The organism is Nonomuraea sp. 3-1Str (genome assembly GCF_031570565.1).
In the GTDB taxonomy this organism is placed as follows: domain Bacteria; phylum Actinomycetota; class Actinomycetes; order Streptosporangiales; family Streptosporangiaceae; genus Nonomuraea.
The window spans coordinates 230,687-286,329 of record NZ_JALHBK010000006.1 but is presented as its reverse complement, the minus strand read 5'-3'; the positions used below and the strand labels follow the sequence as shown (position 1 = coordinate 286,329).

The 55,643-nt window shown below is 72.2% G+C and carries 54 protein-coding genes and 1 tRNA gene (2 of these 55 running past the window's edge); 24 read left to right on the top strand and 31 right to left on the bottom strand.

What is annotated here, in order from left to right; translation table 11 throughout:
• A protein-coding gene (locus MTP10_RS13435; protein WP_310709461.1) for an AAA family ATPase crosses the window boundary here: on the top strand, positions 1-116 show its final stretch. The gene continues 2,650 nt to the left of window position 1, outside the view; 116 of the gene's 2,766 nt are visible here — the last part of the coding sequence; the start codon falls outside the window, past its left edge; it ends in the stop codon at positions 114-116.
• Between the two features lie 31 nt (positions 117-147).
• Here MTP10_RS13435 and MTP10_RS13430 read toward each other — a convergent pair whose 3' ends face one another.
• Complete coding sequence (locus MTP10_RS13430; RefSeq protein ID WP_310709460.1) at positions 148-513, bottom strand: response regulator; 366 nt, start codon at positions 511-513, stop codon at positions 148-150.
• A gap of 137 nt (positions 514-650) precedes the next feature.
• On the opposite strand from MTP10_RS13430, the gene MTP10_RS13425 reads away from it, so the two are divergent.
• Together MTP10_RS13425 and MTP10_RS13420 are read left to right on the top strand one after the other, a co-directional pair.
• A tRNA-Arg gene (locus MTP10_RS13425) sits at positions 651-722 on the top strand.
• Between the two features lie 487 nt (positions 723-1,209).
• Entirely contained in the window at positions 1,210-2,136 is a 927-nt protein-coding gene (locus MTP10_RS13420) for a hypothetical protein (RefSeq protein WP_310709459.1), read from the top strand.
• Between the two features lie 119 nt (positions 2,137-2,255).
• Here the strand turns inward: MTP10_RS13420 and MTP10_RS13415 are convergent, their stop codons facing one another.
• Positions 2,256-3,455 (bottom strand): cytochrome P450, encoded by a 1,200-nt coding sequence (locus MTP10_RS13415; RefSeq protein WP_310709458.1) that lies wholly within the window; start codon positions 3,453-3,455, stop codon positions 2,256-2,258.
• Between the two features lie 231 nt (positions 3,456-3,686).
• Between MTP10_RS13415 and MTP10_RS13410 the strand changes: the two genes are divergently transcribed.
• Positions 3,687-4,631 (top strand): ATP-binding cassette domain-containing protein, encoded by a 945-nt coding sequence (locus tag MTP10_RS13410; RefSeq protein WP_310709457.1) that lies wholly within the window; start codon positions 3,687-3,689, stop codon positions 4,629-4,631.
• Here MTP10_RS13410 and MTP10_RS13405 read toward each other — a convergent pair.
• Positions 4,618-4,755, bottom strand: a complete 138-nt coding sequence (locus MTP10_RS13405) for a hypothetical protein (RefSeq protein WP_310709498.1) — start codon at positions 4,753-4,755, stop codon at positions 4,618-4,620. The two genes, MTP10_RS13410 and MTP10_RS13405, sit on opposite strands and share 14 nt — an antisense overlap.
• On the opposite strand from MTP10_RS13405, the gene MTP10_RS13400 reads away from it, so the two are divergent.
• Positions 4,694-5,389: an ABC transporter permease gene (locus MTP10_RS13400; RefSeq protein WP_310709497.1), complete on the top strand. Its 696-nt coding sequence runs from the start codon at positions 4,694-4,696 to the stop codon at positions 5,387-5,389. The two genes, MTP10_RS13405 and MTP10_RS13400, sit on opposite strands and share 62 nt — an antisense overlap.
• On the opposite strand, the gene MTP10_RS13395 is transcribed toward MTP10_RS13400, so the two are convergent.
• Positions 5,373-8,525 (bottom strand): BTAD domain-containing putative transcriptional regulator, encoded by a 3,153-nt coding sequence (locus MTP10_RS13395; protein ID WP_310709456.1) that lies wholly within the window; start codon positions 8,523-8,525, stop codon positions 5,373-5,375. The genes MTP10_RS13400 and MTP10_RS13395 overlap by 17 nt on opposite strands.
• A 255-nt stretch (positions 8,526-8,780) precedes the next feature.
• Entirely contained in the window at positions 8,781-10,028 is a 1,248-nt protein-coding gene (locus MTP10_RS13390) for a phosphotransferase (protein ID WP_310709455.1), read from the bottom strand.
• Between the two features lie 237 nt (positions 10,029-10,265).
• Between MTP10_RS13390 and MTP10_RS13385 the strand changes: the two genes are divergently transcribed.
• The 5 genes from MTP10_RS13385 to MTP10_RS13365 are packed head-to-tail and all read left to right on the top strand — an operon-like array spanning position 10,266 to position 14,108.
• A complete protein-coding gene (locus tag MTP10_RS13385; protein ID WP_310709454.1) occupies positions 10,266-10,844 on the top strand; it encodes a hypothetical protein in 579 nt (192 codons plus the stop codon).
• A gap of 57 nt (positions 10,845-10,901) precedes the next feature.
• Positions 10,902-11,777 (top strand): DUF4097 family beta strand repeat-containing protein, encoded by an 876-nt coding sequence (locus tag MTP10_RS13380; protein WP_310709453.1) that lies wholly within the window; start codon positions 10,902-10,904, stop codon positions 11,775-11,777.
• A 2-nt stretch (positions 11,778-11,779) separates the two neighbouring features.
• Positions 11,780-12,745, top strand: a complete 966-nt coding sequence (locus MTP10_RS13375) for an ATP-binding cassette domain-containing protein (RefSeq protein ID WP_310709452.1) — start codon at positions 11,780-11,782, stop codon at positions 12,743-12,745.
• Positions 12,742-13,545: an ABC transporter permease gene (locus MTP10_RS13370; RefSeq protein ID WP_310709451.1), complete on the top strand. Its 804-nt coding sequence runs from the start codon at positions 12,742-12,744 to the stop codon at positions 13,543-13,545. The genes MTP10_RS13375 and MTP10_RS13370 overlap by 4 nt, the downstream gene beginning before the upstream one ends.
• Positions 13,542-14,108: a DUF1707 domain-containing protein gene (locus MTP10_RS13365; protein WP_310709450.1), complete on the top strand. Its 567-nt coding sequence runs from the start codon at positions 13,542-13,544 to the stop codon at positions 14,106-14,108. The genes MTP10_RS13370 and MTP10_RS13365 overlap by 4 nt, the downstream gene beginning before the upstream one ends.
• 21 nt (positions 14,109-14,129) lie before the next feature.
• Here the strand turns inward: MTP10_RS13365 and MTP10_RS13360 are convergent, their stop codons facing one another.
• Positions 14,130-14,477, bottom strand: coding sequence for a DUF305 domain-containing protein (locus MTP10_RS13360; RefSeq protein WP_310709449.1), 348 nt, complete (start codon positions 14,475-14,477; stop codon positions 14,130-14,132).
• Positions 14,478-14,590: 113 nt separating this feature from the next.
• On the opposite strand from MTP10_RS13360, the gene MTP10_RS13355 reads away from it, so the two are divergent.
• Both MTP10_RS13355 and MTP10_RS13350 read left to right on the top strand, forming a co-directional pair.
• Entirely contained in the window at positions 14,591-15,229 is a 639-nt protein-coding gene (locus tag MTP10_RS13355; protein ID WP_310709448.1) for a TetR family transcriptional regulator, read from the top strand.
• Positions 15,226-16,044: an NAD(P)H-binding protein gene (locus MTP10_RS13350; protein WP_310709447.1), complete on the top strand. Its 819-nt coding sequence runs from the start codon at positions 15,226-15,228 to the stop codon at positions 16,042-16,044. Before MTP10_RS13355 ends, MTP10_RS13350 begins: the two co-directional genes overlap by 4 nt.
• Positions 16,045-16,118: 74 nt before the next feature.
• Here the strand turns inward: MTP10_RS13350 and MTP10_RS13345 are convergent, their stop codons facing one another.
• On the bottom strand, positions 16,119-16,220 hold the full coding sequence (locus MTP10_RS13345) for a transposase (RefSeq protein ID WP_397334456.1): 102 nt from the start codon (positions 16,218-16,220) through the stop codon (positions 16,119-16,121).
• 44 nt (positions 16,221-16,264) lie between these two features.
• Here MTP10_RS13345 and MTP10_RS13340 point away from each other — a divergent pair, with 44 nt between their 5' ends.
• From MTP10_RS13340 to MTP10_RS13330, 3 genes are all read left to right on the top strand, one after another.
• On the top strand, positions 16,265-16,765 hold the full coding sequence (locus tag MTP10_RS13340; RefSeq protein ID WP_310709446.1) for an MFS transporter: 501 nt from the start codon (positions 16,265-16,267) through the stop codon (positions 16,763-16,765).
• A 233-nt stretch (positions 16,766-16,998) separates the two neighbouring features.
• Positions 16,999-17,535: a phosphatase PAP2 family protein gene (locus MTP10_RS13335; RefSeq protein ID WP_310709445.1), complete on the top strand. Its 537-nt coding sequence runs from the start codon at positions 16,999-17,001 to the stop codon at positions 17,533-17,535.
• 65 nt (positions 17,536-17,600) lie between these two features.
• Positions 17,601-17,987 carry a VOC family protein gene (locus MTP10_RS13330; RefSeq protein WP_310709444.1) on the top strand — a complete coding sequence of 129 codons (387 nt, stop codon included), beginning with the start codon at positions 17,601-17,603 and terminating at the stop codon, positions 17,985-17,987.
• On the opposite strand, the gene MTP10_RS13325 is transcribed toward MTP10_RS13330, so the two are convergent.
• A complete protein-coding gene (locus MTP10_RS13325) occupies positions 17,963-18,922 on the bottom strand; it encodes an RNA polymerase subunit sigma-70 (RefSeq protein WP_310709443.1) in 960 nt (319 codons plus the stop codon). The genes MTP10_RS13330 and MTP10_RS13325 overlap by 25 nt on opposite strands.
• A gap of 58 nt (positions 18,923-18,980) precedes the next feature.
• Here MTP10_RS13325 and MTP10_RS13320 point away from each other — a divergent pair, with 58 nt between their 5' ends.
• On the top strand, positions 18,981-19,352 hold the full coding sequence (locus tag MTP10_RS13320) for a nuclear transport factor 2 family protein (RefSeq protein ID WP_310709442.1): 372 nt from the start codon (positions 18,981-18,983) through the stop codon (positions 19,350-19,352).
• A gap of 225 nt (positions 19,353-19,577) precedes the next feature.
• Here the strand turns inward: MTP10_RS13320 and MTP10_RS13315 are convergent, their stop codons facing one another.
• Positions 19,578-20,258: an SDR family oxidoreductase gene (locus MTP10_RS13315; protein WP_310709441.1), complete on the bottom strand. Its 681-nt coding sequence runs from the start codon at positions 20,256-20,258 to the stop codon at positions 19,578-19,580.
• Between the two features lie 281 nt (positions 20,259-20,539).
• On the opposite strand from MTP10_RS13315, the gene MTP10_RS13310 reads away from it, so the two are divergent.
• Both MTP10_RS13310 and mltG read left to right on the top strand, forming a co-directional pair.
• Positions 20,540-21,052: a SigE family RNA polymerase sigma factor gene (locus MTP10_RS13310; protein WP_310709440.1), complete on the top strand. Its 513-nt coding sequence runs from the start codon at positions 20,540-20,542 to the stop codon at positions 21,050-21,052.
• Positions 21,049-22,023 carry an endolytic transglycosylase MltG gene (gene mltG / locus MTP10_RS13305; RefSeq protein ID WP_310709439.1) on the top strand — a complete coding sequence of 325 codons (975 nt, stop codon included), beginning with the start codon at positions 21,049-21,051 and terminating at the stop codon, positions 22,021-22,023. The genes MTP10_RS13310 and mltG overlap by 4 nt, the downstream gene beginning before the upstream one ends.
• A 10-nt stretch (positions 22,024-22,033) precedes the next feature.
• Here mltG and MTP10_RS13300 read toward each other — a convergent pair whose 3' ends face one another.
• A complete protein-coding gene (locus tag MTP10_RS13300) occupies positions 22,034-22,834 on the bottom strand; it encodes an alpha/beta hydrolase (protein WP_310709438.1) in 801 nt (266 codons plus the stop codon).
• Positions 22,835-23,005: 171 nt separating this feature from the next.
• Here MTP10_RS13300 and MTP10_RS13295 point away from each other — a divergent pair, with 171 nt between their 5' ends.
• Positions 23,006-23,308: a 4a-hydroxytetrahydrobiopterin dehydratase gene (locus tag MTP10_RS13295; protein ID WP_310709437.1), complete on the top strand. Its 303-nt coding sequence runs from the start codon at positions 23,006-23,008 to the stop codon at positions 23,306-23,308.
• A 33-nt stretch (positions 23,309-23,341) separates the two neighbouring features.
• Here the strand turns inward: MTP10_RS13295 and MTP10_RS13290 are convergent, their stop codons facing one another.
• From MTP10_RS13290 to MTP10_RS13275, 4 genes are all read right to left on the bottom strand, one after another.
• A complete protein-coding gene (locus MTP10_RS13290) occupies positions 23,342-23,665 on the bottom strand; it encodes a putative quinol monooxygenase (protein WP_310709436.1) in 324 nt (107 codons plus the stop codon).
• Between the two features lie 38 nt (positions 23,666-23,703).
• Positions 23,704-24,489, bottom strand: a complete 786-nt coding sequence (locus MTP10_RS13285) for a hypothetical protein (RefSeq protein WP_310709435.1) — start codon at positions 24,487-24,489, stop codon at positions 23,704-23,706.
• 211 nt (positions 24,490-24,700) lie between these two features.
• Complete coding sequence (locus tag MTP10_RS13280; protein WP_310709434.1) at positions 24,701-26,008, bottom strand: hypothetical protein; 1,308 nt, start codon at positions 26,006-26,008, stop codon at positions 24,701-24,703.
• 100 nt (positions 26,009-26,108) lie between these two features.
• On the bottom strand, positions 26,109-27,026 hold the full coding sequence (locus tag MTP10_RS13275; RefSeq protein ID WP_310709433.1) for a hypothetical protein: 918 nt from the start codon (positions 27,024-27,026) through the stop codon (positions 26,109-26,111).
• Between the two features lie 119 nt (positions 27,027-27,145).
• Between MTP10_RS13275 and MTP10_RS13270 the strand changes: the two genes are divergently transcribed.
• Positions 27,146-28,060, top strand: coding sequence for an SDR family oxidoreductase (locus MTP10_RS13270; RefSeq protein WP_310709432.1), 915 nt, complete (start codon positions 27,146-27,148; stop codon positions 28,058-28,060).
• On the opposite strand, the gene MTP10_RS13265 is transcribed toward MTP10_RS13270, so the two are convergent.
• The 13 genes from MTP10_RS13265 to MTP10_RS13205 form a co-directional block, all read right to left on the bottom strand.
• Entirely contained in the window at positions 28,051-29,031 is a 981-nt protein-coding gene (locus tag MTP10_RS13265; protein WP_310709431.1) for a cation diffusion facilitator family transporter, read from the bottom strand. The genes MTP10_RS13270 and MTP10_RS13265 overlap by 10 nt on opposite strands.
• A gap of 84 nt (positions 29,032-29,115) precedes the next feature.
• The gene (locus tag MTP10_RS13260; RefSeq protein WP_310709430.1) at positions 29,116-29,526 is read right to left on the bottom strand and encodes a metalloregulator ArsR/SmtB family transcription factor; all 411 of its coding nucleotides are present in this window, start codon (positions 29,524-29,526) and stop codon (positions 29,116-29,118) included.
• A gap of 52 nt (positions 29,527-29,578) precedes the next feature.
• On the bottom strand, positions 29,579-30,061 hold the full coding sequence (locus MTP10_RS13255) for a DUF4396 domain-containing protein (protein WP_310709429.1): 483 nt from the start codon (positions 30,059-30,061) through the stop codon (positions 29,579-29,581).
• Between the two features lie 67 nt (positions 30,062-30,128).
• The gene (locus tag MTP10_RS13250) at positions 30,129-31,574 is read right to left on the bottom strand and encodes an MFS transporter (protein WP_310709428.1); all 1,446 of its coding nucleotides are present in this window, start codon (positions 31,572-31,574) and stop codon (positions 30,129-30,131) included.
• Positions 31,575-31,702: 128 nt separating this feature from the next.
• Positions 31,703-32,437 carry a hypothetical protein gene (locus tag MTP10_RS13245; protein ID WP_310709427.1) on the bottom strand — a complete coding sequence of 245 codons (735 nt, stop codon included), beginning with the start codon at positions 32,435-32,437 and terminating at the stop codon, positions 31,703-31,705.
• Positions 32,434-33,336: a carbohydrate ABC transporter permease gene (locus MTP10_RS13240; RefSeq protein ID WP_310709426.1), complete on the bottom strand. Its 903-nt coding sequence runs from the start codon at positions 33,334-33,336 to the stop codon at positions 32,434-32,436. Before MTP10_RS13240 ends, MTP10_RS13245 begins: the two co-directional genes overlap by 4 nt.
• Positions 33,333-34,262, bottom strand: coding sequence for a sugar ABC transporter permease (locus MTP10_RS13235; protein ID WP_310709425.1), 930 nt, complete (start codon positions 34,260-34,262; stop codon positions 33,333-33,335). The genes MTP10_RS13240 and MTP10_RS13235 overlap by 4 nt, the downstream gene beginning before the upstream one ends.
• A 169-nt stretch (positions 34,263-34,431) precedes the next feature.
• Positions 34,432-35,739 carry a sugar ABC transporter substrate-binding protein gene (locus MTP10_RS13230; RefSeq protein WP_310709424.1) on the bottom strand — a complete coding sequence of 436 codons (1,308 nt, stop codon included), beginning with the start codon at positions 35,737-35,739 and terminating at the stop codon, positions 34,432-34,434.
• Between the two features lie 38 nt (positions 35,740-35,777).
• The gene (locus MTP10_RS13225; protein ID WP_310709423.1) at positions 35,778-36,785 is read right to left on the bottom strand and encodes a hydroxyacid dehydrogenase; all 1,008 of its coding nucleotides are present in this window, start codon (positions 36,783-36,785) and stop codon (positions 35,778-35,780) included.
• Positions 36,786-36,935: 150 nt separating this feature from the next.
• A complete protein-coding gene (locus MTP10_RS13220; RefSeq protein ID WP_310709422.1) occupies positions 36,936-38,267 on the bottom strand; it encodes a substrate-binding domain-containing protein in 1,332 nt (443 codons plus the stop codon).
• Entirely contained in the window at positions 38,264-40,243 is a 1,980-nt protein-coding gene (locus tag MTP10_RS13215) for a heparinase II/III family protein (RefSeq protein ID WP_310709421.1), read from the bottom strand. Before MTP10_RS13215 ends, MTP10_RS13220 begins: the two co-directional genes overlap by 4 nt.
• 80 nt (positions 40,244-40,323) lie before the next feature.
• Positions 40,324-42,453 (bottom strand): ATP-dependent RecD-like DNA helicase, encoded by a 2,130-nt coding sequence (locus MTP10_RS13210; protein WP_310709420.1) that lies wholly within the window; start codon positions 42,451-42,453, stop codon positions 40,324-40,326.
• Positions 42,454-42,576: 123 nt separating this feature from the next.
• Positions 42,577-44,115 (bottom strand): N-acetylmuramoyl-L-alanine amidase, encoded by a 1,539-nt coding sequence (locus MTP10_RS13205; protein ID WP_310709419.1) that lies wholly within the window; start codon positions 44,113-44,115, stop codon positions 42,577-42,579.
• Positions 44,116-44,340: 225 nt separating this feature from the next.
• Here MTP10_RS13205 and MTP10_RS13200 point away from each other — a divergent pair, with 225 nt between their 5' ends.
• Positions 44,341-46,182, top strand: coding sequence for a family 10 glycosylhydrolase (locus tag MTP10_RS13200; protein ID WP_310709418.1), 1,842 nt, complete (start codon positions 44,341-44,343; stop codon positions 46,180-46,182).
• A 24-nt stretch (positions 46,183-46,206) separates the two neighbouring features.
• Positions 46,207-46,353, top strand: a complete 147-nt coding sequence (locus tag MTP10_RS13195) for a hypothetical protein (protein WP_310709417.1) — start codon at positions 46,207-46,209, stop codon at positions 46,351-46,353.
• 37 nt (positions 46,354-46,390) lie between these two features.
• Here MTP10_RS13195 and MTP10_RS13190 read toward each other — a convergent pair whose 3' ends face one another.
• The 3 genes from MTP10_RS13190 to MTP10_RS13180 form a co-directional block, all read right to left on the bottom strand.
• Positions 46,391-47,764, bottom strand: a complete 1,374-nt coding sequence (locus MTP10_RS13190) for a protein kinase domain-containing protein (protein ID WP_310709416.1) — start codon at positions 47,762-47,764, stop codon at positions 46,391-46,393.
• 180 nt (positions 47,765-47,944) lie between these two features.
• Positions 47,945-48,415, bottom strand: a complete 471-nt coding sequence (locus tag MTP10_RS13185) for a hypothetical protein (protein ID WP_310709415.1) — start codon at positions 48,413-48,415, stop codon at positions 47,945-47,947.
• Positions 48,416-48,600: 185 nt separating this feature from the next.
• Positions 48,601-51,402, bottom strand: a complete 2,802-nt coding sequence (locus MTP10_RS13180; protein ID WP_310709414.1) for a DUF6493 family protein — start codon at positions 51,400-51,402, stop codon at positions 48,601-48,603.
• 128 nt (positions 51,403-51,530) lie between these two features.
• Between MTP10_RS13180 and MTP10_RS13175 the strand changes: the two genes are divergently transcribed.
• Positions 51,531-53,333 carry a DUF4434 domain-containing protein gene (locus MTP10_RS13175; protein ID WP_310709413.1) on the top strand — a complete coding sequence of 601 codons (1,803 nt, stop codon included), beginning with the start codon at positions 51,531-51,533 and terminating at the stop codon, positions 53,331-53,333.
• Positions 53,334-53,601: 268 nt separating this feature from the next.
• On the opposite strand, the gene MTP10_RS13170 is transcribed toward MTP10_RS13175, so the two are convergent.
• Entirely contained in the window at positions 53,602-54,573 is a 972-nt protein-coding gene (locus MTP10_RS13170) for a WYL domain-containing protein (RefSeq protein WP_310709412.1), read from the bottom strand.
• Between the two features lie 61 nt (positions 54,574-54,634).
• Here MTP10_RS13170 and MTP10_RS13165 point away from each other — a divergent pair, with 61 nt between their 5' ends.
• Positions 54,635-55,643, top strand: partial view of an MFS transporter gene (locus MTP10_RS13165; RefSeq protein ID WP_310709411.1) — the 5' portion only. Its footprint extends 473 nt past the window's final position; 1,009 of the gene's 1,482 nt are visible here — the first part of the coding sequence; it begins with the start codon at positions 54,635-54,637; the stop codon falls past the right edge of the window.

The following is a 55,643-nucleotide window of genomic DNA, read 5'->3' as shown; positions in this document are numbered from 1 at the left end:
TGTTCATCGCCCAGAAGACGGTGAGCGTCCACGTCTCCAACATCCTCGGCAAGCTCGACGTCTCCACCCGCACCCAGGCGGCCGCCACCGCCCGCGCCCACGGCCTCCTGACCTGACCCCTTACCGGGGCCTGCTTACCAAGGGCCTTCAGCTTCTGGCGAGCGCGGCCAGATCCCGCACCACCTGGATCAGCTCTGCCGGATCGAACGGCTTGGTGAGATAGGCGTCCACCCCGATGCCCATCCCGCGCCGCTTGTCGTCGTCCTGCGCCCGGGCGGTGATCAGCACCACCTTGATGTGACTGGTGGCCTCATCCGCCCGCAGCCGCTCCGCCGTCACCCACCCGTCGAGATACGGCATCATCACGTCCAGCGTGATCACATCCGGCATGACGTCGAGCACCCGCTCAAGGCAGTCCTGCCCATCGGTGGCGGTCGACACCTCGAACCCTTCCAGGCTCAGGTTGACCGCGATGAGCTGACGGATGACCTCGTCATCGTCGACGACCAGCACTTTCCCAAGAACCTCACCCACGGCGGCAAAGCTACCCGTAGTGGCGCGGTCACGTGCGGTTTTCCGGCGATGTGTGATCGGAGGTTTATCGTGGTGCGGAGTGGTGGCCGAATACTGGTAGCCTTGTCACACGTTCGGCCCCCTTAGCTCAGGGGATAGAGCACCGGCCTCCGGAGCCGGGTGCGTAGGTTCGAATCCTACAGGGGGCACACGATCCTGACCGGCGGCTTCGGCCGCTGACCAGGGCGAACGACACAGGAACGGGCGGGTCTCCAGTCTCACGGAGCCCCGCCCGTTCTCGTTGCCGCTCACTGCTCGTGGGCCATGACAGAGCTCCATCCAAGCCCCCGCGTTCGATCGGGATCGGCGTGAGTCAGCAGATCCGCCGTACCGACCAAGTGCCTGGAACAGCCGGCGAGGCCGCCCGCCCAAGGACGGCCATTGGGCAGAGCGAACAGCCCTGGTTGCGATCCTCGGTCGCTTGAGGCGGCTCGACTCCGCTTGTAGATGGCGCGGATACCGGCTGCCGAAAGGGGAGAGCCGGGCCGTGAAGCGATCGTCATCCCGGGTTGACAGCTGGATGCGTGGCGCGCCAGGCGCCGGGCGGCAGGAGCCCCATGACGCTCATCCCGGCGTGATCACATGTACATTCACCCCACCTGAACTTGATCTTCACTCACCACCAGGATGTACGGCATGCAACCCCTCATCATCGCCTTAGCCCTCGTCGCCGCCGCTCCCACCACAGCCCACGCCCAGACAGCCGAACCCGACCCCGTGGCGGGTCTGCGCTCGCTGCTCGCCCGCGGGGCCGGCGCGACGGCCGAGTTCTACGGCCAGGCCTCCACGGACCTGTCCAAGGAGGTGCAACTGAGCAACGGCAGGCGCACCTTCATCGGGAGCGGTATGGGAGTGAGCGGAACCGGCAAGGTCAAGCTGGGGCGGGCCGGCGTGCTCGCCTCGGAGCACGTTCGGCAGCTCAGCGTGAGCAACAAGGAGCTGATGGTGGAGGAGGCGCCCAAGGACCCCTACTTCGCCGGCGTGCTCCGCACGGTGGGGACGCTACGCACGATCAGCGTGGGCGGCTGGCAGTACCAGCTTGCGCCGCGGGCGAAGACCTGGGTGCGCACCGGCCGGGCCGGCGGCGCTGCCGCCGCGTATGGCGATCAGCTCATCAACGTCCTGGAACCGGCCACGCTGAGCAAGCTGCTGTCCACCAGGAGCCGCAAGAGTGTCGCGCCCTGGCTCAAGGACCACACAACCGGCCGCAAGCAGCGGATCTACACCCTCACCGGGACGATCAAGCTCAAGGAGCTCTATCGCGTCTCGCCCAGCTTCCGCGAGGCCGCGGGTACCTCGGCTCTCGGGACGTCCGAGGTGACGTGGACGTACATGTACGACGACCGCGGATGGCCGTACCGGGTCGGCTGGCGGTTCTACGCGCACCCGCGGCCCCAGGTCCCGGGGCTCGGGCACGACCGGATCCTGCGGGGGCACCTGGCGACGCAGTACCGGAACTGGGACAAGCCGATGACGATCACCGCGCCCCAGGCGAAGCCGGGCCGGGGACTGCCGGTGGACGACCTCGCCGACGTCCTCAGCGCCCCCGAACGCCGCGATTGACGAGCGGCGAGTTCCCACCTCGTCCGTTCCGCGACGGCAGTGGTGTCCTCGCGTGCTGCGGGTAGCCGGACGCGTGGAGCCACGCAGTCCCCGGCTTCTCGACCGTCACCGGCTCGTGGTCACACGTCCCAGGTGACCGGGAGGCTCTTGACGCCGTAGATGTCCGCGGTCTCCGGGCGCAGGGCGACCTCTTCGGCCGGTACGGCCAGCCGCAGCGTGGGGAAGCGGTTGACCAGTGCCGGGAGCGCGACCCGCAGCTCGACGCGGGCCAGTTGCTGGCCCAGGCACTGGTGGATGCCGTGGCCGAAGGCCAGGTGCCCGCCGTCCCGCCTGCGGAGGTCGAGGACGTGGGGATCGGCGAAGCGCTCGGGGTCGCGGTTGGCGGTGTTGTACGACAGGATGACCGTGGTGCCGGCCGTGATGGTGTGGCCGCCCAGCTCGACGTCCTCCAGCGCCGTCCTGAGGAACGTCTTGGCGACGGTCAGGTACCGCAGCAGCTCTTCCACGGCCGGGTCGGTGAGCGCGGGGTCGGCGCGCAGCGCGGCCAGCTGCTCCGGGTTCTGCAGCAGGGCGAAGGTGCCCAGCGCCAGCATGTTCGCGGTGGTGTCGAACCCGGCCGACAGCAGGATCAGGGCCATCCCCTGCAGCTCCTCGTCGGTCAGGTCGCTGTCGAGCAGGTCGCTGAGCACGTCGTCGGTGGGGTGGGCGCGCTTGGCCACCACCAGCTGGGCGAGGTACTGCTGGGTCGCGATGTAGGCCGCCATCAGCTCCTCGTCGCCGACCTCCCCACCGAGGAACTTGTCGATGTTGTCCTGGAAGAAGCCCCGGTCCTCGTACGGCACGCCCAGCAGCTCGCAGATCACGATGGCGGGGATGGGCTTGGCGAACGCGGTCACCAGGTCTGCCGTCGGCCCGGCCTTCTCCATGGCGTCCAGGTGGTCGGCGGTGATCTGCTCGACGCGCTCGGTGAGCAGCCGCATCCGCCGTACGGTGAACTTGCCCACCAGCGGTTTGCGATAGCGGCTGTGCTGGGGCTCGTCCATGAGGAGGAACTCGCCGGGCGGCGCCGGAGGCACCTCGATGCCGCCGTAGTCGATGGTCGGGTGGTGGCTCATGAGCTCCCTGCGCGAGCTGAACCGCGAGTCGGCCAGGACCGACCGGACCAGGTCGTAGCCGGTGACCAGCCAGCCCTGGTGCCCGTCGGGGAACGGGTAGCGGCTGATCGGGCTCTGCTCGCGGGCCTCGATCAGCTCCTTGGGCGGGTCGAACGGACAGCCGGACTGACGGGCGGCCGGCAGCGTGGTGACGGTGTGCTCCATGGTTGTTCCTCTCATCGCCCTGAACCGTTCTTGACATCCACGGTCGCCGACGCCTCTGATATCAGGCCGTCGCCGTGCTGACGCGACCGCTGACACGACGTCGCCGAGCGTCAGTCCGGCGCGATCAGGCTGACGAAGGTTCCGCTGCGTACCGCTGCCTGAAGGTGCTGTCAGTGGCCGCGTCAGCACGGCAACGGTCCGGTATCAGGACGGTCCGCGATCGTGGACGCCATGAACGGTTCAGCGATCGCGGCCTCGGGGCTGCGGAAGGCGTACAAGGACAAGACCGTGCTCGACGGCATCGACCTGGATGTCCGGACCGGCACGATCTTCGCCCTGCTCGGGCCCAACGGCGCGGGGAAGACCACGACGGTGAACGTGTTGACCACGCTGCTGGCCCCCGACGCCGGGAAGGTGGTCGTCGCGGGGCACGACGTGACCACGGAGACCAAGGCCGTACGCGCGGCGATCGGGGTCACCGGGCAGTTCGCCTCGGTGGACGACCTGCTCACCGGTGAGGAGAACCTGACGCTGATGGCGGATCTCCTGCATCTGCCCAAGGCGGAGGGCAAACGCATCGCCGCCCGGCTGCTCGACCGGTTCGACCTGGTGGAAGCGGCCGGTAAGCCGGCGGCGTCCTACTCCGGCGGCATGCGCCGCAAGCTGGACCTCGCCATGACGCTCGTCGGCGAGCCGCGGATCATCTTCCTGGACGAGCCCACGACGGGACTCGACCCGCGCAGCCGCCGCACCATGTGGGAGATCATCCGGGAGCTGGTCGCCGACGGCACGACGATCTTCCTCACCACCCAGTATCTCGAGGAGGCCGACGAGCTCGCCGACCGCATCGCCGTACTCGACCAGGGCCGCCTGGTCGCCGAGGGCACCGCCGACGAGCTCAAGCGCCGGGTTCCCGGCAGCCATGTCCGGCTGCGGTTCACCGCTCGGCACGAGCTCGACGTCGCGGCGCGGGTCCTGCACGGGTCCACGAGGGACGACGAGGAGCTGACCCTGCGTGTTCCCGGCGACGGCGGGGTGAGGTCGTTGCGCGCGCTGCTCGACCGGCTCGACGCGCATTCCATAGAGGTCGAGGAACTGTCGGTGCATACGCCGGACCTGGATGACGTCTTCCTCGCCCTCACCGGCCACGAGAACAAGGAGGTCAGCGCCCGATGAATGCCATCTCAGCTTCCCTGGCGGACTCCGCGACCATGTTGCGGCGCAACTTCCGGCACACGATGCGAAATCCGCTGACACTGCTCAACGCCATCATCATGCCGATCTTCCTGATGTTCCTCATGGTGTACGTCATGGGCGGCGGATTCAGCGTCGGTACCGGCTACGTCGACTACGCCACGCCAGGGTTGATCATCATGACCATCGGCTACGGAATCGGCCCCACCGCGACGGGAGTGAATTCCGATATGACCACCGGATTCATCAACCGGCTTCGGGTCATGCACGTGTCACGGGCCGCGGTGCTGAACGCGCACGTGATCGCGACCATGCTGCGGACCCTGGTGGCCATCACGCTCGTCATCGGGGTCGCGTTCCTGATGGGATTCAGCCCGTCGGCGGGTTTCCCGGAGTGGCTCGGCGCGATCGGCATCGTCGTGCTGGCGGCACTGGCGATCAGCTGGCTGACCGTCGCGGCCGGCCTGGCGGCGAAGTCGCCGGAGAGCGCGGGCATCCTCGGTGTCCCGCTGATGCTGCTCCCCTTCTTGAGCAGCGCATTCGTGCCGGCCGACAGGATGGGACCGGGCGTGCGGGAGTTCGCGGAGTACCAGCCGTTCACCCCGATCATCGAAACCCTGCGCGGGCTGCTGACCGGCACCCCGTCGGCGGGCTCGGCCATCACGGCGATCGCCTGGTGTGCGGGGCTCACGCTGGTCGGCTACTTGTGGGCGCGGGCGACGTTCACGAAGCGAGCGTGATCTCGGCCAGCTCCCGCCAATCCCGCCGCTGCCCGTCGCGGGTCGCCTCGGTGAACACGGTTTCGCCGAGGCGATTCCGCGTGTCCGCGGCGATCCTGGAAACGTCCGGGTGCGAACGATCCGGCGTGCCGCGCACGCCGTCGCTCGCCGCCAGCAGTCGCACCGCCTGCTCGTACTCTCCCTGGCGCAGCGCGAGATCCGCGATCCCGACCAACACCTCGGCGAGCGTGGGGGGGAACGCGCGCTCCACCGCCGCGCGGAACGCCTCGGTCCGATGCGCGCGGGCCTCGTCGAGATCCTCGGTGAGGTAGCCGTACAGGTCCATGGTCGCGGCGCGGAGGGAGTCGACCATGTCGGCGTCGCCCAGCACCGCCCGCACCGTGGCCAGGTGCTGGTGTGCCTGGTCCGGCTCGCCGCGCCAGCGCGCCAGCTGCGCCTTCGAGAGCGCCAGCTCCGCGAGCGCGTCCGGCCAGACGATCCGGTCGGCGATCCGCTGTGCTTCCGCCATGGCGGAGGTGCTGGATCGCTCATCGCCGAGCAGCCAGTACAGCTGAGCCAGCCGCGCCCGCATGCCCACCACGTCCTCGGTCGCGCCGACCTCGGTCAGCGCCACGACCGCCTCTTCGTAGTGCTCACACGCGCGTGCGAACTCGCCGCGCATGGCGAGCCGATCGGCCAGGAAGGTCAGCGCGTACGAGATCCCCACCCGGTCGCCCAGCGTGCGGAACTCGGCAAGGGCGATCTCGCCGTCGATGTCCACGTCGGTCTCGTCGCCGCCGAGCGTGAGCCGGAACCGGCCACGAGTGAGCCTGGCCTGCGCGCGCACCCACGGATCGTCGTCGGCGATGAGCGGCTCGAACGCGGGCAGGAGCTCCGTCGGGCCCTGCAGCGTCCGCTCCAGCAGCGCGACGAACCCGAGCAGCGGCCGGCGGGACTCACTGCGCTGGGCGAGCCGGTGCGCCTCCTGGATCCACTCCCGCGCCTGATACTGATCGCCGCTGACCCCGGAGGTCACGAATATCGTCACCATGAGGTACGCCATCGACCGCACCTCATCGGACACCTCACCGGGCAGCGAGGCCGCCGCGATGCTCAACTCGGCGCCCTCGGCCCGGTGCCCACTGAGGTACCAGTACCAGCCCGCGGCGGCGACCAGCCGCATCGCCTCCTGGGCCCATCCCCCGGCGATCGCCCCGCGCAGGGCCGCGCTGATGTTGTCGTGCTCGGCCTCGAGCGTGGACAGCCATTCCAGCTGCTCGGCCCGGCGCAGGTGCGGGTCGGCCGTCTCGGCCAGCTCGGTGAAGTAGGCGAGATGCGCCCGGCGCGCCGGCTCGGTCTCCCCGGCTTCGGCCAGCCGGTGCGCCGCGTATTCCCTGATGGTGTTGAGCAGCCGGTAGCGCGGCGTGTCCTCGCCGTCGGCGAGCAGAAGCGACTTCTCGATCAACGCGCTCAGCACGTCGAACACCTGCTCCCCGGCGAGCGCCTCGTCCCCGCACACCCGCTCGGCCGCTTCCAGACTCACCCCGCCGGAGAACACCGAGAGCCGCCGCAGCACTCCCCGTTCGGCCTCGGTCAACAGATCCCAGCTCCAGTCCACGACCGCGCGCAGCGTCTTGTGCCGGGCGAGCACCGTACGGCTGCCGCTGGTCAACAGACGGAATCGGTCATCGAGCCGGCGTGCCAGCTGATCGACGGACATGGAGCGCAGCCGTGCCGCGGCCAGTTCGATCGCCAGCGGCATCCCGTCGAGCGCCCGGCAGATCCGCGCCATGGCCGACATGGTCTGCGCGTCGGAGCCGATGTCCTTGCGCACCAGACCCGCGCGGTCCCGCAGCAGCCGCACCGCGGGCGAGGAAGCGACCTCGGGGGAGTCCGCTCCCTCGGCGGGCAGCGCGAGTGGCTCGACCTGCCACAGCACCTCCCCGGTGATGCCGAGTGGCTCCCTGCTCGTGGCCAGGATCCGCAACCTCCGGCACTCGCCCAGCAGCCGATCCGCGAAGGCCGCGGCCGCCTCGATCATGTGCTCGCAGTTGTCCAGGACCAGCAGGATCGCGCGCTCCCGGACCGCGGCGATGAGCCGATCCATCGGTTCCCCGCCCCGCGCGCCACCGAGCAGTGCCTGGTCACGCAGGCCGATCGCGGTGAGCGCGGCCTGCGCCAGCTCACCTCCTGCCCGCACCGAAGCCAGCTCGACCAGCCACGCCCCGTCCGGCAGCTCGGTGAGCATGGTCCGCGCGGTCTCCGTGGCAAGCCTTGTCTTGCCGGAGCCGCCGGGCCCCGTCAAGGTGACCAGCCGGTGCTTGACGGCCAGAGCGGCGACCGCGGAGATGTCATCGTCCTTGCCGACGAAACTCGTCAGCTCGGCGCGCAGGTTCGTCCTGCGGTTCTCCGCCCGCTCGCCCAGCTCGCCGCGCAGCAACGCGGTGTGCAGCGCGGAGAGCTCGGCCGACGGATCGACGCCCAACTCCTCGGCGAGCAGCTCGCGCGTCCGCTGGTACACGGTCAAGGCCTCGGTCCCACGCCCCGCCTCGGCGAGCGCCCGCATCAGGGCGGCCACGAACCCCTCCCGCAGCGGGTACGTGGCGACCAGCTCGGTCAGCTCGGAGATCAGCTCCGAGCCGCGGCCGAGGCGGACGTCCGCGTCCACCCGATCCACGAGCGCGGCGACGTAGAGCTCGTCCAGGCGCGTGACCACGGCGTCGAACGCGTCGCTGCCTCGCAGCGCGATGTCGGCCATGGCCGTACCGCGCCACAATGCCAAGGCCGAGCGCAGCAGATCCGCCCGTGCCGCCGGCTCGGCGGCACGGGCCTGACCGACCAGGTGCTCGAACCGGCACGCGTCCACGGCATCAGGAGCCACGGCCAGCCGGTACCCACCGGAATCCGCCTCGATCACACCGTCCGGCAGCGCCCTGCGCAGCCGGGACACCAACGCCTGCAAGGCATTCGCTTCGTCCGCGGGCGGCTGTTGCCCCCAGATCCAGTCCACCAGCCGCGCACGCGTGACGATCCGGCCGGGTTCGAGGGCGAGGGCGGCGAGCAGTGCGCGCAGCCGAATCCCGGGAACCTCCACCGGGGCCCCATCACGGTTCCGGACCTCGAAGGGTCCCAGCAGTTCGACTCGCACATCGGTCATTATGTCCGAACCGTGGCGACGACCGACTGGCCCGGCGATGCCGTCGGAGGCGGGCCACGACGACTCACCGTCTACGCTGAGGCTGCCGCTGTTCTGGCCCTTGTCGTGGCGGTTGTCGGCGTGATCGTGGCCGTCCTCGCATTCGAGCACGACAAGGAAGTCGCCGCCGGGACCCCGGGGGCCACTCCCGTGGTCACGGTCACGCAGTACGTCCCGAATGCGGATGACCGGAGCCCGAAAGGCGCCGACTCCGCCTCACCCGGCTTCTGGAGTGTGACCGGAGTTGCGGTCCTGACCATGGTGACGGGCCTCATCGCCGGCTTCCTGGTTTTCATGTCCTGGGAGAAACTGGATTCCGACGCCGGTGCTTTCTTCCTCATGGTGGCGATAGCGGGGGCGCATGCCTTCACGCTTTCCCTGCTGGGGCTCAGCCTGATCTGGGCGGTGGTTCTGGCGGTCGTGTTCGCGGCGATCGGATTCTTCGCCAATGTGTTCGCCGCCTAGCGTGCAGAACATCTTCTCGGCAACGGCAGCACGCGGTTCACGAGGCTCGCCCGCTCGGTGCCGGTGCTGCGGCCGGGTGAGCAGGTCCAGCACGTCGGCGAGCTGCCCAGGGGTCGGCATGATGCGCAGGGCCTGGTCGATCTCGCGTCCGGCCCACTCGGTCGTCTGACGCGTCTGGAGGAGCAGGAAGTTGAGCCGGGTGGCCACGAGCATCGAGAAGTCGGCCGGCTCGGTGACGCGGCCCGGCCCGCCCGCGCGCACGTACGCCTCGTACATCCGCCTCATGGCGTCGAGGTCGGCCGCGCCGTCGCCGAACCAGTCGATCAGCGCCTGGGCCAGCTCCCTGCCCGGCGCTGCCGGCCCCAGGTTGTCCCAGTCGACGACCACCAGCGCGCCCGACTCGTCGGCCAGGACGTTCTCCGGGTGCAGGTCGCGATGGCAGAGGATCAGCCCGGCCGGGTCCGCGGGCGCCACGGCCGCGCACAGCTCGGGGAACGAGGCCAGCCGCTCGCCGAGCGGTTCCGCCCACTCCGCTCCCGACGCGCGCGCCGCCTCCCACTTTTGCGCGGCCGGGACGTGGTCGTACCAGGGATGGACGGGCTCGCCGGCGGCCGAGGGGGCGCACCGGTGCAGGCGGGCCAGCAGTGTGCCGAGCTCGTGCGGGGTGGACGGAGCCGCCAGGTCGACGGGCCGCAGGTCGACCCAGTCGTACAGGCGCAGCCACGTGCCTCCCGGCCCGTCGATCAGGTGACGCCCCGCGCGATCGGGGTGGCTCGCGGGCAGCCGTACCCCCGCCTCGGCCGCCTGGCGCGAGAACGCCAGCTCCGCCTCGATCAGCGCCTCGGACGGCGGGCCGGCGAAGATCTGCTTGAGCGCGTAGCGCGCGTGGCCGACCTCCAGCCGCCAGATCTGCCCCCTCGCGCCCCGTTGCCCGGCGGACACCACGATGTCGTCAGTCCACCCGAACGCCTCGCGCGCGCGTGCCGCCAACTCGATCACGCGCTCCAGTATGAACCGCTGAGTACGGGGGTCGACCGTCTGGCCGGGGCTCCATCCCCACCCAGGTTCCCCCGGCCCCTTCATTCCCGGAAATGCCCGGGCACGGCTCGGCCACCGCTGCCACGACACCGTCGGCGTGCCGCGGATTCAGCGGGTCGGATCGGTGGCGTCATGGTGATGTCATCATCAGCTCCCGTCCGGCTTGCGATGGCGTCAGAATGGCGCCATGATGGCGTCATGGATCTCACTCCGTACGTCGACAACCTCCGCCGCGAGCTGACGGTCGCCGCCGAGGCGGGCGGCCCGGACTCTCGCGCGCTCGCCGAGCGTCTCACCGCCCCCCTGGAGGCGGCCGTACGGCTCACCCTGCTCGACGCGCTGTCGGCCGCCGCCGGCGAGATCACCCGCGATCTCGCTCCGGGATCGGTCGACGTGCGGCTGCGCGGGCGTGACCCCGACTTCGTCGTGACACCGGCGCAGGTCCACCGGCCGGCCGAGGAGCAGCCGAGGACCAGCCTGAGGACCGCGCTGGCCGGAGCGGTCGAGGTCGCGATGGGCGTCCGGGCGCCCGTCGCGGAGGCGCCGCCGGAGAGCGATGACGGCGGCACGTCGCGGATCTCGCTCCGCGTCCCCGACCACCTCAAGCCGCGCATCGAGGAGGCGGCCGGCCGGGCCGGGCTCTCCGTCAACGCGTGGCTGGTCCGGGCGGTGTCCGCGGCGCTGGAGACCGGCGACGTGGGCGCCCGCTCCGACCGGCCCGGGGCCTCGCAGGACCTGCCGGGGACCGGGCGGCACTACACCGGCTGGGTGCGCTAGCCCGGCCGGTCCCACCCCGCCATGATCCACTCGCCATCCCATCGTGAGGGCACCGCCATGCCGGCTTTCGACACCCCGGAACCCATCTTCGTCACCATCGACCTCATGGCCGCCGACGTCCGCATCCGCGCGGGCGACCGCGCCGACACGGTCGTGGGGATACGCCCGCAGGACGCGTCCGACGACGCCGCCGTGCAGAGCGCGGCACAGACCCAGGTGGAATACGCCCAGGGCCGGTTGCTGGTGAAGTCGCCCAAGCCCACGATCCGCTCGTGGTTCTGGCAGGGCGGCTCCATGGACGTCACGGTCGAGCTGCCCGCGGGCTCCCGCGTGGACGCGAGAACGACGGGCGACATCCGCGCCGAGGGCCGTCTCGGCGAGTCGAGGTTCGACACCGCCGACGGCGACATCTGGCTCGACGAGACGGGCAATCTGCAGCTGAACACCGCCAACGGCGACATCACCGTGGTCAGGTCGACCGGGCACACCGACATCACCACGGCCAACGGCGGAATCCGCGTGCGCGAGATCGACGGCTCGGCGGTGATCAAGACCGCCAACGGCGACATCACGCTCGGCGACGTCACCGGAGACCTGCGCATGAAGACGGCCTACGGCGACATCACCGTCGACCGCGCGCAGGCGAGCGTCGCCGCCAGGACGGCGACCGGTGACGTCCGGATCGGCGAGCTGGCGCGCGGCACGGCTGTGCTGGAGACCTCCTCCGGCGAGATCGAGGCGGGCATCCGCGAGGGCACCGCCGCCTACCTGGACGCCAGGACGGAGTACGGCAGCGTGCACGTCTCCCTGGCCGCCTCCGACGGCCCTGACCGGACCGACGAGACGGTCGAGGTGCGCGCTCGAACGTCCTACGGCGACATCGTGATCCGCCGTAGCCGGCCGCGGACCGGCTACCCCAGCAGAGGAGAATGATCATGTCCCTCGCGATAGTGGCCGAAGGCCTGGTCAAGAGGTACGGCAACGTGACGGCCCTGGACGGGCTGGATCTGTCGGTCCCGGAGGGAACGGTGTTAGGCCTGCTCGGGCCGAACGGCGCCGGCAAGACGACGACGGTGCGGATCCTGACCACGCTGGTGACGCCGGATGCCGGCCGCGCCACCGTCGCGGGCTTCGACGTCGTCCGTGACGCCCAGCGGCTGCGCTCCCACATCGGTGCGTCCGGGCAGTACGCCGCCGTCGACGACCACCTCACCGGCGCGGAGAACCTGGAGATGGTGGGGCGGCTCTACCACCTGGGCACCAAGCGCAGCAAGCAGCGAGCGCGCGAGCTGCTGGAACGCTTCGACCTGACCGAGGCGGGCGACCGCCCCGTGCAGGGCTACTCCGGAGGCATGCGCCGCCGGCTCGACCTGGCCGGAGCTCTGGTCGCCGGCCCGCGGGTGCTGTTCCTCGACGAGCCCACGACCGGCCTGGACCCGCGAGCCCGCGCCGGGCTCTGGGACGTCATCGCCGAGCTCGTCGCCGGCGGTACGACGCTGCTCCTCACCACCCAGTACATGGAGGAGGCCGATCGGCTCGCCGACCGGATCGCCGTGGTCGACCACGGCCGCGTGATCGCGCTCGGCACCGCCGACGAGCTCAAGGACCAGGTCGGCGGAGATCGCATCGAGCTGGCGGTGACGAACCCGGCGGACCTCGACACCGCCCGCCGGGTGCTCGTGCCCCTGGCGGTCGGAGACCTCCAGATCGACGCCATCGCCTTACAGGTGACCGTCCCGGTGACCCACGGCGCCGCATCGCTCACCGACGCCCTGGCCGGGCTGGCAGCCGAGCGTGTCACCGTGCGCGACGCCGGCCTGCGACGACCGACGCTGGACGACGTGTTCCTGACGCTGACCGGACACCAGGCCACCGACACCCCCAAGGAGCGCAGCCGATGAACACCCTCGAGATCGCGATCGCCGACGGCCTGACGGTCACCAAGCGCAACGCTCTCAAGATCAAACGGGCGCCGGACCTGCTGGGCGGCGTGATCATCCTTCCGATCGTGTTCGTCCTGCTGTTCGCCTACGTCTTCGGCAGCATGATCGACGTGCCGGGCATGTCCTACCAGGAGTACATGATCCCCGGGATCTTCGTCCAGACGGTCGTCATGAGCGCGCAGGTCACCGGTTACACCCTGGTCCTGGACCTGCAGAAGGGCATCTTCGACCGGTTCCGCACGCTGCCGATGGCGCCGTCGGCGGTGCTGACCGGCCAGACCTTGTCCGACGTGCTGATGAACGTGAGCAGCATCATCGCGATGACCGTGATGGGACTGATCGTCGGGTGGCGCATCCACTCGGCGCCGCACGAGGCCGTCCTGGGCTTCCTCCTGCTGCTGCTGTTCGCCTACGCGTTCTCCTGGGTCACGGCGACGGTGGCGCTGGCCCTGCGCACGCCCGAGGTCTTCAACAACATCGCCACCGTCGTGTCGATGCCGCTGGTCTTCCTCTCCAACGCGTTCGTGGACAGCGCCCGGCTGCCGGGTCCGCTGCGTGCCGTCGCCGAGTGGAACCCCGTCTCCGCGATCATCCAGGCCACGCGCGAGCTCTTCGGCAACACCAGCCCGGCGCTGCCCGTGTCCGGGGCGTGGCCGCTCCAGCACGCGGTGACGGCGTCGCTGCTGTGGTCGGGGCTGCTCCTGGTGGTGTTCGTGCCGCTGGCCACGCGCCTGTACAAGAGAGCGGTCAGCCGATGACGACGCCCTCCTTCCCCTCGCAGCCGCAGGTACGTGTCTCCGATCACGAACGCGACAAGATCGTTCAGCGAGTTCAGCAGGCGTTCGCCGACGGGCGGATCGGCTCCGGCGAGATGGAGGAGCGACTCGAACGCGCTCTCACCGCCGGCTCCCACGGCGACCTGACGGCGGCGGTCGCCGACCTGCCCGGCGATGTCCCGGGCGAGGTGCTCCGGCTCAAGTCCACCAAGGGGCGCGTCAGGCGCACAGGTGACTGGCGGGTGCCACGTGAGCTGCGGATCGAGTCCGAGTACGGCGGCGTGTCGCTCGACCTGTCCCAGGCCGTCATCGAGCATCCGGAGCTCGACATCGACCTCCGGCTCCAGTACGGCTCCGCCACGATCCTGCTGCCGGCCGGCGCTACCGCGGACATCGACGGGGTGGAACTCGAATGGGGTGAGGCGGTCACCAGAGTGCCCGGGCGCAGGCGTCCGGGGAGACTGCACGTCCGCGTCACGGGCAGCATGGCGTACGGCCGCCTGAAGGTCCGCTACCGGCGGGCGTGGTTCAGAACGTACCGCTGAAGGCGGGCTTGCCCTATTCCTTCAGCCGCCCTGCATGGTCGTGATCTCCGGGTCCTGAGCCGCCTTGATCTTTGCGGCCGGCTCCTTCACCTCGGGATCGTTCGCAGGGGTGCGGCCCAGCGCGGACATCTCGACCGCTTGGTGGTGGTGCGGGAAAGCGTCTTTGCGGTGCGTGGCGTCTTTGCGGTGCGTGGCGCCTTTGCGGTGCGTGGCGCCTTTGCGGTGCGTGGCGTCTTGGCGGTGCGTGGCGCTTTTGCGGTGCGTGGCGTCTTGGCGGGCGAAGGCGTCTTTGCGGGTGTTCTCGATCCCGCAAGTGATCTTCTTGTGCTCTTCGAGCGGGACGCTGTGCGCTGCCCCCAGTTGCCGCACAGGTCCCCGGGGCCCGGGTTCGGGCCCTCGCCATCGACGACGTGACCACCATGGCTGCCGAGCGCGCATCCCCTAGGGTTCATTCAATCAGTTGATTGAGTAGTATGTGCCGCATGCCTTCATCAGAGGAGTCGCGGCCGGACGAGCGCGAGCGGGTGGCGAACGGGACGCGGGAGCGCATCCTCGCCGCGGCCGTCGCCGAGTTCGGGGCCAAGGGCTACTCCGGGGCCCGGACGGCAGGCATCGCCGCGCGGGCCGGCGTCAACCAGCAGCTCATCTCCTACTACTTCGGCGGCAAGCAGGGGCTGCTCGACGAGCTCCGGCGCCGGTGGCAGGAGGTGCAGGCGGAGATCGTCCCGCCTGGGGCGTCGTTCGCCGAGTCCCTCGGCGCGCATCTCGACGCGACACTCGATCGGCCCGACTGGGCCAGGCTTGTGGTCTGGCAGGCACTGGGCGACTGCCCGTTCGTCGACGCTGAGGAGGGCAGGCGGCAGGCGGAGCGGCAGCGGGAGGCGATGGCGGCGTCGGTGGACAAGACCCGCCGGCGCCAGGAGGACGGCGAGATCCGCGCCGGGCTCGACCCCGCGTTCGCGCTCCTCGCCGCCTACGCGATCATCTTCGCGCCCATCACGATGCCGCACCTGGTCCGGGACATCCTCGGCGGCGACCCGCTGTCACTCGAGACCCGGCAGGTCCTGCGCACCCAGCTCGTCCAACTGCTCACCGAGGATCAGGAGAGGCCCACCCTATGATCACAGTTGTCTTCGGCGCCCGGGGGAACGTCGGCCGCCATGTCGCCGAGGGTCTGACCGCTTCCGGCGTGCCGGTCCGGCTGACGAGCAGGACGCCGGACACCACCCATGTGGTGGCGGATCTGGATATGCCGGAAACGTTGCCCGCCGCGCTGGAGGGCGCCTCGCAGGTCTTCCTCTATGCCAAGCCCGCGGGCATCGAGGGGTTCGTGACGGCTGCCCGTTCGGCCGGGGTGCGGCATGTGGTGTTGTTGTCGTCCGGGGCGGTCGTGCAGCCCGGCGCCGCCCGTAATCCGATCGCCCGGGACCATCGCATCGTGGAGTCGGCCCTGGAGGAGTCGGGGCTGTCCTGGACCTTCATCCGTCCGGGGATGTTCGCGACCAACACCCGGTGGTGGTGGACGCGGGCTATCAAGGATGGGGAGGCTGTGCGACTGCCGTACCCGGAGGCGATGACGGCTCCCGTCAGTGAGCGGGACATGGCCGCCCTCGCGGTGACGGCGCTGACCGAGCGGGGGCACGGACGACAGGCGTACACGTTGTACGGGCCGCAGGCGCTCACCCTGCGCGAGCAGGTCGGACACATCGGCACGGCCATCGGCAGGAAGATCCCGATCGAGGTGGTCACACCCGAACAGGCGCGGGCCGACCTGGGCAGGACGATGCCCGCGATCGGAGTGGAGGCGGTCATGCGCGGGTGGGCGGCGGGCGTCGAGACCGTCCCCGAGACCTCCGTCATCATCGAAAAGCTCACCGGACGACCCGCCCAGACCTTCGCGGAATGGGCGCAAGACCACGCCGCCGACTTCCGCTGACCGCCTTCACGGCCTGCTGGACGACGGCCGGGACGCGAAAGCCGACGCCGAGGACAAACGACGCCGGCCCTGGCTCAGCGGCGAAAGAACCCATACGTTGTCTGCCATGGTGGGAAATCCGTAGGTAAGGCCCGCCATTGGCAGCCGTTGTCGACCGAATACCAGATCGCGTCCACAACGTCGCGGCGGTCGTGCTTCTCGGGTCGCCATCATGATCTTCATGATCGCCGTCACCCCGCGGCTGCTCGGCCGCCTCGGGGCCAAGCCGCTCATCGTGCTCGGCCTGCTCGTGCTGGCGGCGGGTGTCGGGGCGCTGTCGCTGGTCCGGCCGGACGGCGCCTTCGCCGTCGACGTGTTGCCGGACTGGCTGGTCGCCGCCGTGGGCATGTCCCTGGCCTACATCCCGGCGATGATGGCGGCCATGTCGGGGGTGCGCCCGGAGGAGAGCGGGCCGGCCTCGGGCATCGTCAACACCACCTACAACGTGGGATCGGCGCTCGGCCTGGCGGTCATGACCGCCGTCGCCACCTCCCAGGGCGCCGCCGAGCTGGGGAACCTGCCCAGGCTCACCGACGGCTTCCAGGCCGCCTTCGTCGGGGCCCCCGTGGTGGCGGTCGCCGGCGGCCTGCTCGTCCTCGTCCTCATGCGCCGGCCCAAGCCGGCCGTCGTGGCGGACGTCCAGCCGGACGCCCAGCCGGACGCCCAGCCCCTCAAGTCCTGAGCCGGCACCGGACCGCGTGGAGGCGGACACGCCTCCACGCGGAATCGCCGGGTCCAGCGGGGACAGGGGAGCAGTCGGTGCCGGGGTGCGGTTTTCGCAGGCATGCCTACGGTAAGCAGTCGTTCATGAGGAGTTCGCTGGTGCGCGCGCGAAGGGAGGCGGCGATGCGGAAAAGGGGCAGCGGCGCAGGTCGTGCGCGGTGGACGACGGATCTGTGGACGAAGGTGGGCGCCGTGGACCGGGCCGTGTTCGACGCCGTCGCGGGGACGCCGACACCCGGCCTCGACCGGCTGCTGGTGGGTGCGTCCAACGCGGCCGACCACTCACGGCTCTGGCTGCTGACCGCGGCCGTGATGGCGGTCCTGGGAGGCAGGCAAGGCCGGCGGGCGGCCCGTCAGGGGGTGCTGGCGATCGGGGTGGCGTCGGCGTTGACGAATCTGTGTCTCAAGCCGCTGGCCGGGCGCCGGCGGCCGGCTCCGGCGGATCACCGTCCGGCGCTGCTCTCGCGATGGGTACGGCGTCCGACCTCGACGTCGTTCCCCTCGGGGCATGCCGCGTCCGCGTTCGCCTTCGCCTCCGCCCTGGGGGTGGCCAAGCCGGCCGTCCGGGTCCCGGTGCGGGTGGCGGCCGTGGCCGTCGCCTATTCACGGGTGCACACAGGCGTGCACCACCTCTCCGACGTCGTGGCCGGGGCCGTCGTCGGGAGCCTGTGCGGGTGGAGCGTCCGGCGTCTGGCAGGATCCCCGGCTTCCTCGGCGCGAGCGCGGTGAGCCCGCCGCCTCCAACGGGCAGGACAACCAGGGCGGACCAGATCGGGCCGCGTAAGGAGAACGACATGCCGGTGCAGCTGAACCACACCATCGTTCACGCACGTGACCGGGAGGAGACCGCCCGGTTCCTCACCGACCTCCTGGGGCTGCCACCCGCGTCCCTCTTCGGCCCCTTCCGCGTCGTGGACATGGCCAACGGCATCTCCCTCGACGTCGCCCAGGCCGAAACCGTTCATCCACAGCACTACGCGTTCCTCGTGACCGAGGAGGAGTTCGACGAGATCTGGAGCCGGATCAAGGAGCGCGGGCTGCAGTTCTGGGCCGACCCGTTCCATCGCGAGCCGGGACGGATCAACACCAACGACGGCGGCCGCGGCCTGTACTGGTCCGACCCCGACGGCCACAGCCTGGAGATCATCACCCGTCCCTACGGCTCCGGCGGGGCCTCGTGATGCCGCTGTAGCCGGTCGTCCAGGAACCGGGTGATGCCGTGGAGGCGGTCGCCGGTGAGCGTGAGCACGATGATCCCGGCGGGTTGTTCCGTGGTGCCGTGGAAGTGGCACAGGAACGCCGGCTGGCCGTTGGCGCGGGTGGGGCGCAGGAGCAGACGCCGTCCGGCGCGCCATGCGGCGCCGGCGCGCAGGAACGCGGCGATCGCGGCGGCGCCGTGGTACTCGTGCGGGGCGGGAGGCATGGCCAGCCATGCGTCGTCGGTGAGCAGGGTGACCAGCGTGCCGATGTCGTCCGTCGTGAACGCCTCGGCGAAGCGGCGGACCAGATGGCGCTCCTGTTCCGACCCGGGTGTGGGCGCATGGCTGCGCACGTCGCGGCGGTGCCGGTCGAGCGAGGTCCGCGCCCGCTGCAGCAGCCCCTTGACGGCGTTCGGCGTGGCGTCGAGCATCGGCGCGACCTCTCCGAGCGGGTAACCGAGTACGTCGCAGAGCACGAGGACGGCAGCCTGCCGCGGCGGGAGCCGCTGGAGCGCGGCGACGAACGCCAGCTCCACCGCCTCCCGTGCCGTGTAGCGTGCTTCCGGGCCGGGCTGGGCGTCGGGCACGTGCTCCAGCAGCGTGTCCGGGTACGGCTGCAGCCACGGCACGTCGCCGAGACGGCTGGGCTCGGGCGGCTGGAACGGCGGAACCGGTACGGGCGGGCTCCGCCGGCCGCGGTCGCGCAGCGCGTTGAGGCAGCGGTTGGTGGCGATGCGGTACAGCCACGACCGCAACGACGCGCGCCCCTGGAACCCGTCCAGGCCGCGCCAAGCCGCCAGCAGCGTCTCCTGCAGCAGGTCCTCCGCGTCGGTCAGCGAGCCGAGCAGCCGGTAACAGTGCAGCAGCAGCTCATGCCGGTGGGCTGCCACCAACTCGTCGAACGCGATTTCCGCCACGACCGTTCCGTTTCGCGGGTCGCCGGTGTCACTACATGCAGCATCGGAAGGAGACATCATGACCAGCACAGCATTGCAGATCGCGCTGGCCCACCACCGCGCCTGGACCGGCAAGGACCTCGACGGGGCGATGAGGTACATCGCCGACGACGTGGTGCTGGACGCTCCGGCGGGACGGATCGCCGGCATCCAGGCGTACCGGGAGTTCCTGGCGCCCTTCGCGGAGCGGTTCCTCGTCAGGGCGGAGCTGATCGCCGCGTTCGGGGACGACGACACGGCCCTGCTGATGTACGACGCCGAAACGATCCCGGCCAAGAGCGCTCCGGCAGCCGAGTGCGTCACGGTCCGCGACGGGAAGATCGTCTATAACCGGTTCGTGTTCGACCGCACGCCGTTCGACGAGTTCCGGCGGCGGCTGTCCGGCCCGTGATCGACGAGGCGGACCAGCTCCGGCACCCACTGCCGGCTCTCACTGTCCCGCTTGATGTTGTCGTCGGAGTGCTGCACCCAGACACGTCGATGACCAGCAACGCCGTGTTGGGCGATCGGGCAGGGTCGTCATGGGGCCTCAAGATTCTCGTCGCGGATCCCGCGTCGCCTCACCCCAGGCCCGGCCACCGACAACAACGGGCCGCCACCAGCGCCTGAGGGAGGATCACCACGGCAGGGGACGGCCGTCGCGGAAGAAGCCGCCGGTCGGGCCGTTGTCGGGCAGGGTGGCGGCCCACACCACTCCGGCCGCGCCGTCGGCGACCGGACGCCCGCCGGCCCCACCCATGTCGGTGGCCACCCAGCCCGGGCAGACCGCGTTGACGAGGATGCCGTCGGCGCGCAGCTCGGCGGCGAGCATGCGGGTCAGGGCGTTGAGCGCCACCTTGGTGGTGGTGTACGCGGGCGTGCCGCCGCCCATGCCGGTCAGCGAGGCGGCCTCGCTGGAGACGTTGACCACCCGCGCATGCCCGCCGGCGCGCAGCAGCGGCAGGAACGCCTGGACCATCCGCCACGGCCCGTACAGGTTGGTCTCGGCCGCCTCCCGCACCACGTCCAGGTCGGCGTTCTCGGCGCGCTGCCAGGTGTCGTAGGTGATGGCGGCGTTGTTGACCAGTGCGTCCAGGCGCCCGAACCGCTCGGCGACCGCCTCGGCCGCCCGTGCGACGCTCTCCTCGGAGGTGACGTCCAGCACCAGAGGGTGCACGTCAGGGCCGAGCTCGGCGGCCGCGGCGGTGGCCGGCTGCAGGGAACGGGCGGTGAGCACGACGGTATGGCCGGCCGCGGCGAGCTGGCGGCACACCTCCCGCCCGATGCCCCGGTTCGCGCCCGTGACCAGTGCGATCATCACCGGCTCCCCTCGATGACCTGCGGCCCGGCCTTGTGCCGGACGTGATCATCCTGAGGCAGTGGATTTCGGATGTCCAATAGCTGGGCCGATAGCCGCCGGTTATGGGCACGCGGGTCGGTTCCCGGTGGAGCGGTGGGCGACGCGCCCGTCCAGCATGGTGAGCCACGCGTCCACGCCGGACAGGGCCTCCGCGGGCCAGCCTGACCTGAGCCGGGCCACGGAGGCATAGATCGGCGTCCCGGGTGCGTCCTTGCATGGTGACATGGCGAGGAGGACGGGTGGATCCAGGATTTGAGGCGGACTTCCGGCAGTTCGTCGTCGAGCGGTCAGCGGCGTTGTTCCGTACCGCGTACCTGCTGACCGGCGACCGGCACGCGGCCGAGGACCTGGTGCAGTCGGCCCTGGCCAAGACGGCCGCGCGGTGGAGGGGACTGCGGGACCGCGGGGCCATCGAGGGGTACGTCCGGCGCGCCATGTACCACGAGCAGGTGAGCCGGTGGCGGCGCCGTTCCCGGGTCACGGAGGTCTCCACCGGGTGGCTGCCCGACCAGGCCGGCGGCGAGCACGCCGACGTCGTGGACCTGCGTTTGGTGATGCGCGCGGCGCTGGCCCGGCTCACGCCTCGCCAGCGCACCATGCTCGTGCTGCGCTACTTCGAGGACCTGTCGGAGACCGAGATCGCCCGGTTGCTCGGGGTCAGGGTCGGGTCGGTGCGCAGCCAGATCTACCGGTCACTGGAGCGCCTGAAGCAGGCTGCGCCCGAACTGAGTGCTGTGAGGGAGTTCGGATGAAGATCGAGGATGTGCTGCGCGACACCCTGGCCGACATGGCGCACGAGCACCCGCCGCCCCCGCCGGCGCGCTTCCTCCAGGCGGTGGGCGGTCGCCGGCGCGGGTCCCGTGGAGTGGCACTGGCGGCCGCGGCCGCCGTCGCGGTGCTGGCCGCCGGTTCGACGGTCGCGGTCCGGGGGCTGGCCGGCGGGGAGGCGGTCCCTGGCGCGGTTCCCGCCACGGGGGGCTCCGGGCGGGCGTCCACGAGCCCGGAGCCCGACCGGCCGGAGGTCCTGGTGCCCGTGCAGGACGGGCTCCGGCTCGTCGACGTCCTGCCGCGGCTCGCGCGCGCCACCGGCAGGCCGTTGGCCGAGTTCGAGCGGGCGTCACGGAACGGCGCGGCGCTCGGCCTGCCCTCCTACGCGAAGGGACGGCTGGAGGGATTCGCCTTCCCCGACACCTACCGGATCTCGCCGGGATCGAGTGCCGAGGAGGTCCTCGCCTCGATGGTGACGCGCTTCCGCCGGACCGCCGACGAGGTCCACCTGGAGGACGCCGCCCGCCGCGCCGGCCGTACCCCCCGGGAGATCATGATCATCGCCAGCATCGTGCAGGCGGAGGCGGCCCGCACGGCCGACATGCCGAAGATCGCACGGGTGATCTACAACCGCCTGGGCCACAAGCCGCCGATGAGGCTCCAGGTGGACAGCCCTCTCCTGTACGCCCTGGGCAAGTACGCCACCCAGGCCACGAACGAGGAGCTCCGGAGCCGGTCGAGGTACAACACCTATCGCTTCCCCGGCCTGCCGCCCGGCCCCATCGGCAACCCGGGCCGGGCCGCCATCGAGGCGGCGCTGCACCCGGCCACCGGCCCGTGGTTGTACTACGTGGCGGTCGATCCGGCGACGGGCGAGACCAGGTTCATCGGCTCCCAGGCGGAATACCTCCGGCTGCTCGAGGGCCTGCGGCAGAAGCGCAAGGGCACGTCCTGACGGCCCGCCGTCAGCCCGCCAGCGTCTTCCTCAGGACCTCCGCGAACGGCTCCGGGTGGGTGACGAAGCCGCCGTGCTCGCCCGGGAACTCCACCGGCGGCGTGCCGAGCAGCTCCGCCAGCGCCGTGGAGGTCGGGTACGTGAGCAGCTTGCGCGACTCCGCGCCGATGCCGATCACGACCCGGCCGGGCCCGGCCTTCAGGGCGGCCACGTCCGGGACGTACCGGGTGGTGCCGCGCAGCTCGTACATGAAGAAGCGGGCACTGTCGGCGAGGTCCTGCTCCGAGAACTCGCCCTGCGGCGGGGCCGAGCCGTCCATGTCGAACCCGGAGGTGGTCATGAACTTCATCCACGCCGCCCCGTGCCCGTCCCGCCGGAACGTCTCCACGATGTCGTCCACCACGGCGCGCCGCTCGGCCGCGTCCGGCAGCAGCTCCAGCAGGGGAGGCTCGTGCGCCACGAGCGTCCGCACACGTCCGGGATGCCGGGCGGCCACCGCCAGCCCTGTCACCGCGCCGCCGCTGCTGCCGAACAGGTCGGCCGTGTCGGCGCGGAGGTGGTCCAGCAGGGCGGCGACGTCGTCGGCGCGCAGGTCGGGGGTCGAGTCCTGCGCGGGGTCGTCGAGGACGCTGCCCGAGATGCCGCGCGGGTCGTGGGTGACGACGGTGTGGTCGCCCGCGAGGGCCTCCGCCAGCGGCGCGAAGGCGGCGGCGGACATGGGGGCGCCGAAGACGAGCAGCAGGGGGCCGGCGCCGCGCACCTCGTAGCGCAGGCGCGCGCCGGGGACGCGGAGGGTGTGGGTGGTGCTCATGGCGGGTGGTCCTTCCCTGGGGTGATGGTGCTTGCAGAGGTAGGACTCCGCCGCCGGGCCGGATTCGTCGGTCCTGGGGCCGGGAATCTTCGCCGACGGAACCGGGGGTGTGAGGGCGCGCTCCGGTGGTAAGCCATCAACGAAGCGATAAACCGGATGTAAGGGGACGATATGGCCGAGCGGCTGACCGTTGACGAGATCGACACCGCGCTTGCGGCCCTGCAGGGGTGGCGGTATGAGGAGGACGCGCTGCTCAAGGACGTGCCGATCACGCCCGACAGTTACGGCTGGCTGAGCGAGGCGGTGATGAACGAGGCCAACGCGCTCGACCACCATCCCGAGATCGAGCGCACCGGCGACGGCGTCCGGTTCCGGCTGTGGACGCACAGCTCGGGCGGGGTGACGGCCAAGGACGTGGAGCTCGCCGCCCGGATCGACCAGGTGCTCAGCGGAGCGGCCCGCGACCGGGGCTGAACGCGCGGCAGGGGCGGGCGTACCGGGGCAGTGTCAGGAGACGGCCATCTCGCCCAGCTCGGACCAGTCCTCCTGCGGGACACTGGCGTTGACGATGCGCGGCGTCTCCGCCAGGTGCGGCGGGAGCGTGCGCTGAGCCGCGCGGAAGTGCTCGGAGCGCACGTGCGCGGCGCCCGCCTCGTCGTCGCGGAACGCCTCCACCAGCACGTACTCGTTCGGGTCGTCGACGCTGCGCGACCAGTCGAACCACAGGCAGCCCGGCTCGGCGCGGGTCGCCCGGGTGAAGTCCGCGGTGATCTCGGGCCAGCGGTCGGCGTGCTCCGGCAGGACGCGGAACTTCGCGGTGATGAAGATCATGATGTCCTCTGGGACCTCGGCTGGTGGACGACACGAGGTTAACCCAGCAGGGCCCGCCCGGCGTCCGAGGACAACCGCGCCGCGGGGTCGCAAAGGCAGCAGCGCCCGAAGTCGTAGGGCCGGGCCCACGCGTCCGCGACGCGCGTGTCGGCCCACGGGTCCACCAGCCGGGCGACGACCAGCGCCACCACCGCCTCGGCGCCCGCCCGGTACAGGACCGAGGCGGCGCTCTGCACGCGGGCCCCGGAGGCGAACAGCTCGTCGAGCAGCAGCACGCGCTCGCCGTCGAGCCGGCCCAGCACCTGGAACGCCCGCTCGTCCGGCACGTGCCGGGCGAGCGCCTCCTCGGCGGCGCGGTCGCCGCCGGGCATGAGTACGGGCCGGTGCAGGTCGCGCAGCCCGGCGACCCACTGGACGACCCGGGGCATGAGGTCGAACGCCTCGACGGGCCGCTCGGCGCCGGCCCCGGGCACCGTGGCGACCAGCGTGAACGGCCCTCCGGCCGGCCTCGTCAGGCAGGGCAGGTGAGCGCGGTGGAAGCGCGCCACGGTGGCGGCCAGCAACGCCGCCCCGGTCAGCTCGCCCGGCGGGGAGCGGCGGCGGGTCACCAGGTCGTACAGCCGCCGGTCGTCACCCGTCCGCGCGCACAGAGAGACGGGCACCACGTGCGGCGTGTGCCGGTGGACCCCGGCCGTGGCGCGGTGGCAGCCCGCGCACAGGCAGGCGGGCGCGTGCGGTTCCGCCGGGGCGGAGTGGCAGACGCGGCAGAGGCCGGGCCGCGCGGCCGGTACGTTCCGGAAGAGGCCGAGGTGCCGCTCGGTCACCGCGCGAGCGTCACCCATGGTCAGCAAGCGCTCGGTTGCCAGGTCACGTCTACCAGAGTGACCAGCGCACTCGGCTCCCCGTCACTATCCGGGACGACACTGCCCTCTCTCCTGCCGGGACAGCCCAGCCCTACGGTTCCGGCTACGGCCGGCGGTCCGGGCGCCGGGCCTGCCCTCGCCCGGACCTGGCAGCCGCCCGCTCACGACGGCCTCACCAGGCCAGCCCGGTCAGCGGGTCGTCCCCCTGCCACAGGCACGCGGACGGCAGGCCGAGCGAGGGGACGCCCGACGTCGAGAGGTCCGGGACCGGGGAGCGTGGGCCGGGAGGCGGGCGCAGGTCCACCCGCATCAGCTCGGACGACCCCCCGCTTACGCACCCGGGGACGCCGCCCAGGGTCATGCCCTGCGCGCTGCGCACCGCGACCAGCAGGTACCGGCCGGACGGGTCGAGGGTGAACGCGGTGACACCGCCACGCGGCTCCGTGAACGCCACTCCCACGGGACGCTTCGCGGGCGGCTCCAGCAGCAGGATCCGGCTCCACGGGCCGGGGCCGGGACCGGCCTCCGCCAGCACCATCCTGCCAGTGCCAGTGCCGGTGCCCGGCGCCGTGAGGGCGGGGCCGTCGGTCAAGGCGTTCAGCACGCGCACGGTGTCGCCGGGCAGCAGGGCCGTGCCGGGCCTGCTCGTGTCGAGCGCGGCGAGGCGGGGCGTGCTGGCGCGCGGGGACCGGGCGTGGAACACGAGGGTGTCCGCGTCCCGCCAGTGCAGGCCGAGAGCCGCGTCGCGCGTGCTCCCGTGCGCGCCCGGAGCGGACCACTCACGGACCGGCCCGCCCTCTCGCCCGTCGGCCGGCCCGGTCACGCCGACATACGTGGTGCCGATGCTGCCCGTGCTGTCGGACGCGGGGACGACGCGGCTGTAGGCGACGCGCCCGGCGGGGGAGACCGCCAGGTCCGTCACCATCCCGTCGAGGTCGCCGCCGACCTGCTCGCCCAGCCGCGCGCCGTCGTAGCCGTTCAGGCCGACGCGGTAGACGCGCGACGCGCGGCCGCCGTAGCCGCCGTCGCCAGGAGTGCTCACCGCCGCCAGATAGCGGCCGGGCCGGGCGTCGCGGGCGATGGCGGTGAACTGGGTGAACGGCGTCCCGGGCGCGGGCACTCCGGTGGGGAGGGTCCTCGCGGAGAGGTCGACCACGACGAGCCGGTCACCGGAGAGCGCGAGCGCGAGTCGTGGCGTGCCGTCGGCGGCGCGCGGTGGCTCAGACGGCTCCCGGAACAGCGGCCCGAGCGCGACCACCCCCGCGATCGCCACCACGGCGACGCCCACGACGGCCGCCAGGATGACGGGCATGAGCGCTCGCAGCCGGGACGGCCGCGCGGAAGCCGGTCCGTCCGGCCGCGCCTCCGCGATGGCGAGCAGTGCGGGCGCGTACCACCCGGCGGCCAGGACGAAGGCCGCCCACCAGAGCAGGAGCGCGTGGGGGCGGCGGGTGGCGGGGGAGAGGGTGAGTGAGGACAACCGGCGTTCCCGAGTCGTGTCCGATCAACGGCCCGGATGATCTTCCCGGTGCAGCCGCCCGGCGTCAAACACGGGGTCCTCTTCGGCCTGTCCGAAAGGGTCAGAGGCGGGTGTTGTGGTGGAGGAGGCGTAGGGCGTCGACGGTGGCGTGGCCGCGCCACTCCAGCGGGCTCGCCGCCGAGAAGTGGGCGTAGTCGACCGTCCAGCCGCCGTCCTCCTTCTGGCCGCCCGCCAGCCGGTCCAGGTCCGCGTCGATCGCCTCCTTGGCGAGCAGCGTGCGTGAGGGGCCGCCCGGGAGCGGGGAGAAGTCCAGCGGGCTCAGCCGTTCGTCCTCCTTGCCGCCCTCGACCGGCATCGTGCCGTCCGGCGGGACGTGCGGGCGCAGGTGCTCCACCAGCTCCTCGACGCGTCGCGGGTGCGCGGCGTGCGCCGCGTCCAGGAAGCGCACCGCGAAGGCCAGCTCGTACGCGTGCGGCGTCCGGTCGATCGCCTCGATGGCGGCCAGGCAGTACGCGGTGGAGCGCTTCAGCCACGGGTGGGCGGCCACGGCCGGGTCGTGGGCGGCGACGCGGTGGGCGACCGCCGTCGAGATCGCGGTGATCTGCAGCGAGGAGGTCGCCGGGTCCGCGCCGGCCCACCAGGGTGCGGTGCCGGCGGCGAGCGTGGCGGGCAGGGCGAAGGGCAGTCCGCCGTCCGGCAGCGAGACCGCCTGGAGCCAGTCGCACAGCTCGGCCGCCCGCGGGCTGGTGAGGGGGCCCGCCTCCTCGAACACCGTGAACGCGTGCAGGGCGGTGCCCGGCTGGCTCTCCGGGGAGCGCAGGTCGGGCTCCAGGCCCCAGCCGTAACCGCCGTCGGCGTTGCGGTAGCCGTCGAGGGCCGACAGCACCGGCGTCGTGTCCGGCGCCGAGCCTCCGGACGCCCCGGACAGGAGCTCGGTCAGCAGATGGAAGCGGCGGCGGTCCAGGACGCGCGCATGGGTGGCCATGAAGGCCGCGGCCGCGGAGAGGTCGATGCTCATGCCTTCATCGTGCCCAGGGAGGAGGGTCCGGGTCTTGTCGGAATCGGACGCCTCGCCGCGACGGACGCGCAGGGAAAAGATGACATGACGTGTCGGGTTTCGGTGTCAGCCTTTGTGCCATGACAGACACGTTGAAAGGGAAGGTCGCGCTGGTCGCCGGCGGGACCAGGGGCGCGGGCCGGGGCATCGCGGTGGAGCTGGGGGCGGCCGGCGCGACCGTGTACGTGACGGGCCGCACGACGCGGAGCGAGCGATCCGAGTACGACCGGCCGGAGACGATCGAGGAGACCGCGGAGCTGGTGAGCGAGGCCGGCGGCCACGGCATCGCCGTGCAGGTCGACCACCTCGATCACGCCCGGGTCCGCGGGCTGGTCGAGCGGATCGACCGCGAGCAGGGGCGGCTCGACGTGCTGGTGAACGACGTGTGGGGCGGCGAGCGGCTGGCCCAGTGGGAGACGCCGCTGTGGGAGCACGACCTCGACGGCGGGCTGCGGCTGCTGCGCCTGGCCGTCGACACGCACATCGTCACCAGCCACTACGCGCTGCCGCTGCTCACCAGGACCCCGGGCGGGCTGGTCGTCGAGATGACCGACGGCACCAAGGAGTACAACGACGGCAACTACCGCATCTCGGTCTTCTACGACCTCGCCAAGACCGCCGTGATCCGGCTCGCGTACGCGCAGGCGCACGAGCTCAAGCCGTTCGGCTGCGCCGCCGTGGCCCTGACACCGGGGTGGATGCGCTCGGAGATGATGCTGGACACCTTCGGCGTGACGGAGGAGAACTGGCGGGACGCCACCGCCGCGCAGCCGCACTTCGTCATCTCCGAGTCGCCCCGCTTCACCGGCCGGGCGGTGGCGGCGCTGGCCGCCGACCCGGAGGTCATGCGGTGGAGCGGGCGGTCGCTGTCGAGCGGGGGGCTGGCGAAGGAGTACGGGTTCACGGACGTGGACGGGTCGCGGCCCGACTGCTGGCGTTACCTCGTGGAGGTGACGGACGCGGGCCGGCCCGCCGACGCGACCGGCTACCGCTGAGTCACGCCGGGACTGGGGCGGTGTGACGGGCCGTGAGCGTCCGCGCAGTGGCGGTCGGGCTCGCCGATGGTCAGCACGTCCGCCGGCGCGTGGTCCACCTGGAGCGTCGTGTGCTCGATGCCGTACCGGTCGTGGACGAGCCGCTCGGCCGCCAGCCGTACGGCGTGGCAGTCGTCGCCCGGCGTGACCAGCACGTGCGCCGACATCGCCGGGTAGTTGGAGGTCACCTCCCAGATGTGCAGGTCGTGCACCTCGACCACCTTGTCCAGGGACGCCAGCTCGCGGCCGATCTCGGCGGGGTTCATGCCGACGGGGGCGGCCTCCATGAACACCCGCGCGGAGTCGCGCACCAGCCCCCACCCGGCCTTGAGCATGAGCGCGGCCACGACCAGGGCCGCCACCGCGTCGGCCCTGGTCCAGCCGGTGAGCCACACCACGGCGCCGGCGATGGTCGTGGCGATGAACGCGAACAGGTCGTTCAGGATGTGCTGGTAGGCGCCCTCGACGTTGAGGCTCGTCCGGTTGGCCCGGGTCAGCAGCCAGGTGGCCAGGAGGTTGACCGCGATGCCGGCCAGGCCGGTCACCACCACGTACAGGCCCTCGACCTCGGGCGGGTTCGCGAAGCGGCGCACGCTCTCGACGATGAAGTAGACGCTCAGCAGCAGCAGCGTCACGCCGTTGACCTGCGCCGAGATGATCTCGGCGCGCTTGAGCCCGTACGTGAACCCGCCCTGCGGCGGCCGGGCCGCGATCCGCATCGCGACCAGGGCGAAGACGATGGCGATGGCGTCGGTGAGCATGTGACCGGCGTCGGAGATCAGCGCCAGCGACCCGGCGACGAACCCGATGACCACCTCGACCGCCATGAACCCGACGATCAGCGCCAGGGCGCCGGTCAGGTACCGGCGGTCACCCGCCACTCCCACGGCATGCCCGTGTCCGTGCCCGTGCCCCCGCTCGCGGTCCGTCATGGGGTCGCCGCCTCCTTGACATCTGAATGACTGTTCATATGTGGAGTTTATGGACGAGATTCGCGCGCCTGTCAAGACGCGCGGCTACGGCTGCCTGCGTTCGAGGTGGATGGCCTGGGTGTGCTCGGTGTGCGCCACGGCCAGGTCCAGCAGCATGCGGACGTGGGCGTCGTCCAGGCGGTAGTAGGCCATGCGGCCCGCTCGCCGTACGGCGACGACGCGGTGCGCGCGCAGCAGGCGCAGCGCGTGGGAGGTGGCCGACTCGCTCAGCCCGGTCACCACCGACAGGTCGCACACGCACAGCTCTCCGTCGAGGAGCGCCAGCAGGAGCCGCAACCGCCCGGGGTCGGAGAGCAGCCCGAAGATGTCGGCAGTGTCGACGAGGTCGCCCTCGGCGGGCATGCGGGAGCTGACGCTCGCCACCCGGTCGGCGTCGACCACCCGGGTGGCGCAGCCCTCCAGGGCGGTCACCTGTTCCTGTGAAGAACTGTTCATATAACCGAGCCTAGCTGGGTGGATGCCAGGCGTCGAGCGGTCGTGAGGGTGGTCAGTGGCCCCGGTGGTGGTACTGGTGGACCACGGCGTGCCCCTTGCCCCGGGCGATCAGCCAGCGGTTGACCGGCGTGGTCACCAGGAACGCCACCACCAGCGAGCCGGCCAGCGACCCCCAGAACAGCGCGCTCGTCAGGCCGGCGTCCATCGCGCCGGGCACCAGCAGGATCACCGCGTTGTCCAGCAGCTCCATGACCATGATGGAGATCGTGTCGGCCGCCAGCGCCACCTTGAGCGCCGAGCGAAACCCGACGCCCGCGCGCAGCACGCCGCGCATGGTCAGCCCGTAGCCGAAGACGAAGGCCAGCGCCACCGACAACACCACGGTGCCGGAGTTGTGCAGGCCGGCGGTGGTGCCGATCACCATGCCCAGCACCTCGCCGATGGCGCAGCCGGTCAGGCAGTGCAGGGTCGCCTGGGACGCCGCCTTCCACGTCGCCGCGGGCGCGGCCGGATGGTGCCCGGTGTGGTCTTCCATGATTGTCGCCTTTCGCGGGGTCGGCCCATCATACCGGTAGGGGGTATGATGAGGCCACGCCGACCCGTCAGTGACCGTGACCGTGACCGACGAACGCCCCCGACGGCCTCCCGCCCGGCACCAGCCCGAGCGACACCACGCCCGCCGCCCCCGCGGCGACCGCGCACGCCGTCAGCGCGGTCGTGAAGCCGCCCGCACCCGCGGCCCCCGGCGCCAGGCTCGCCGCGGCGAGCGACGACACGACCGCGACGCCGATCGAGCCGCCCAACTCGTGGAAGGTGTTGACCACGCCCGACGCCACACCGGCCTCGCCGTGCGGAACGTTCGCCATGGTCGTCGTCGTGGCCGTGACGAACGCGGGCCCGATGCCGAACGCCGCCACCACGAAGCCCGGCAGCAGCGTCGTGTACGCGCTCGCGCCGGGGTCGATCCGCGTCATCAGCCACGCCCCGAGCGCCGTCACCGCGAACGCCGCCACGGCGACCGGCCGCCCGCCGACCCTGCCGATCAGGTGCGCCCCGAGCTGCGCGCCGGCCGTGATGGCCACGGCCACGGGCAGGAACAGCAGGCCCGTCTCCAGCGCGCTCATGCGCAGCACGTGCTGGAGGTAGAGCGAGCTGAGGAAGAACAGGCCCAGCATGAGCCCGGTCGCCATGAGCATGACGAACACGCCGGAGAGCACCGGGCGGCGGCCCAGCGTCTCGACGCGCATCAGCGGCGTCCGCGCGGTCCGCTCGACCAGCACGAACACGGCGTAGAGGGCGGCGGACGCGGCCAGGGGCAGCAGGGTGCGGACGGAGGCCCAGCCGGCGTCGCCCGCGCCGACGAGCCCGTAGATGAGCAGCGCGGTGGCCAGGGTCACCGCCGCGGCCCCGGGCACGTCGATCCCGGGTCGCGAGCCGGCCGAGCCGCTCGCCCGGCCGGGCACGACGGCCGGGAGGGCGGCGAACACGAGCACGCCGATCGGGACGTTCACGTAGAACACCCAGGTCCAGCCGGGCCCCGCGGTCAGCAGCCCGCCGAGGAGCACGCCGGCCGCGGCGCCGGAGCCGCCGATGGCCGCCCACACCCCCAGCGCCCGGTTGCGCCGCTCGCCGTGGAAGGCGCCCGTGATGACCGCGAGCGCCGCCGGGGACATCAGCGCCGCCCCCACGCCCTGGAGCCCGCGGCCGGCGATGAGCATGGCGCCATTCGTCGCCAGCCCCGCGACCAGCGAGGACAGCGTGAACACCGCCAGCCCGGCCAGCAGCGTGCGCCGCGCGCCGAGCGTGTCCGCCAGCCGCCCGCCCAGCACCATGAGCCCGCCGAAGCAGAGCGTGTACGTCGTGACGACCCAGGTCAGCGCCTCGCGGCCGAGGCCGAGGTCGGCCCCGATGCTCGGCAGGGCGACCTGCACGACCGTGATGTCCACGATGAGCATGAACTGCGCCAGGCAGAGCAGGGTCAGCGCGGCCCACCCGCCGGAGGCGCGCCCGGTGTCGGGGTGCGCGGGCGTGACGTGTCCGTGGCTCACGAGATCTCCTTAACCTGAACACTTATGTACGAGTTAAGGAACACCATACCCCCGTATTGCATGCCCGGGACACGAGAGAGCCCCCGGAGGCGGGACATCCGGGGGCTCGGTCCAGGGGGAAGGGATTCTCAGGCGGCCTCGCGTGGCAGCATCGGGGCGAGGACGAACCGGGTGGTGGCCCACACCGCGTACAGCAGCGGCGCGCACGCCAGCAGCAGGCCCGGCACCGGCCTGGCCAGCACGACCGTCACCGCCAGGCCGAGGACCACGGTGTTCGCCGCGGCCAGGTACCACCGCCGCACCACCAGGTAGAGGCACGGGCGGACCAGCGCACGCAGCCGCACCGGCTTCTCGGACGGCCCCTCGGACGGCCCTTCGGACGGCTCGGCGATCAGCGTGATCAGGGCGACGACCGTGGCCACCACCAGCACCACGGCCGTGGCGAAGAACGGCATGAGCGCCGGCCTCCACGCCGTCCGCGCCACCACGGTCGCGTCCAGGACCAGCACGCTCACGGCCGCCGCGCCCGCCGCCCACACGGCCAGCGCGCGACCGGCCCCGCGCCGGTAGCCGTTCCAGAACGTACGGACCACGGAGGTGGAGCCGGAGCCGAGCGCGGCGAAGCACCGGAACGCGCCCGCCAGCGCCGGCGCGCACACCAGCGACAGCACCGCGAAGAACGGCCACGACCCCAGCGGGTCGCGCACGAGCGCGAGAGCCGCCAGCAGCGGCGCGCACGCGACGGCGAGCAGCGCGTTCACCGCCAGGCCGGTGTAGGCGGCGGCGAACACCTTCTCGTACGTGGCCTGCCGGGCCGGCCTCAGCAGGCTCCGCACGCCGGGGGCCGGCGGCTGCCCGCTCATCCCTTGAGCCCGCTCGTCGCGATGCCCTGGATGAAGTAGCGCTGCCCCAGCAGGAACACCGCGAGGATCGGCAGCACTGAGAGCACCGCACCGGTCATGATCATCGCGTACTCGGCGTCGTACTGGCCGACGAACGAGCGCAGGCCGAGCTGGACCGTCCACAGATCGTTGTCCGTCAGGTAGATGAACGGCCCCATGTAGTCGTTCCACGTGTTGACGAACGTGAGCAGCGCCAGGCTGGCCAGCGCCGGCTTGGACAGCGGCAGCATGATCCGCCAGTAGATGCCGTACTCGCTCAGCCCGTCGATCCGCGCCGCCTCGCACAGCTCGTCCGGGATCGACATGTAGTACTGCCGCATGAGGAACACGCCGAACGCGCCGAACGCCTGAAGCAGGATGATCGCCAGATGCGTGTTCGTCAGGTCGGCCTTCTGCATCATGATGTACTGCGGCACCATGTACGCCTGCCAGGGCACGGCGATGGTCGCGATGTAGGCCATGAAGAGCGCGTCGCGGCCGGGGAAGCGCACCTTGGCGAAGCCGTACGCCGCGAAGCTGCCGCTGAGGAGCTGCAGCAGCGTGACCGACACCGACAGGAACGCCGAGTTGCCCAGGTAGGTGAGCAGCGGGATGCGGTCCCAGATGTCGACGAAGTTGGACCAGCGCAGCTCGTGCGGGATCCACTCGATCGGCACGGTGAACACCTCGTTGTCGCGCTTCAGCGACGCCGACAGCATCCACGCGAACGGCACCAGCACCAGCGCCGCCACCAGGGTCAGCGCCACGTACGCCAGCACCCGCCGGGTGACGGCGGCGGCGGAGCGGTCGCCGGAGGGACGCGGCGCCTTGCCCGGCCGGGTGGCGGGCTCGGCCGGGGGCGCATCGCGCAGGGTGGTCATGAGGCGCTCCTCCGTTCGTTGATGCGGAACTGGACGACCGTCACGGTCAGCACGATCACGAAGAGCACGAGAGCGATCGCCGACGAGTAGCCGAACTTGCCCTCGGTGATGCCTTCCCGGTAGATGAGCTGGGCCAGCACGAGCGTGCTGCGGCCGGGCCCGCCGTCGGTCATGACCAGGATCAGGTCGAGCACCTTGAAGCTCTGGATGGTCAGCATGACCACGACGAAGAACGTCGTGGGCCGCAGCGACGGCAGCGTGATGCCCCAGAAGCGCTGCCAGGCGTTGGCGCCGTCCACGCGGGCCGCCTCGTAGTACTCCTTGGGGATCGTCTGCAGCCCGGCCAGATAGAGCACCATGTAGTAGCCCATGTCCCGCCACACGCTGGTGATGATCACAGCGGGCATCGCCCAGTCGGTGCTGGCCACCCACCGCGGCGGGTCGGAGACGCCGATCGCCTCCAGCACCTGGTTGATCGGCCCGGCGGTCGGGTTGAACAGCATGTTCCACACGACCGCCACCGCGACCAGCGAGGTGATGTACGGGAAGAACGCCGCGGTGCGGAAGAACGGCACGCCGCGCAGCTTGCGGTTCAGCGCGATGGCCAGGCCGAGCGCGGCGGCCAGCGTGAGCGGGATGTGGCCGGCCGCGTAGAAGAGGGTGTTGCGCAGGGCGACGTGGAAGTTCTGGTCGGTCAGCAGGCGCGCGAAGTTGTCCAGCCCCACCCACTCCGGGTCGCTGTAGGAGTCCCAGTCGAGGAACGCCAGCGCGAACGCCGCCAGCATCGGGATGATCGTGAACAGCAGGAAGCCGGCGAAGTTCGGGAGGATGAAGCTCCAGCCGACGAGGATGTCGCGCCAGGCACGCCGCCCACGGGGCCGAGCCCGCGGCGCGGTCGGCGCCGGTTTTGTGATCACCTGAGCCATGGGCGTCCTTTGCGAGCCTTCGGGGCGTTTGGTGGGTTCATGGTGAAACGCGAGGATATGGCGAAATGTGAGGATATGGCGGACCGCGAGCGCAGGGCGGGCCGCGAGGGCAGGGCGGAACGCGGGATGCGGCGGGCCCGGACCGCTCCGGGGCCCGCCGCTCGGGCCGCTAGTTCAGGACCTCGCTCTTGACCCGCTCGTTCATCTCGCGGATGCCGTCGGCGGCGGACTTCTCGCCGACCATGATCAGCTCATGCTCCTCCTTGAGGATGGTGTCCACGTCGGCGGTCTTGTCGCTGACGGGCATCTCCAGCGTGACCTTGTCGGGCTGGAACGCCTTCTTCGACGTCTCGTCCGTGGGCATGCCCTTGAGCTTGAAGTACGCCTCGGTGATCTCGGGGCTCTGCAGCGCCGGGACCACGCCCACCTTGCTGATCGCCTCGGCCCCGCCCTTGCCGGCCGCGAACTGCACGAACTTCTTCGCCGCCTCAGCGTGCTCGGCCTTCTTGTTGACGGCGAACGCGGTCGGCGAGCCGAACGTCGTCACGCCCGTGGCGCCGGGACGCTGCGGCATCGGGGCGATGGCCCAGTCGACGTCGGTCTTCCCGGCGGCCTTGGCGTCCAGGATGGCCGCGATGTACCAGGTGCCCATGGGGAGCATGGCGGTCGCGCCGGTCTCGAACAGTGTCTTGTAGTCCGACTTCTGGGCGCTCGCCGTGCCGAAGTCGAGCGCCGCGCCGGCCTTCTGCAGGCTGAGCGCCGTGGCGTACTGGTCGGCGAAGAAGGAGTAGTCGCCGCCGAGCTGGTCGCCGCCCGTCTGCGCCGCCGCGATGGCCTGCACCACCGACCGCCAGGTGTGGTGGTAGGTGCCGTAGACCTTCTTGCCGCCCTCCTCCTTGGTGAGCTGCTGCGCCAGCTTGGCGTACTCGTCCCAGGTCAGCGTGCCGGGGTACTTGACGCCCGCCTGGTCGAACAGCTTCTTGTTGTAGTAGAGCAGCCAGAAGTCCTGCCGGTACGGCAGCGCGTAGTACTTGCCGCCGACGTCGAACGCGTCCAGGCCCGCGAGCGTCGCCGCGTCGGGCGACTTGGCCAGGTCGGTGACCTCGGTGAGCTGGCCCCGGCTGGAGTAGCGGGAGTAGTCGGTGACGTTCTTCATGGTGATGACGTCGGTGTGGTCGCCGCCGGCCAGCATCGTGGTGATCTTGTCGGGGTAGTCGTCGGCGAGGATGTCCACCGGCTTGATCTTGATGCCGGGGTTGGCCTGCTCGAAGGCGTCGAACATGGCCTTGAACTCGGGCGTCTTGGCCATGTTCCAGACGGTGACGCTGAGGGTGACGTTCCCGTCGCCCGCCTCCTGCGCGGAGTCGCCGCCCGAGCCGCAGGCCACCGCCGCCAGCGACAGTGCCGCGACGGCCGCCAGGGACTTCACGAGGTGGCGTCGCCCTCTGGCCCTCGCCGAGGTGTCAGAAGAGATCATGTGATCCGGTCTCCTTTCCTGTCGAGCCGGTCGGGGGCTCAGGCGCTGACCTTGAACTCATCGGCTGTGACGGCCGCGCGGGGCGGCCGGCCGTCCAGGTAGCGTTCGAGCTCGTCGAGCGCGCTCTCACTCATCCGCCGGGTCTCCGATCCGAGGGACCCGGCGACGTGGGGGGTGATCATGACGTTGGGCAGGTCGTACAGGGGTGAGTCGGCGGGCAGCGGCTCGGGGTCGCTGACGTCGAGCATCGCGTCGAGCCGGCCGCTGACGCACTCGCGCTCCAGCGCCGCCGTGTCGAGGACGGCGCCGCGCGCGGTGTTGATGACCGTCGCGCCGTCGCGCAGCAGCGCCAGCTCCGCGGCACCGATCAGGTGCCGGGTGGAGGGGAGCGCGGGGACGTGCAGGGTGAGCACGTCGCTGCGCCGCAGCAGGTCGGGCAGCTCGACGAGGCGGGCGCCGGCCGCGGCCACCTCGTCCGGGTCGGCGTACGGGTCGGCGACCAGGACGTCGACCTCCAGGTCCCGCAGCCGGTCGACGACCCGGCGGCCCACGCGGGAGTAGCCGACGACGCCGATCGTGCGGCCCCGGTTGCTCAGCTCGCCGCGGCTCGTCGCGTACGACCAGTCGGCGCGGTGCAGCCGCGCGTCCTGGGCGAGGAACGGGACCTTCTTCCCGGCGAAGATGATCGCGGCCAGCGTGAACTCGGCGACCGGGACCGCGTTCTCGTCGGCGGCGTTGGTCACCAGGATCCCGCGCCGCCACACCTCGTCGGTGACGAAGGTGCGGACGGTGCCGGCGCAGTGGAAGATCGCCCGCAGCCCCGGCGCGTCGGCCAGCCGCTCCGCCGTCAGCCGCGGGCAGCCCCAGGAGGTCACCAGCACCTCGACCTCGCGCAGCCGCCGCCGTACTCGCGGGGTGTCGAGGTCGTCGGTGACGACGGGCTCGCCGAGCTCGGCGAGCTGTCGCAACCGGTGGAGCTGTGGCTCCTCGAACATTGTGCTGAACGTGGTGGGGTCCATGACCAGCAGGGCGTGTGGCCGTCTCACTCGGCGTCCCTTTCGGCGGCAAGCGCTTACCAGTGCCGCCGATCCTGTCCGATCGTTACGATCACGTCAATACCTTGTTAATCAGGACGATCACGTTTATCTGATCGATATTGATCGTTCTTGTGCGGTATTGGCGAGACGACGGTCGGGTCACGCGCTCGCCGGGGGAGTCGAGGAGGCGCGGACGATCAGCCGTGGCTCGATGACGACCCGGTGCGTCGGACGCTGCGGGTCCTCGTCGGCCAGCCGCTCCGCGAGCAGCCGGTACGCGGCCCGCCCGATCGCCGCCTTCGGCGGCCGGACCGCGGTCAGCGGCGGGTCGCACAGCTCCGCCACCTCGTCGTCGTACGTCACCACCGACAGATCGCCCGGAACCCGGATGCCACGCTCCTGGCAGCGCTCCACCAGCCGGATCGCCTCCGGGTCGGAGTGGACGAGCAGCGCGGTCGTGCCCGAGGCGGCGCACACGTCCAGGACGGCGTCGAGCGCCTCCGGCCAGCCGGGATCGCGCTGGTCCACGGTCGTCAGGTCAAGGGTGTCGCCGAGGGGCAGGCCGAGCTCCACGCACGCCTGCCGCCAGCCGCGCCGCACGTGCGGGGCCGTCGGGCTCTGCGTCGTGGTCACCACCCCGACCCGCCGGTGACCGAGCGTGGACAGGTGCCGCACGGCCATCGCCGCGCCGAACACGTGGTCGCTGACCACCGACTCCATCGCCTCCTGGTGCGGGCCGACGGTGGCCGCCCGTTCCACGAGCACCACCGGCACACCGGCGCCCTGGAGCCAGCGCACCAGCTCCTCGCCCTCGTCGCCGGTCGTGGTCGGCGCCACCAGCAGGCCGTCCACCCCGGCCGTCTCGACCAGCCGGGCGAGCTGGTGGCGCTCGTCGGCCGCCTGGTAGCTGGCGCCGCGCAGCACGAGGCGCGCCCCCGACGCGGCGGCGGCCTCACGGGCGCCGCGGATCACGTCGGGCCAGTAGTAGTCGAGCGAGGGCACCACCATGCCGAACGTGACCCGCGCCTCCTCCGCGCCCGGCCGCGCACCCGAGCTCCACGGCGTTCCCGCCGGCGCGGCGCCGCCGCCGGCCGCCGCCTCGGATTCGGGTCCGCCGCGGGGGGCCGGAGCGAGCGCGGGTACCGCCGCCTGAACGACGCCCGGGGCCGCGAGGGCGCCGGTTGCCGGGGCGGCGGCGGGGGCGCGGCCGGCCAGGGTGTCGGCCACGGGGCCGTCGTGCAGCACGGCGCCGCCGCGCACCCGGCGTACCAGGCCCTGGGAGGACAGCAGCGCGATGTCGCGGCGCACGGTGATGACCGAGACGTCCAGCTCGGCCGCCAGCTCGTTCACGCGCACGACGCCGCGCCGCCGCAGCAGCTCCACCACCTGGGCGCGCCGCTCGTCGGGCAGCAGCTCGACGGTCTGCGCGCGGGGCGGACCGGTTGAGGAGTCGCCGGGTGCCTCGAGTGTCGGGTCGTCGTGGACGGTCATGGGTGTGCCTCCACCCGGAGCTCGAAGGAGCCGCGCGCCGTGCCGGGGAGGCGCAGCTCCAGCCGGGTCAGGCGCTCGCCCCACACCTCCGAGAGCATCGGATCGTCCAGCGCGCGGACGGTCAGGGTGGACGTGGCGACCGCCGGGTCCCACGTGAGGAGCGCGGCCCGCGCGCCGTCCGGCGGCCGTACGACGACCTGCCCGTCCTCGTGCCGTTCGACCTGTCCCGCCAGCAGGTAGTGGAGCACGCTCGGCTCCACCCCGGCGGTGAAGGCCCAGGCGTCCTCGACGGTCACGAACGACGCCCGGCGGTCGAGGCGGGCGGTGCGCCACCAGTGCTCCAGCCCGGGAACGGGGTAGGCGGCGGCCAGGTCCATGCGGGTCTCGAACCGCGCGGACTCGTCGGCGACCTCGACGGCGCGGGCGCGGCACCCGGGGCCCTGGCCCTGGGGCGTGCCCCGGACCTCGGGGACGTTGTGCCAGGAGCTCTGCATCGTCCAGATCGCGTAGCGGTCGGGCCCGAAGGTCTGCGCCGTGTACGTCGGCCGCCCGGCGTCCACGAGCACCGGCACGCCGTCCACGGCGACGACGACGGAGCCGACGTCGTTGTGGTTGTGGTGCTCGGCGTTGTGGCCGCCCTTGACGGCGAGCGTGAGCCCGCGTGCGCTGCCGGCGACCTCGCGGGCGAGCCCCACCTGCGTGCCGGGCAACCACACGGCCGCCATCAGCGATCCCTCGCCCGGCTCCGGGCCGCTCAGGTCAGGGTCGCTCGGGGCCGGGGTGTGCCATTCCGGGTCGGCGAGCTCCAGCAGGGCGCGGCCCAGCTCCGTCGTGGCCGCGATCTCGCCGGAGCGCCGCGACCGGGCGTGCCGCACCGCGTCGTGCTCGCCCAGGCGCACCCCCCACCGGTACGGCACGTGCCAGGGCTGGTCGGCGGGCGGGCGGGCCCGCGCGTCGGCGAGGTTCAGGTACCAGGGGCCACCGAGCCGCATGAGGTGCGGGAAGCGCAGCGTGGCGCGCACCACCGGCACGCCGGAGGCCGCGAGGGCGCCGGAGGTGGCGTGCTCCAGGACGTCCAGGGCTTCCAGCGCCCGGCACGCCCCGTTCCACCAGTACTCGTACCCCTCGTCGATCGAGCCGTCCTCCGGCAGGGCCGCCAGGTAGCGGTCGAGGCCCCGCACCGCCCACGCCACCTGGGACGCCCGCTCCTCGCCCGGCTCCCCGAACCGCAGCGCGGCGACGAGGACGTTGCCGCAGATCCACGGGCACCAGTTGTGGACGTCGCCGTCGAGCCCCAGCCAGTGCCAGTCGCGCCGCTCGACGAACGGCCGCAGCACCCGCGCCCGCGCCTCCTGGCGGACCCGCTCGCGCAGGCCGGGGTAGCGGGCGTCCAGCCGGTCGCCGAGCACGTGGTCGGCCCAGGCGAGCTGCGCGGCGACGTCGGCCGCGCCGAGGTCGAGGCACGGCGCGGCCGGGTCGGGCAGCACCGTGCCGCGCGGCCGGCAGGTGTCCTCGTGCGCGGGCCAGCACCACGAGGTCTGCTCGCACAGCAGCGACATGCCGTCGGCCACCTCGTCCAGCCATCGCTCGGAGTCCGTCGCCGGGCCGCCCGGCGTGGCCAGGGTCATGAGCACCGCGCGGGTGAGCCGGTCCTGGCGCTCGAACACCTCCGCCTCGTACGCCGTCCGGTTGCCGTCGCGGAAGTAGCGCGTGTACTGCGAGGCCAGCGGCTGCGGCCACGGCGTGCCCGCCTCGGCCTCCGCCCGCTCCCGTACGGCCCGCAGCGCCCGTGCGCCGTACGCTCCGAGAAGCTCCCCGAAGCCCGCGGAGCCTCCACCGCCTGGTACGGGCAGGGCCGCGTCGGGGGGCAGCAGTGTCCCGGCCAGCGCGCCCGGCGTCGCCGCCGCGCCCCAGGCCGCCAGCAGCGGCCCGGCCTTCCGGTCGGAGCGCGCCGTACCGGTCACGGTGTTGGTCATAGTCCTCCTCGCCGCCCCCATAGTAGCGATCGAAAGTGATCGAAGTTGAATCAATTAGCCCTTGGGGGACCGGAACGAGGTCAGGCGATCGCGAAGGACAGGCGCCGGGGGAGGGCGGTGTTGCGCCGGTGGCCCAGGCGGTGGACGGCGAGCTCCAGCGCCTTGCGCTCCCCGACGAGCACCACCCACGACCGGGCCCGCGTCACCAGCGTGTAGAGCAGCCGGCGGCGGAGCATGACGCCCCCCGCCTCCACCACGATCGGCGCCACCACGAACGGGTATTCGCTGCCCTGCGACCGGTGAACGCTGATCGCGTAGGCGTGGGTCAGGTCGTCGAGCTCGTCGAACCCGTACGTGACCGTGTCGCCGTCGTCGATGCGGACCTCCAGCAGGCGCTCCTCGGGGACGATGCGGGTGACGGTGCCTGTCTCGCCGTTGAAGACGCCCTTGTCGTAGTTGTTGCGGATCGGCATGACGCGGTCGCCGACCCGGTAGACCGACGAGCCCGACCAGTGCTCCGGGGCGCCGTCGCGGGCCGGGTTGAGCCGCTCCTGGATGAGGCGGCCCAGCTCGGCGGTGCCGGCGACGCCCTTGCGCATCGGGCACAGCACCTGTACCTGGCCCGGCTCGACCCCCTGCTTGCGGGGGATGGCGACGGTCGCGAGGTGGACGACGCGCTCGGCCACGGCCGCCGGGTCGTCGAGCTCCTCGAACCAGAAGCCGCCCCCCCCGGGCAGCGGGGGCAGCTCACCCGCGCGGATGCGGTGGGCGCTGCGGATGATGCCGCTGTCCTCCGCCTGCCTGAAGACGTGGGTGAGCCGGACGCGCGGGATGTCCTCCACGCGCAGCACGTCGGCCAGCACGCTGCCCGGCCCGATGCTGGGGAGCTGGTCGCTGTCGCCGACGAGCAGGAGATGGCCGCCTGAGGGGATCGCCGAGCACAGCCGGGTCGCCAGGTGCAGGTCGAGCATGGACGCCTCGTCCACCACGACGAGGTCGGCCTGCGCCGGAGCCTGGTCGAACAGCGCGTCGGGGTCGGGCTGGTGGGCCAGCATCCGGTGGACGGTCATCGCGGGCAGGCCGGTGAGCTCCGACAGCCGCTTGGCGGCCTTGCCCGTGGGCGCGGCCAGCGTGACCGTGCCGCCCATCGCGCGCACGGTCGCCGCGATCACCCGCACGGTGTGGCTCTTGCCGCACCCCGGGCCGCCCGTCAGGACGGACACGGTGCTGGTCAACGCCATCGTGACGGCCGCCCGCTGGTCGTCGTGCAGCCCCGGGTCCTCGGTGAAGTGTCGCATGGGCAGCGTCGAGCGGGCCCGCCAGAGCCGGGCCAGCTCGCCGGCCAGCTTGACCTCGCGGGCGTGCAGCTCCTTGGCGTAGACGACGATCTGGTCGGAACCGGCCTCGACGACCACCCGCCGATCGGCGGTGAGCGCGTCGACCATCGCGCGGACCAGGTCGGGGTCCTGCTCGACCAGCTCGGCGGCCTGGGTGACGAGAGCGGTCATGGACAGGTAGCAGTGGCCCCCGCCGGCGGCGGCGTTCTCCAGCCGGTCGAGCAGCGCCGCCTTGATCCGTTGCGGGCTCTCGCGCGGCACCCCGGACTGGAGCGCGATGCGGTCGGCCGTGTGGAACGCGACGCCCCGCACCCGGCCGATGAGCTGGTACGGGTCGGAGGCGAGGACCCCGGCCGAGTCGGCGCCGTACACCTGGTAGATCTTGGTGGCGAGCAGCGGGCTGACGCCGTAGCCCTGCAGGACGACCATCAGCCCGGCGATCGCCTTCTGCTCCCGCCACGCCTCGACGATCTGCGCCTGGCGGGTCCTGCCGATGTTGACCACCTCGGTCAGCCGCTCGGGAGCGGTGTCGACGACGGTCAGGGTCTGCTCGCCGAAGTGGCTGACGATGGCGTGGGCGAGGCGCGGGCCGATGCCGCGGATCAGGCCCGAGCCGAGGTAGAGCTGGATCGCCCGCACGGTGGACGGGACGATCCGCTCGCACTCCTTGACCTGGAACCGGCCGCCGTGGCGCGGGTGCTCGCCCCACTCGCCGGCCAGCCGCAGCGTCTCGCCCGGCTGCACGCCGGCGAGCGCCCGGCCGGACGCGACGAAGGTCGCCGCGACGGGGCCCGGCCCGGTGTCGGAGCTCATCCGGGCGACGGTGTAGCCGTCGTCGCGGACGTAGACGAGCTGCTCGACCGAGGCTTCCACGGCAAAGATCCAATCATCCCGGTACCGCTTGGCAGCTTAGGAGACGGGACCGACAGATCGTGCCGTGGACGCGAGCCGGTCCGGGACGGGCGCGGTGCCCGGCCCGGACCGCTGGAGCCGTCGTCAGGACCGGCTGATGCGGACCGCGTCCGCGATGACGTAGCCGGTGCCGGAGGTCCACCGGCTCACCCCGACCACGTTGGCCGTGCCCGCGTTGAGCGAGAACGTCCCGATGCTGCGCCAGGCTCCGCCGCCTGAGCGCTGGTCGACGTACACGGTCTGGTTGCCGCTCGACGTCGCCACGATGTACGGCGCCGAGCTGTTGTAGCCGGCGTCGGCCGGGTAGTAGACCTCGACCTTGTAGCTGCCCGCGCTCGGGATGTTCGCCTGGTACCAGGCGACGTCACTGGAGGAGACGGGGTCGGCGAAGCGGTAGTCGGCGCCGTAACGCTGGCTGGAGTAGGTGGAGGTGCCCCAGTTGGCGCTGGCGGTGAACTGGCCGGAGGTCGAGTTGTCGACGGTGGTCGTCCACGACGGCGTGCCGGTGCCACCGGTCACGTAGTTCATGTACGTGGTCCAGTTCCAGTACTGGCCCGGGTCGGTGTGGTCCGCGCCGGGCACCTGGTTGTGGCCGATGATGTGGGTGCGGTCCTTCGGGATGCCGTACTTGTCGCAGATGTAGCGGGTCAGCGCGGCCGAGGACCGGTACATGGCGTCGGTGAACCACGAGGCCTCGCTGACGTAGCCCTCGTGCTCGATGCCGATGGAGCGGGTGTTGTAGTCCCAGTTGCCCGCGTGCCAGGCGATGTCCTTGTCCCGCACCATCTGGGTGATGGCGCCGTTGGAGGACTTGACCACGTAGTGGGCCGAGACGTTGGCGCTGGCGTTCTGGAACCAGGAGATGGTGCCCGCGTACGACCCCTGGGTGACGTGGATGATCACCCGGTCGATGGCGTAGGAGGACTCCCGGCTGGAGGCGGTGTAGTTGCCGGAGTTGGCGGGGACCCAGGTCGCGTTCGGGTAGTCGGCAGCGGCCGCCTCGGCCTGGAGGCTCGGGGAGCCCTCGGCCTTGGCGCTGAGGTCGCGGGCCTTGGCCAGGTCGCCGCGGTCGGCGGTGACCTCCTGCGGCCGCACGCTCACGCCCTTGGCCTGGACGCCGAGGCCGAGCAGTTCGTACACGGAGTCGGCGTAGAGGCGGGCCAGCTCGGGGGAGGAGGCGTTGCCGTACGCCGCCACGGCCTTGTACCAGCGGCCGGCGTCCTTGCGGGCGGCCTCGTCGAGGCCCTGCTCGTCGGCGAGGGAGCGCAGGACGGCGGCGCCGCCCAGGATGTTGGCCTCGTCGTCGGCGCGCAGCTTCTCGACCGGCAGCCTGGTGAGCTCGGCGGCCTTCTCCAGGCTGTGGTTCGTCGGGTTGCTGACCAGGTGCATGACGCCGTAGCCGCCGCTGGCGCTGGGCTCGCCCTTGTGGTTGTCGAGGTGCGTCTCGGCGTAGCCGAGGGCGACGAGCAGGTCGCGGGGGACGTCGTGCTGGGCGGCGGCCTTGGCGAAGGCCGCCTGGAGGGGCGTGTCCTTGGCGGCCAGTGCGGGGCCGGCGCCGAGGGTGAGGGTCACGAGGAGGACAGAGGTGACGAGAGCGACTAATCGCGTGCGGGCGAACGTCATTGGGAGAGCTCCCTCGTTGGGGGGTAACGGTCGCACAGTAAGCGCATTCCATGACCAATGTCGATAATTGACATTGCTTGTCGGTTAGAAGAAACTTTTCGCCCCTGCGATGGCCTTGTCAGGATTTGGGGGATCTTGTCCGCGCCCGAGGCGGCCCGAAGTTGGGCCCCCTCGGATCGGTGAAGACTATTGCGCTCTGAGATGCGGTCGCTGAAACTTCTCTTCGTGACCACGCACCACGGGAGCCTGTCAAGCCGGCTCACCGCGTCGCCCCCCGCCCCCCGCTCGTTACGCGCCGCCGTGGCCGTCCTCGTCGCCGTCGCCGCCCTGCTGGTGCCCGTGGTGCCGGCGTCCGCCGCCGCGGCGGGCCCGGCCGTCACCGCCGCCTGCACCACCGACCCGGCCCGGCCGAAGCGGCAGCTCCGCGCCATGTGGATCTCCACGGTGGCCAACATCGACTGGCCCAGCGCGCCCGGCCTGAGCGTCGCGACCCAGCAGGCGGAGTTCCGCGCCTGGCTCGACCTGGCCGTGCAGAAGCGGATGAACGCCGTGGTCGTGCAGGTCCGGCCCACGGCCGACGCCTTCTGGCCCTCGTCGTACGAGCCGTGGTCGCAGTGGCTGACCGGCACCCAGGGCAAGAACCCCGGCTACGACCCGCTCGCGTTCATGGTCGCCGAGGCACACGCGCGCAACCTGGAGTTCCACGCGTGGTTCAACCCGTACCGGATCGCCAACCACGACGATCCCACCAAGCTCGTCTCCACCCACCCCGCCCGCCAGAACCCGAGCTGGCGCTTCGCGTACGGCGGCAAGCTGTACTACAACCCCGGCATCCCGGCCGTGCGCGCCTTCATCGAGGACGCCGTCATGGACGCCGTCACCCGCTACGACCTCGACGGCGTCCACCTGGACGACTACTTCTACCCGTATCCGGTCAGCGGCCAGACGATCCCCGACTCGGCCACGTACGCGGAGTACGGCGGCGGGTACGCCGGCATCGCCGACTGGCGGCGCGACAACGTCAACAAGCTCGTCCGTGAGATGGACCAGCGCATCCACGCCGCCAAGTCCTGGGTGACGTTCGGCATCAGCCCGTTCGGCATCTGGCGCAACTCCTCGACCGACCCGCTCGGCTCGGCCACCTCCGGCCTCCAGGCGTACGACTCGATCTACGCCGACAGCCGGCAGTGGGTGAAGCAGGGCTGGGTCGACTACCTGGCGCCGCAGATCTACTGGCACATCGGCAACAGCGCGGCCGACTACAAGGTGCTCACCGCCTGGTGGGCGGACGTGGTGCGCGGCACGGACGTGCAGCTCGTCATCGGCCAGGCCGCCTACCGGGCGGGCGCCTCCGGCCAGGACGCGGCCTGGCAGGACGCCGCCGAGCTGAGCGACCACCTCACCTACAACCGCACCCGGCCCGAAGTTGTCGGCGACGTCTACTTCTCGGCCAAGGACGTCAAGGCCGACCGGATCGGCAGCTTCACCAAGGTCGTCTCCACCCACTACACCAGGCCGGCGCTGCTCACGGCGCGCGGCACGGCCGCGGCCCCCTCCGCGCCGACGATCAGCGCGGCCACGCGCGGCTCGGGCGGCGTCGCCCTCACCTGGCAGGGCCCGGGCACCGCGTACGCCGTCTACCGCGTGGACGGCTCGCCCGCGTCCGCCGACCCGTGCGCCTTCGCCGATGCCCGCAACCTGCTCACCACGACCCGCAGGACCACGTTCACCGACGCCACGGCCTCGGCCACGGCCGCCTACACCTACTACGTGACCGCCCTCACCCGCACCCACCAGGAGAGCGCCCCGAGCGCCGGCAAGGCGGTGGCCGGGAGCGGCACGTCGTTCACCGTGACGGTGGACAACGCGGACGCCGGCTTCACGGCCGGCTCGTCCTGGGGCACCTCCACGTACTCCTCGCAGCTCCACGGCACCGACTACCGCTTCGCCGATCCGGTCTCCGCCAGCGACCCCGCCTGGTTCCAGGCCGCGATCCCGAGCGCGGGCAGCTACAAGGTGGAGGTCTGGTACCCCTCGAACGCGGGGTACAACAGCGCGACGCCGTAGAGCGGCGGCAACCAGACGGTGGCCGTGGACCAGCGCACGGGCGGCGGGGCGTGGCGCACGCTCGGCACGTACACGCTGAACGCGGGCACGTACAACGTGGTCGGCGTCAGCCGCTGGACCACGACGACGGGCTACGTCATCGCCGACGCGGTCCGCATCACCAAGGTGTGAACACCCCGGGCGGCCGGTCCGCCGGCCGCCCTCGGGGTCAGCACGTCGAGGGAATGCAGGTGAAAGGGTTCGGGGGAGGGGTCGGGTAGGGCAGGGAGGTCGTCTCGGCAGCCGATTCCGGGGTGGACTCGTCGCCCGGGTCGGGGACCGGCTCCTTCCCGGACTCCTGGCTGACCGGCGTGCCCGCCGGGTCGCCGGCGCGGACCCGCTCGGCGGTCGGCGCCGACGTCCTGCGGCGGGACGTCGGCTCGTCGGCCGGAGGCGACGTCCGCCGCCCGGCTCCCCTGCTCGGCGACGGCGCGGCGGTGCGGGACGTGGTGCGGGACGTGTCGAGAGCCGTGGCGAGGGCCGGGACCGTGGTGGGACCCCCAGAGGGAGACCCGGTAGGAGCGGCAGTGGGGCGCCCGGCCGGCTGGGACGTCGAGTCGCCCTCGGCGGGTGACACCGCCGGGTGGCCGCCCACGTTGATCAGCACGCCGCCCGTGACGAGCAGCGCCGCCGCCGCGCAGCCGGCGATCGTCAGGACCACCGAACGGCGGCGCCCGCGCGCCGGCGGATCCTCGGGCGGGTCCGCCGGGGGACGCGCGGGCTGCGAGGGCTGTAAGGGCTGTGAGGTCAGCGTGGCGACCAGGTCGTCGGCGCTCGGCCGCTCGGCCGGGTCCTTGGACAGGCTCGCGGTGACGAGGTCGAGCAGCGGCCCGTCCAGCCCCGAGAGCGCCGGCTCCTGGTTGAGGATCCGGTTGATCACGGCAGGGGTGGAGTCCGCGCCGAACGCGGGCCGGCCCGAGGCGGCGAACACCATGGTCACGCCCCACGCGAAGACGTCGGCCGCCTCCGTCACCGTCTCCCCGCCGAGCTGCTCCGGCGCGAGGTAGGAGGGCGTCCCCATCAGGGAGCCGGCCGAGGTGCTGGTGCCCGGCGCGTCGAGCGCGCGGGCGATGCCGAAGTCGATCACGACGGGACCCTCCGGTCCCATCAGGATGTTGGCGGGCTTGAAGTCCCGGTGCAGGATCCCGGCACGGTGGATGGCGGCCAGCGCGGTGGCGGTGCTGATCGCCAGCCGGTCGAGCGCGGCGCCACGCCGTGGCCCCTCGACGGTGACGAGGTCGCGCAGCGAGGGGCCGGGCACGTACTCGCTGACGATGTACGGCCGCTGCCCGGCGAGGTCGGCGTGGAGCACGGGGGCGGTGGAGAACCTGGCCACCCGCCGGGCGATCTCCACCTCGCGGAGGAACCTGCTTCTCGCGTCGGGCTCGGCCAGCAGGCCGTGGTGGAGCAGCTTGACGGCGACCTTCTCGCCGGACGCCGTCCGCCCCAGGTAGACGACGCCCTGGCCGCCCTGCCCGAGACGTCCGGCCATCTCGTACGGGCCCAGCCGACGCGGATCATCCTCCACCAACGGCTGGATCACCCCGGGCCTCCCGAACCGCGTGAACAGGCAGGGGTAAGAAGCTACCAGCGCGGCGGTCAGGATGTCCCGCCCTCGCGATCAAGGGGCGTCCGGGCGGGGCGGCTCACGCGGCTCGACGGCGTCGCCGTGGACGCGGCGCACCAGCGCGGCGAAGTCGTGGCCGCCCGCGTCGCCCGGCGCTCAGCCGTCGATCCGGCTGATGGTGAACGTCTGCGGGGGGCCGTCGTCGATGAGGGCGCGCAGCTGCCGGCCGCTGGCCGCGTCCGAGGAGGGCTTTCTGTCGGTGACCACTACCTTCCGGAGGTCTCCTTGCCACCATTCGACCTGGTCGCCGCCGCCCAGGAACCTCCACCGCTGGCTGGTGGAGCCCACGGCGCAGACCCAGCCGTCGCTGGAGTCCAGCCACTGGCAGGCGTAGGGGCCGTCGTCGATTTTCATACGGCAGCTCCAGCCGCCGTCCTCTTCCTGGCCGTCCACCACGCTGAAGCGCGCCTGGGCGGACTCGAGGGCGCCCCAGCACAGCCACTTGGTGTCCACCAGGTGCCCGGGGCGGCTGGTCGTGGCATGTGTGCAGTACGTGAAGTCCAGCCGGCTCTGGGCGTGCAGCTCCGTGCCCCGGTAGATGGAGAACCGTCCTTTGGGAAGTCCCATGGATCCCTCGCTTGCTACTCTATGTATTGATATGTTGCCAGAGGGTAACTACCCAGGATCGGAACGGGCCGCACCCAGAGTCCGGCTCCGGAACCGTCTCGCCGCCGAAGGCCGCGGCCATCCGCTCGCGCGGGCCGGGCGGCAGCTCGTCCGCCGGTGCCCGGAGGCCGGTCCGCCCCGGAACCCTAGGGACGGCCGAGGTGGTCGTCCAGGGCGCGGGCCAGGCGCAGCGCGCGGGCGGTGCCCTTGCGCGCCGCGAACGCCGCCAGCTCCGGATGCCGCCCCCGCGCGCCGGACCAGCGGGCCGTCCGCTCGGCGAGGGACATCAGGTCGGTGTCGGCCTTGACCGGCCGCGCGCCGGGAGCGGGCAGCAGTGGTGGCAGGGCCGTGGTGAGCACGCGCCACACGTCGGCGTACGCGCCGTTCAGCGCCTCGGCCTCCAGCAGGCCGGTCAGGGCCTTCGTCGTGATCTCACCGCGCAGCACCCGCTCGGCGAGCCACCCGCCCAGCTCCTCCGCCGGCAGCCCGCCGGTGGCCGCGAACCGCCGCAGCGCCCGCAGCGCCGGCTCGGTGCTGTTCTCGATCCACGGCCGCGGGAAGATCCGGTACGCGAGCAGCAGGGCGACGGCTCGCCCGGCCGGGCCGGAGGCGTCGCTGAGGAGCTCCAGCACGGACGACGGCATCCACCTGATCTCCAAGGGCTCGTGGCCGACCAGGTGGGCGGCGACCACCTCCCGGTGGGACGGCATGACCGCGGGCCAGCGCCCGATCATGTCGCCCAGGTGGCCGTCGAAAACGTAGTGGACGTGCCGGGGCTGGTCGGCCAGCAGCTCGTCGATGAGCGGGAGCCCGGTGGCCGCGGCCTCGACGGTCGTCGTCATCCACCCCACGGACCGGGGTCCCTCGCCCTCGCCCAACCGGGTGACCCGTACGACGGGGTCGGGCAGTCCGCCCTCGCGCATCCAGCGGGCCGCGCGGCGGCCCGCCGCCGAGGTGAGCGTCTCGGCCCGCTCGACCACTGCGGAATCCACGGCGCGGGGCAGCCGGAGCAGCGCCTGCTGGAAGTCGGCGGGCAGCGGCTGGCACCCGGCGGCCTCCAGCTCCGCCAACCGGGCCACCAGGTCGGCGGGCTCGACATGGCCCGTGGACAGGCTGGGCGTGGCCAGGAGCAGCGGCGGCAGCGTGCCGGTCGCCAGCGCGGCGTGGATCTCCGCGTACCGCCGCAGGATGAAGCGGTGGAACGGCGACGCGCGCCGGGGCTCGGGCACCCGGTCGGGATGCTCCTGCTCCGGTGACATCCCGTTCAGTCGCGCCGCCACCCTCAGCAGCCTCATCCCGGGGCGCCCGTGCGGCCGTCCCGGGTCCACCAGCTCGACGGCGAGGGCGCGCATCCAGGTGTCGTGCGCGCGCCATTCGTTCTCGCCCAGCCGCCAGTCCTCCTGCCGCGTCAGCGGGGTGAGCGCCGCCCGCAGCGCGTCCCGGTCGCCGGCGGCGAGCCGCACGAACGCCGCCAGCGACCGCTCGGCCGCCGACCGGCCGTCGTCGAGCACCATCGCGGCCAGGCTCCGGGCGTCGCCGGGCGGGGCCGCGGCCGGCACGGGGCCGGGCGGCACGGGCAGCGTCCCGGGGACGGGCTCCTCCTCGCGGATCTCGGGGGCGGACTCCGGCTCCGGAACCGTCTGGCCGCCGAAGGCCGTGGCCATCCGGTTGCGCAGGTCCGGCGGCAGCGACGTCGCGCTCTCCCGCAGAGCCTCGGCGGCATCGGCCGTGAAGCGCGCGGCATGCCGTACGGCGATCCGCACCGCCCGCTCCCGTACGGCCCGCGCCTCGTGCGTCAGGGCCGTGACCAGGGCGGGGGCGAAGTCGCCGGCCTGACCGGGTGACCGTCTGACCTCCTCCTCCAGCCAGCTCAGCCCGGCCCGGACCAGCCCGCTCTCCGCCCGGAACGCCAGCCCCTCCAGCGCCTCCACGACATCGGCGCGGCCGAGGCCGTCCAGCACGCGCACGTGCCGCAGCGACAGCTCCGCCACCGGGCCCGGCGCGGCCGGCAGCAGGCGCAGGTAGTCGCGCGAGTGCGGGGCGACCTCGGCCGGCCGCGGCTCCAGCAGCTCGTGCAGCCGGGCGAAGAACCTCAGGTCGGGGCCCTCCCCGCCGCGCAGGAACCGGCGCCGGCAGCCGTCGAGCAGCAGCGCCCGCATCGCCGCGTCACGCGCCGCGAGCCTCGCCAGGCTTCCCTGCCACGTCCGGTCGCCGCGCAGCACCCGCCCCACCCCCTCGGCCTCGAAGAGCCGGGGCACCAGGTGCCGGGTCAGCGGGTCGCCCGGCACGGGCCCCCGCCAGGCCCAGCCCGCCACCAGCGGGTCATGCTCGGGCGGGGTGGCCCCGGTACGCCGGAGCAGCGTCAGCGCCAGGGCCAGCGGCCGATCGTCCCACCGGGTCCGCCGCCGGGCGCGTACCCGCAGGGCCAGCCGTGCCGCCAGGTCGGCCTGCCAGGCGTCCGGACGGGCGGCGACCATCTCCAGCACCGACTCCAGCTCCCGCTCCAGGACGTCGGGGGAGGGCACCCACCGGTCGAAGTCGCGCCGGGTCACCCAGGCCGCCACCGCCGCCGCGCCCCCGAGCGTCGCCGCACCCGCCACCCGCATCGGCTCGATCCAGCGGTCGGCCCGGGGCCTGGTCTCCCAGTCGTCGTCGTCCCAGGTCATGGCGTAGGCCGCGTTGTACTGGTACTCGCTCAGCTCACCCGCCTCGTACCGGCGCGCCAGCTCGGCCTGCCGCTCCTCCCGGGCGCGGTCGAGCCGCTCCTCGTAGGCGCCCACCTCGTCCGCGACGATCTGCCGGATCGAGGCGACGTGGCCGGGCAGCTCGCGCGCCACCTCCCGCCGCGCCGGCTCGTCCAGCGCCTTGAGGGTGTCCACCAGCCTGGCCAGGTCGCCGGCGACGATGAGGTCGCGCACCGCCGGCCAGGCGGCGTCGTTCGCTCGCATGACTCTCCTTGGGTCTGAGGTGATCGCGATCGTGGCAGAGCGCGCCGACAATTCCGCGAGGCCGATGGATAGGCTGATGAGCGACCTCGGCGCGGTGAGCAACGCGGAGGGGCGCGGCGGGATGCGGGGTGGCTGTGCGGCACCGGGCTCGGTTCGTCCTCCAGTCGGTGGTGGCCTGCGCGGCCGTGGTGGCGGTGGCGGTGGCCGGCCTGGCCTGGGGTCTCGGCGCCGGCCGCGAGGCTCCGGCGCCCGCCTGCCCGGCCCGTGACACCCGCGTGACCGCGCCGTACGCGATCAGCGGCTACTGGATGGAGCCGCGCGCCGACCGGTGCGACACGCGGCGCACCCTCCAGGCGATCCACGCGGCCGGCGGCGACACGATCATCACGTTCGGGCCGCGCTTCAGCGCCGCACGGGTGGACGGCGGAGGGCGGGTGCTGGCCGCGGAGCGGGCCGGCGCGGCGCGGGCCCCGGTCGCCGACAGCACGGGGGAGGAGCCCGGCCTGGTCGCGGACGGGCCCGGGTGGCGGCCCGATCCCGTGTTCGCCGGCTGCGTCGAGCAGGGGCGGCCGTGCTACCTCGCCGCCCGGGACGCCGCCCGGGGTCAGCAGATCCGCCGCGTCTTCACGTACGTGACCAGCGAGAGCCTCGGGCCGGGCGCGCTGCGCTGCCCCGCGCTCGACCGGCGGATCGACGGCGGCGAGCGCGTCTACTACCGGCTGCTGCTGGGCCCGTCATGCCGGAGCGGGCCGTACGACCTGGTGCTGGTCGCGACCGACGGCGACGGCGTGGGCAACCTGCTGGAGGAGGCCGCCGCGTACGGGATGCGGGTCTTCCCCGGGCTGCCCGCCGCGCCGCAGGACCCGGCCAAGCCGTGGCAGCCGGACGCCGCCCTGACCGGCGCGCTGAACGCCTTCACCGAGCGGGTGCTGTCCGGCTACCGGCAGCGGTTCGGGACGTCGCCGGCGCTGGCCGGGGTCTACCAGTCGTTCGAGCTGGCCATGCGGGACCGGGGGCCCCGGGACCCGGTGCTCGCGCTCTACCGGGCGCAGCACGCCGTGGTCGCCTCCGTGCTGCCGGGCCGGACGATCGCGGTCAGCCCGTACTGGGACGCGCGCCGGTCGCGGGGCTTCCCGCCGAGTGCGGTGGGCGCGGGGTTCGCGGACATCGCGGCCACCCGGGCCGGCCTGCCGATGGTCATCGCCATCCAGGACGGCCGGGGCGTCGGCAAGGTCCCGGTGTACGACGCGGGCCGGGAGGGCGATCCGGTCGACGCCCGGCTCGTTCCCGTGGTGGGCGCCATGCCGTATCGGCAGGCGTACTACGGCTCGACCGCCGACTATGTCGCGGCCGCGGCCCGCCGCGCCGGGCACGGCGTCGAGCTGTGGGTGAACGTCGAGGTCTTCGAGCCCACCCCGGTGGAGGGCGAGTGCGCCAGGACCGACCCGCTGCCGCTGCGCGGGCGGGCCGCGAAGAGCCGGGTGGACCGGCAGGTCATGGCCGTCGGCCGGTACGCCGCGAAGATCATTTCCTACGGCTGGGACCCGTTCCTGACCTGCCGGGACACCCCGGACGCACCCTCGCTCGCCGACGCCGTCATGGCGGCCTGGAACGACCCCCTCGTCATGGACGCGGCCCGGCGCCCCCTGAACGGACGTTCCGGGATCGAGGTACGGGGGCTCAACCTTCGGGGCGGCCCGCTGCGCGTCACGTACCAGGAGACCGGGGGAGGGGCGCGGACGGTCACCCTGACCCCGGAGCCCGGCCTCACCCCGAGGCCGGGCGGTGACGACCGGTCCGGCGGGGTGGTCCGGGAGACGGTCTGGGCGCCGTTCGACCCGGTGGGGATCGACCCGGGCCGGCCCTGGCTCCTGATCACGGCCGTGAACGGCGCCGGCCGCGTCAGCGCCGCCGGCTTCACCGTCCAGTAGCGTCTGCTTCTACTCGACGACCACGGCGTCTTCTTTCTCAGACAGAGCCCTGAACCTCTTCCTCCCCGCCGACCTACGGCGATCAGGCGTCTCCAGCTCACGCGGTTTGTCCTCAGGCAATGCCGCAAGGACATCTCGTTCACAGTCACCCCGCTGAACAGCAGGCGGGCATGGCCGGGCGAGCGGTGCGCGCGTCAGGGCAGCCCTGCCGCCTGGGCGTGAGATCCTCGATCGATGCCCCGGCGCCAGGATCGTCTGACAAGTGAACTCACATAGCGCGCCTGAGTCCTTCGTCGATGCGGGTGCGCAAGGAGCGCAGCGCCTGCCTGAGCTCTTCCGGTTCGATGCCCGTGACGTCAGCGTCGAAAGTGAGGAGCAGTCCTGCCAGCCCTGCCCATGACCACGCACCGAGCGTGAGTCGGCAACTGGAGTCGGTGTCGTGCTCGACCGTCGATCCGCCAGGGGCGAACTGGGCGACGATGGGCGCGGGTAGTGCGACGAGCGCCGACCCGAGGCATGGCCATTCCGCCGGGGTGTCGCCGCGGTCGTGCGTGCTCATGACGAATGCGACCGGATCGCCATGCGGGACGTCGCGGCGGTCGAAGGTTCTCCCCGTGGGCATGCGTGGTTCGAGGCGGTCGATTCGCATCGCGCGCCATCGGTCCGCGTCCGGTTCGAACGCGACGAGGTACCACCGTGCCGCCCACACGACGAGGTCGTGCGGTTCCAGCGTGAGCGTCGTCGGTTCGTCCTCACCGGTGTAGTCCACGCGAACGACGTGCTGCCGGTTGATCGCGCCACCGATGACGCGGATGATGTCGGCGTCGATGGGCGCTGCGGGGAACTCCCAGTAGTTGCGCGCTGCGAGGACGGTGAACGCTTCGGCGTGGATGCGGCTGCGGGCGGGCATCGCCTGCTGCAGCGTGGTGAGGGCGCGGGCCGAGTTCTCGCGGATGCCGGACAGGATCGTGGGGACGGTCTGGAGCGCGACGGCCACCGCGACAGCCTGGTCCTCGTCGAAGACGACCGGCGGCAACCAGGTGGCGCGGCCGAGCCGGTAGCCTCCACCCGCCCCGCGCACGGCCTCGATCTCGTACCCGAGCTCTCTGAGCGTGTCGATGTCGCGTCGCACGGTCCGCACAGACGCCCCGAGCCTGGTGGCGAGCTCCTCGGCGGTCAGGGTCGCGCCGATCCCGAAGATCGACAGCAGCTTGAGCGTCCGCGCGGAGGTAGCAGCCATCGCTCATCCCCTCACATAAAGCGGTCACTCGATGGCAACTATACGGGTCATTGTGGCCGGCATGACTGCTTCACAGAGCCCTCAAGAGGGCACGCATGCACCCGCCGCTTCCTCGGCGCTCATCTCCGGTGCGGGCGCGAGCGCGGCGCTCCTGGTGGTGCTCTTCGGCTCCTTCATGGACCTTCTCGACGCGACGATCGTCACCGTCGCGGCTCCGGCGATAGCCCAAGAGCTGGGGGCCGGCGACGCTCAGATCCAGTGGACGATCGCCGCCTACGTCCTCGCCCTGGGTGCGGGCCTGATCACCGGCGGACGACTCGGTGACCAGTACGGCCGCAAGCGCCTGTTCATGATCGGGCTGGCCGGGTTCATGCTCACCTCCGCACTCTGCGCGCTGGCCGCCGATCCGGGAATGCTCATCGGCATGCGCGCCGCGCAGGGACTGACCGCAGGGATCATGGTCCCGCAGGTGTTCGGGATCATCCGGGCATCGTTCGCTCCGGGCGAGCGTGCCAAGGCGTTCGGCGCCTACGGGGGGGTCCAGGGTCTCGCGTCGGTCGCCGGCCCGCTGCTGGGCGGGCTGCTCGTTGACGGCGACCTGTTCGATCTGGGATGGCGCACAATCTTCTGGATCAACGTGCCTGTCTCGATCCTGGCGCTCATCATCGGCGCGAAGGTGCTGCCGGAGTCCCGCTCCACCTCGACCGCGCGGCTGGACCTCCTCGGCGCGCTGCTCGCGGCCTCGGGCATCCTGCTCCTGCTACTGCCGATCATCCAGACCGAGACCTGGGGATGGACCTGGGCCAGTTACGCCCTCCTCGCCGCCGGAATCATCGTGCTGGCGATCTTTCTCGCCTACGAGCGCCGCCTCACCGGACGCGGGACCGAACCCGTCTTCGATCCGGCTCTGCTCCGAATCCGTGCCTTCGCGATCGGCCTGAGCGCGTCCGTACTCTTCTTCGGCGGCATCGGGTCGTTCTTCCTCACCCTGTCGATCTACCTCCAGAACGGCACCGACCGCAGCGCGTGGGAGACCGGCCTGGTGATCCTGCCCTACGCGCTCGGCTCGA

What these genes read in the sequence shown, in the direction of transcription:
- MTP10_RS13420 (WP_310709459.1), top strand. Translation starts at nt 1,210, where the DNA reads ATGCAACCCCTCATCATCGCCTTAGCCCTCGTCGCCGCCGCTCCCACC.
- MTP10_RS13415 (WP_310709458.1), bottom strand. Translation starts at nt 3,455, where the DNA reads ATGGAGCACACCGTCACCACGCTGCCGGCCGCCCGTCAGTCCGGCTGT.
- MTP10_RS13410 (WP_310709457.1), top strand. Translation starts at nt 3,687, where the DNA reads ATGAACGGTTCAGCGATCGCGGCCTCGGGGCTGCGGAAGGCGTACAAG.
- MTP10_RS13400 (WP_310709497.1), top strand. Translation starts at nt 4,694, where the DNA reads ATGCGAAATCCGCTGACACTGCTCAACGCCATCATCATGCCGATCTTC.
- MTP10_RS13405 (WP_310709498.1), bottom strand. Translation starts at nt 4,755, where the DNA reads ATGAGGAACATCAGGAAGATCGGCATGATGATGGCGTTGAGCAGTGTC.
- MTP10_RS13395 (WP_310709456.1), bottom strand. Translation starts at nt 8,525, where the DNA reads ATGACCGATGTGCGAGTCGAACTGCTGGGACCCTTCGAGGTCCGGAAC.
- MTP10_RS13385 (WP_310709454.1), top strand. Translation starts at nt 10,266, where the DNA reads ATGGATCTCACTCCGTACGTCGACAACCTCCGCCGCGAGCTGACGGTC.
- MTP10_RS13380 (WP_310709453.1), top strand. Translation starts at nt 10,902, where the DNA reads ATGCCGGCTTTCGACACCCCGGAACCCATCTTCGTCACCATCGACCTC.
- MTP10_RS13375 (WP_310709452.1), top strand. Translation starts at nt 11,780, where the DNA reads ATGTCCCTCGCGATAGTGGCCGAAGGCCTGGTCAAGAGGTACGGCAAC.
- MTP10_RS13370 (WP_310709451.1), top strand. Translation starts at nt 12,742, where the DNA reads ATGAACACCCTCGAGATCGCGATCGCCGACGGCCTGACGGTCACCAAG.
- MTP10_RS13365 (WP_310709450.1), top strand. Translation starts at nt 13,542, where the DNA reads ATGACGACGCCCTCCTTCCCCTCGCAGCCGCAGGTACGTGTCTCCGAT.
- MTP10_RS13355 (WP_310709448.1), top strand. Translation starts at nt 14,591, where the DNA reads ATGCCTTCATCAGAGGAGTCGCGGCCGGACGAGCGCGAGCGGGTGGCG.
- MTP10_RS13350 (WP_310709447.1), top strand. Translation starts at nt 15,226, where the DNA reads ATGATCACAGTTGTCTTCGGCGCCCGGGGGAACGTCGGCCGCCATGTC.
- MTP10_RS13340 (WP_310709446.1), top strand. Translation starts at nt 16,265, where the DNA reads ATGATCGCCGTCACCCCGCGGCTGCTCGGCCGCCTCGGGGCCAAGCCG.
- MTP10_RS13330 (WP_310709444.1), top strand. Translation starts at nt 17,601, where the DNA reads ATGCCGGTGCAGCTGAACCACACCATCGTTCACGCACGTGACCGGGAG.
- MTP10_RS13320 (WP_310709442.1), top strand. Translation starts at nt 18,981, where the DNA reads ATGACCAGCACAGCATTGCAGATCGCGCTGGCCCACCACCGCGCCTGG.
- MTP10_RS13315 (WP_310709441.1), bottom strand. Translation starts at nt 20,258, where the DNA reads ATGATCGCACTGGTCACGGGCGCGAACCGGGGCATCGGGCGGGAGGTG.
- mltG (WP_310709439.1), top strand. Translation starts at nt 21,049, where the DNA reads ATGAAGATCGAGGATGTGCTGCGCGACACCCTGGCCGACATGGCGCAC.
- MTP10_RS13300 (WP_310709438.1), bottom strand. Translation starts at nt 22,834, where the DNA reads ATGAGCACCACCCACACCCTCCGCGTCCCCGGCGCGCGCCTGCGCTAC.
- MTP10_RS13295 (WP_310709437.1), top strand. Translation starts at nt 23,006, where the DNA reads ATGGCCGAGCGGCTGACCGTTGACGAGATCGACACCGCGCTTGCGGCC.
- MTP10_RS13290 (WP_310709436.1), bottom strand. Translation starts at nt 23,665, where the DNA reads ATGATCTTCATCACCGCGAAGTTCCGCGTCCTGCCGGAGCACGCCGAC.
- MTP10_RS13275 (WP_310709433.1), bottom strand. Translation starts at nt 27,026, where the DNA reads ATGAGCATCGACCTCTCCGCGGCCGCGGCCTTCATGGCCACCCATGCG.
- MTP10_RS13270 (WP_310709432.1), top strand. Translation starts at nt 27,146, where the DNA reads ATGACAGACACGTTGAAAGGGAAGGTCGCGCTGGTCGCCGGCGGGACC.
- MTP10_RS13265 (WP_310709431.1), bottom strand. Translation starts at nt 29,031, where the DNA reads ATGACGGACCGCGAGCGGGGGCACGGGCACGGACACGGGCATGCCGTG.
- MTP10_RS13260 (WP_310709430.1), bottom strand. Translation starts at nt 29,526, where the DNA reads ATGAACAGTTCTTCACAGGAACAGGTGACCGCCCTGGAGGGCTGCGCC.
- MTP10_RS13255 (WP_310709429.1), bottom strand. Translation starts at nt 30,061, where the DNA reads ATGGAAGACCACACCGGGCACCATCCGGCCGCGCCCGCGGCGACGTGG.
- MTP10_RS13245 (WP_310709427.1), bottom strand. Translation starts at nt 32,437, where the DNA reads ATGAGCGGGCAGCCGCCGGCCCCCGGCGTGCGGAGCCTGCTGAGGCCG.
- MTP10_RS13240 (WP_310709426.1), bottom strand. Translation starts at nt 33,336, where the DNA reads ATGACCACCCTGCGCGATGCGCCCCCGGCCGAGCCCGCCACCCGGCCG.
- MTP10_RS13235 (WP_310709425.1), bottom strand. Translation starts at nt 34,262, where the DNA reads ATGGCTCAGGTGATCACAAAACCGGCGCCGACCGCGCCGCGGGCTCGG.
- MTP10_RS13230 (WP_310709424.1), bottom strand. Translation starts at nt 35,739, where the DNA reads ATGATCTCTTCTGACACCTCGGCGAGGGCCAGAGGGCGACGCCACCTC.
- MTP10_RS13220 (WP_310709422.1), bottom strand. Translation starts at nt 38,267, where the DNA reads ATGACCGTCCACGACGACCCGACACTCGAGGCACCCGGCGACTCCTCA.
- MTP10_RS13215 (WP_310709421.1), bottom strand. Translation starts at nt 40,243, where the DNA reads ATGACCAACACCGTGACCGGTACGGCGCGCTCCGACCGGAAGGCCGGG.
- MTP10_RS13205 (WP_310709419.1), bottom strand. Translation starts at nt 44,115, where the DNA reads ATGACGTTCGCCCGCACGCGATTAGTCGCTCTCGTCACCTCTGTCCTC.
- MTP10_RS13185 (WP_310709415.1), bottom strand. Translation starts at nt 48,415, where the DNA reads ATGGGACTTCCCAAAGGACGGTTCTCCATCTACCGGGGCACGGAGCTG.
- MTP10_RS13180 (WP_310709414.1), bottom strand. Translation starts at nt 51,402, where the DNA reads ATGCGAGCGAACGACGCCGCCTGGCCGGCGGTGCGCGACCTCATCGTC.
- MTP10_RS13170 (WP_310709412.1), bottom strand. Translation starts at nt 54,573, where the DNA reads ATGGCTGCTACCTCCGCGCGGACGCTCAAGCTGCTGTCGATCTTCGGG.